The sequence below is a fragment of the Aliagarivorans marinus DSM 23064 genome (assembly GCF_000429485.1).
GTDB lineage: Bacteria > Pseudomonadota > Gammaproteobacteria > Enterobacterales > Celerinatantimonadaceae > Aliagarivorans > Aliagarivorans marinus.
Genome location: NZ_AUBY01000010.1, coordinates 171,025 through 226,769, shown reverse-complemented (window position 1 = coordinate 226,769; position 55,745 = coordinate 171,025). Strand labels below are relative to the sequence as shown.

The window sequence follows — 55,745 nt, the reverse complement described above, 5'->3', positions numbered from 1 at the left end:
CGAAGCGGGAAACAGCTCATGAAAGGTGACCGGGTGCAGGGTAAGGCGCTGCTCGTCGAGCTTTTGCGCGAAGTAGTGGTAGATCTCCCGGTCCAGAACAATCACATCCACTTGCTGGCGATGTAGCCGTTCAATTTGCGCCTGCTGATTGACCACCTCAAAGTAGTTGTTTTGCCCCTCTAACACCTGCGCATACTCAGGACCGAGGTAGCGCGCAGCATTTTGAAATGCCATCACCTTTAATGAACGCAGATCTTGCAGCGAGTTAATGGTCAGCCCGCTGTCACGCAGAGAAATGGCGACATTTTGGTAATGCACCACCGGATCTGAGTAGTAGATATCGGGCGAGCCTGCAGGGGCATTGATAACAGCATCGACCTGTTTGGCTTTAAGCAGACGCATGGCCCGTAAGTTGGACACGAACATTAGCTCGTCGATAAGCAACTCTTCGGCTAGCAAGGCATCTCTGATGACTTCGAGTTGGCTACCGTTGTGTTGGTCAATGATATAAGGCGGGATGGAGCCACTGGCTGCCAGTGTAATACCTTGGTAAGCGAGAGCAGGTTTTGCGGCTAGCAACACGATTGCTAGCACTGCGCCGAGCGCGTATTTCATAGAGTACAACTTCCTTGTTTACCTGACTGGGCCTCACGTTTGCTTGCTGTAGGAGAGCGACCAGCTCGGGCTAGTATATACAGTGAAAGCTCAGCTTAACAGTGTAGTAGCTCGGGTAACTCACTGAGGCAGGCAATTTGGTAGGTCGGCTGGATATCCTTGTCACGCTCGAGGCCAGTGGGGTTGAACCAGATCTGATCGATCCCCGAGGCTTGCGCCCCTCCCACGTCGGCATGCAGGTTATCGCCAATCATAATGCACTGCTCAGGCGGGCAGTTTAGGGCCTTCAGCGCATGCTCGAAGATCAGCGGTGAGGGCTTGTTGGCACCGATGTGCTCGGAGATAAACACCTGCTCGAAGTACTGTTCCAGCTCGGCTGCACGCAGCTTGCGATGTTGTGCTTCGGCAAAGCCATTGGTCATGATGTGCAGCTGATAGTGCTTGGCCAGTGTGTCCAATACCTTATGGCAGTGAGGAAACACGCCATCCATATCTGAGCAGCGCTCAATAAACAGTTGCTCCATCTGCACCGAGGGTTGATGCAACTGTTCCTCGCGAAGTCCTAAGGCCTTGACTGTTTCCGGAAAGCGCCGTTCACGTAGCTGCTGCTTAGTAACGCGGTGGTGGTGGTAGTCGTTCCACAGCGCTGCGTTTAGCGGCGTGTAGTGCGCCATAAACTGATCAAACGAGATGCCAAAAGGCCCCAGAAATTCATGGGTTAGTTGCTCCAACACACGGTTGGCATTGCGGTCAAAGTCCCACAGGGTATGGTCGAGATCAAAGATCAGGTGTTGATAGGGCATGGCTTGGGGCGTAAGCAAAGACTGGCATTGTTTCATATAAAGATTGCTGCGAAAATACCCTACCAAGGTGATATGACGTATTAATGACGTCTATGCTTCATCTTGGTAACGGTTAACAAGGCTTTACTTAGGTTAACTATTTATTCGAATGATGAGGTATCGATGGTTCCTGGCACGCTACAGCAAGCCGTAGACAATATGACACGCGTTAAACCGGTCCAGCGTTTAGAGTGGAACGGCGAGCGTTATTGGGTAAAGTTTTGCGCCGAGAACAAGCAAAACCTGCTGCGCCTGCTGGCCACTAAGCTCGCGTCTTTCCCTCGCTTACGGATGCTGTTGGTCAACTCCGCACTGAGTACCGAACAGCGTTTTAACCATGAATGCGACATGCTAGAGCGGATGCATCGCAAGCAGCTGCCGGTGGTAGAACCGATCCTGACGACTCAAGACTATTTGGTCACCCGCGATATGGGCAAAACCCTGCGCCAGCTGCCAGAGAGTGCCGACTCCCAAGTGTTGCTAAGGCGCGCGTTTGTAGCCCTAGCGGCTTTTCATCACCACGATATGTGCCATGGCCGTCCTGCGCTGCGCGATATTGTCGCCTCAGACGATGGCCAAGTGAGCTTTTTAGACTTGGAAGAGTCACAACGGGATTGCTCCAGCCAACTGATGGCGCGTGATGCCTTCTTACTGCTGATGGATTCGTTTCGCTACGAGTCAATGGACGCTGAGCCGCGTTTAGCTGCGCTGTCTGCTTGGGCTGAACGAGCGCCCGCTCCAGCGATTAAAGAGCTGCGCCGCATGGCGACTTGGCTGCATCATGGCCGCTTTATTCCGCATATGATCTTGCTGTTTAAGAAAAACACCACCTCAAAGCAACTGCTGGGATGCGACCAGTGCCTACAGAGCTTTTTTGCAGAACATAGCGCGCTAATAAAGAATCACAGATGAATAAAAAAGGCTCCCAAGGGAGCCTTTTTCGATAATGACGCTAACGCTTAGCCCAGGAAGACACTTGGGATTTCGTTAGGGTAGCGCTCAGAGGCTGGTTGGTTGTAGTCGATTTCGTCTACGCCCAAGATGTTCAGTACTTGGTACAGAGTCTTAGCGATATGGGCGAACGCAATACCAGCGTGGTGCGGGTAGCGTTTTTGAACCAATACATGGCGGTAGAAACGCTGCATCTCGTTGATACCGAAGGCACCGATTGCACCGAACGATTGTGGGTCGATATCCAGAATATCACCTTGAGCTACATAGGCGCGCAGTTTGGTATCAGCAGTTGATTGCAAGCGGAACAGAGTAGTTTGACCTGGCTTGATCTGACCTTCCAAGGTACCGCGAGTGATGTTTGGCTCTTCGCCGGGTTCGTCCAGGCTGTGCATGATTTTCTGGAAGCGCAGCTGGGCGTTCTTCATGCAGCTAGGAGCGGTGTTACCACAGTGGAAGCCCATGAATACGTCTTTGTCGGTGTAGCTGCCCATCGCTTCAGGGTTAGCTTCAACCATATCAGCAGGCACGGTGTTGTTGATGTCCAGCAGAGTTGCTGGGTGGTTGCTGGCACAGGTGATCATGTACTCAGACAGAGCACCATAGATGTCGGTTTCACAGGCTACTGGAATACCGCGCTCAGCCAGACGAGCGTTTACATAACAAGGTACGAAACCGAAGAACTTATTGAATGAAGGCCAGCACTTGTTAGCAAAGATACCGAAGGTTGATGCGCCCAAGTTCTCTTTGTGGAACTGAACCAGTGCAACCTCGTATTGAGCCAGCTTAGGCAGGATGTCACCGTAGGTGTTATCTTCACCCAGTTCAGCTTCCATTTCAGCCAGAACTTTAGCAACGTCTGGGTGACCTTCCGCTTTTTGGAAAGCGGCGAACAAGTCCAGCTCGCTGTTTTCCATGATTTCTACGCCCAGGTCGAACAGCGCTTTAATCGGTGCGTTACAGGCAACGAAATCATGTGGACGAGGACCAAACGAGAAGATCTTCAGACCTTTCAGGCCCAGGATGGTACGAGCAACTGGGGTGAACTCGCCGATCATCTTAGCTACTTCAGCAGGGGTGCCTACTGGGTACTCAGGGATGTGTACAGGCAGTTTACGCAGGCCAGCGCTGTATGAGGCGTTAAGCACACCACAGTATGCGTCGCCACGAGAATCAGCCAGGTTTGCAGTGGCTTCTTCAGCTGCAGCAACAAACATGCTTGGGCCGTCAAAACGCTGAGCCATCATGCTCAGTGGGCCTTCAGGGCCAAAGTTGCCCAGGTAGATAACCAGTGAGTTGATGCCAGTTTGCTTGGCTTCTTCGAGCGCTTTCACCATATCGTTTTCGTTTTCGATGATGGTTTGTAGCTCTACAACTTCTACATCTTGCTCGTGGCATGCAGCAACGACTGCCTTACGACGAGACTCAGACAGAGAGATAGGGAAGCAGTCGCGGCTTACCGCAACAATACCCATTTTAACTTGTGGGATATTAATCATAACTCGCTCCAACACGATGGTCTGATGACCTTGTTTTAATTGCTGGCAAGTGTGCGGTATTTAGGTAAAAGCTGTGAATTGACCTAGATCAATAACCCTTTGGGTTGAGGGATCTGGCAAACCAGAAGGTGACATTCGTAACACTGCAAAGCAGATTCGGAAAAACTGAAGTGAAATATCAAAAAAAACCGACGCACTGGGCGTCGGTTTGCAAAGGGAATAATCGACAGGGTGAAATCGCGATTTACGCGTAGGCATCCTCGATAATCTGGCGGCTGATGCTCAGGTCCAGATCGCCGGTTTCAGATAGGGCGACCATGCCGTGATCTTCCAGTGCCTGTACGATGCTGTCGATCTGCGATTTTTCAACGCCGTACTCCGACAAGCGGGTTTTTACACCGAGTGACTCGAAGAACTCACGAGTTTTGGCAATCGCCGCATCGATGCGCTGGTCATCGTCACCTTCGGTAATGTCCCATACGCGCTCAGCATATTGCAGCAGCTTGGCGTGTTTCTTCTGTTTACGTAGCTTCCACACCGATGGCTGGATGATCGCCAGGCTCTGGCCGTGATCGATACCAAACAGCGCAGTTAGCTCATGGCCAATCATATGGGTGGTCCAATCTTGCGGAACCCCTGCGCCAATAAAGCCATTTAGTGCTGACGTTGCCGCCCACACCAAGGTGGCGCGTGCTTCGTAGTCCTCTGGGTTGGCCAGAGTGACCGGGCCTATCTCGATCAGAGTTTTTAGGATGCCCTCAGCGGTACGGTCCTGGATATGGCCGTTGGCAGGCAGGGTAACGTACTGCTCCAGAGTATGCACAAAGGCATCTACCACGCCATTCGCCACTTGTACCGGTGGCAAGCTAAAGGTCAGGCTGGGATCCAATACCGAAAACTGCGGGAACAGTAGCGGGTGCATCACTGGGAACTTACCGCCCTGATAAGACACAACCGCACCCATGTTCATCTCTGAGCCAGTCGCTGGCAGGGTGGCGACGGTGGCCAGTGGCAGCGCGCTCTCAATCGGTGGTGGCGCAAAGCCGTGTTTTAGAATGTCGGCTTCATCGCCATCGTAGTTAGCGGCCGCAGCGACAAACTTGGTGCCATCCATCACTGAGCCACCGCCCACGGCCAGCAGGAAATCCACCTTCTCTGCGCGTACGATCTCAATGGCTTTCATCAGGGTGTCGAACTGTGGGTTAGGCTCAATGCCAGCAAACTCCACCACTTGGCGCTCACCTAGGCCGGCCAGTACTTTGTCCAAGGTACCAAAGCGTTTCACGCTCCCGCCACCATATAACACCATGACCTTGGCATCTTGGGGTACCAGCTTGTCCAGTTCGCCCAAGCGGTCTTTGCCGAATACGATATGAGTCGGGTTGCGATAATCGAAGTTGTTCATGCTCTCTCCTTCTAGTGAAGTTGTTCGGATATATCCTAGTCGCTTGTGGGGAATTCGAAAGGGGGATATCGCTCAAAGTCGTGCCTAAAACTCTCACCGATGGTGAAAAGGTGTTTTTGATGGCTGGCTTGTTTTATGCTTACCTTAAAGCGCAATCACTCACGGTTTTACAGGATTTCCCTATGCAACGACTCGCCAAGCTACTTGAACCGCTGGCCCATAGCGACGGTTACAATGCGACACGCATTCCCGGGGTTGGCATTTTTAAAGCTAGCCAATCTCGCTCGCGTGAACCCTTGTGTTATAGCCAGGGGATTATCTTCGTGGCACAGGGCTCCAAGCAGGTGTTTTTGGAGCAGCAAGTCTATGATTACAATCCAGATAACTACTTGGTGCTAACCTTGCCTATTCCTGCGGAGTGTGCGACTCATGTTAAAGAGGGAGAGCCTCTGCTCGGCTTGGTAGTCGACATCGACATGGGGATGTTGCATCAGTTGGTGCGAGAGTTTGATGAGCACCAGCAAACGCCGGTCGAGGTAGAGCGGTTGAGTGAGAACAAAAGCCTGTTCGTCAGTCATGCCCCAGAGGCGCTACGTTGCGCCTTGCTGCGTTTGGTGCAGAGCTTAAGCTCGCCCTTGCAAGCCGATGTGCTGGGCAAAGCCTTGCTGCGCGAAGTGTTGTTTTGGGTGCTCAGCGGCCCCAACGCAGCGCCTTTGTTTGCATTGGCGCTGCACAATACCCATTTGTCGCGGCTGGAGAAGGCGCTTAAACATATCCACGAGAACTACCATCAGGCCTTGGATGTGGATCAACTGGCAGGCATGGCCAATATGAGCCCCTCATCTTTTCACCGAAACTTCCGCCAGGTGACCTCCAGCTCGCCGATCCAATACCTTAAGAAGCTGCGCTTATCCAAGGCGCGGGAGCTGTTACTCGATCAAGGCTTGAAGGTAAAACAGGCGGCCGCGCAGGTTGGCTATGAGAGCCCCAATCAGTTTAGCCGCGAGTTTAAGCGTTACTTTGGTGAGAGCCCGCAGGATTGCTCCTTGCAACTAGCTAGTTAGCGATATTTGCTAGCCTGTAAGCGACATCTGATTAGCGCGCGCGTTGGCGGTTTTGCGCGACAGATACACGCCACCAACCTGCAAGCCCATCTGGTAGCCCTGATTGAGCTTGTCTAGGTCCATGGTTAGGCGACTGACATCAAACTCCACCGGTGGCGCGAGCACCTCTACCTGGCAATCTGCCGGAGGGTTAGCGATAAAATCCAGTGCTTGGTTGTAGCTTTCTGCACGCTTCAGTATTGCCCTAGACAAGCTCGGATATTGGCGAAATAGTCGCTTCATCAGCCACGGATAGCGGGTCTGGGCCTGTTCGTAGCCTTCTGGGTGGGAGAGGATCACTGTGATGCGCTTTGCTCCCATTTGGTAGGCTTGTTTTACCGGGATGGAGTCTCCAACAGCACCATCGGTATAACGTTTTCCATCGATCTGCGGTGTGGCTTTGTAGGCCAATGGCAGGGCGCAAGTGGCTTCAAGCAAGGGATCAATGTTGCTTGGGTTTACCCGATGATAATGTGATTCAGCGCTGTCTACGTCGGTCATGGTTACATAGAAGGGGCAAGCAGAATAAAGCGCCTGTTCACTGATTGGAAAACGCCTTTTTGACTCTTCCCATAACCACTTAACATCAATCAAATGGCCGCCACGTACAAAGCGGCGAGCACTTAAGAAGTTATCACTGATCGCCAGCTCGGTGAGTATTCGATAGCTACGCCGTGGTTGCCGACTTTGGTAACACACCAAGTTTGACGCACCCGCTGATACGCCGATGACAAAGTCGAAGGGATAGTAGGATTCGGACATAAACGCATCGAGTACGCCGCTGGCAAAAATCCCGCGCATCGCTCCACCTTCAACAACCAGTGCATGTTGCATTGACCGACTCCTCCCTATCCATTTGTGTCCGAGCGCTTAGCTTATCTCACAACTGGTCGGATGTGTAGGCTTGGGAGCTAGCTCAAGCTTTGAGCAATGAAATAAAGTAAATGCTTATGTTAATATTTAACTACTCGTTAACAGTTTCCAGGGAGTAGGAGATGAGCAGTTTGGGGCGTGGTAGCGCAGCAGTATGTGGGATCGGCGCGTTGGGGATGGTGGCCTTATCCGCAGCCGCTCAGGCCGATTCATCCAGCTCGCTGGAGCAGTGGGATAACACGCAGCAGCATCATTGCGAAGCCAAGCAGCGCCAAGCTATCAGCAACCTCAACGGCAATCTCACTCGCTATCGTGAGGTCCACAAAGATAAGCAAAGCGATCACCAGACGCAGCTGCGAGTCTACCAGCAGATCCTCAGCGACCTCCAGCAGCCAGACTTGGATATCTGTGAGCGCAAATACGGCATGGACCTTAAGCCTCGTTACTACCAGGAATTTACCAAGTTTCAGACCCATCTGAGCTGCCGCCTACCTGCGCTCAGTTATCAATTGGCTGCGAGCGAGCTGGTCGATTCCAGCCTGCGGCTTGAACAGTTAATCCAATCCAAACAGCTCCAGCCACTCACTCGCCAGCGCGAGCTGTTGCAACAGCAAGTCACGCGCTACTTCGCTGCCGCTGAGGCCCTGCGTAGCGATATCGCATGTCAGCCGATCAACCAAAGCGAATGGGACATGGAGCAAACCAGCCGTCAGTGGGCCAGCAACCTCTCGCAATTATTGGACAGCTACTTGCCCTAGGCTGGGCTTAGGGTGAGGCAGTAAGTCGTTGCTTGTTTAGCTGGAAGTTAGTGGGCAATGAGTCTTGTGCGGCGAGCTGACGAAATGGGAAGCGGCTCCAGTCTTTGTCTATCAGGCATTGATAGATGGGATTCTCTTCGTTTATCAGCTCAAAGAAGGGGCGATTGATCCGTTTGGGTATGCTCAGTCCTTTGCTGTGTTGATCGATTAGCAACAAGGCCCAGCCTGCAAGGGCAAAATGCCCGGCCCCTAGCGAGCTTATCTCGCCTTGCTCGCGACGCTTAATTATCTCTGCTGAGCTGTTGACGGTGGCGATGTGAACATCTTGTCCCGGCCTTAGCCCCATCTCATTGAGCGCTTTTATCGCGCCCAGTGCGCTATGGTCATTCACCGCCCAGATATAGCGCGATTGGGGAAAGCGCTTAAGTAAGCGTAGAGTCTTGTTGTAAGCTTGTTGCTCATTCCAATCGGTATATACAACTTGTTTGAGCGTAAGCTGGGTGTTGTGTTTAAGATAGTCCAGCGCCCCTTGGGTTCGCTGGATAGACGCCGGAGTAAGCTTATCGCCGGATAACACCAGCAGGTCACCCGCTTGCTGGCCGCCCGCCAACACCATCTCCTTGGCGGTCTGCTGGCCAATCCTGTAGTTGTCGGGGATCAGTGTGGTCAGTAAGAACTCTTCCCAATGGGCCGACAGCTTTACTTTGGTGCGTTCGCTTTGGTCCAGGTCGTTGAGGATGATAACGATGTAGACTGGGTGGCCTTCCAGCAGCGTCATCAGCCTCGGTAGCACCTGCTTTTCGTTGACCACAATCATGTAGTCGGGCAGCTGCTTGCGGGCGATAAGCTTCTGCAGATGATTGACCAGGGCGTACTCCTCCCGCTCGCCATGGACGATGTCCAAGTCGATATGAAGTTGTTTGGCGGCTTCTGTCGCGAAGTGGTCCACGTCAGACCAAAAGCTCTCTTGTGCTTTTCCCGGGTTGAGAAACAACACCGAGGTGTACTGGGCCAAGCCCGGGAGGCTGAAAAGACACAGTAAGCAGAGCAGGCTATGTAGGCGCATTCCGGTACCGAGTGGCAGTGAATTAACCTAAGCATAGCCGCCCCAGAGGGCATGTGTGAGGGATAATCACTGGCTAGACCAATACCGCTAAGCCAATGATTTCGATATAAGATAGCGTCGCTGTTAAGCTCGGTTTACATCTTTAGGTGATTGATTATTAGAGGCTACAGCCCACATTCTCTGTTGGTTCTGATATTAATCACACAGCCAAGCAGAAAAGCAATGTGATTCCCAGAGAGTAAAAAAGTGGACCGAGGCCCACTTTTTAGCTGCAAATCAGTGAGGGGATTAGTGCAGGATACGAGCGCGAACGGTGCCCTCAATTTCCTTCAGCTTCTCCAGCGCCTTTTCACTTTGCGCGGTTTCCACGTCAATCACCACGTAACCGATATTCTCATTGGTTTGCAGGTACTGCGCAGCAATATTGATCTGCTCTTCGGCAAAGGCCAAGTTGATCTTGGTGAGCACGCCCGGTTGGTTATGGTGGATGTGCAGCAGGCGGCTGGTGTCGGTATGCTCAGGCAGTGATACCTCTGGGAAGTTCACGGCGCTCAAGGTTGAGCCGTTGTCCGAGTACTTGGCCAGCTTAGAGGCCACTTCAATACCGATGTTCTCTTGCGCTTCTTGGGTAGAGCCGCCCACGTGCGGGGTGAGGATCACGTTGTCGAACTGCTGCAGTGGTGACTCGAACTTCTCTTTGTTGGACTTCGGCTCGGTGGGGAACACGTCGATGGCCGCACCACGTAGGTGGCCGCTATCTAGCGCTTCTACCAAAGCAGGAATATCAATCACGGTGCCGCGCGCTGCGTTCATCAAGATTGCGCCAGCCTTCATCTGGCTCAGCTCTACCTTGCCAATCATGTTCTTGGTCAGCGGGGTTTCTGGTACGTGCAGGCTAACCACATCCGAGGTGGCCAGCAGCTCTTGCATGCTGCTTACCTGCACCGCGTTACCCAACGACAGCTTGGTTTCGATGTCGTAGTACTGCACCTGCATACCCAGGGTTTCGGCCAAGATGCCCAACTGGGTACCAATGTGGCCGTAGCCGATAATGCCCAGCTTTTTACCACGCGCTTCAAAGGAGTTGTCTGCCGATTTCAGCCATTCACCACGGTGGGCCATAGCGTTCTTACGTGGAATGCCACGTAGCAGCAGGATGATTTGACCCAGGCTTAGCTCGGCTACGCTGCGGGTGTTAGAGAATGGCGCGTTGAATACTGGAACGCCCAGCTTTTGTGCGGCAGCCAGGTCGACCTGGTTGGTACCGATACAGAAACAACCAATCGCTACCAGTTTGTTGGCAGCTTCAAGTACACGTGCATTCAGGTTGGTACGGGAGCGAATACCGATAAAGTGAACGTCTTTGATCTTCTCAATCAGCTCTTCTTCCGACAGAGAGGTTTTGATCATTTCAACGTTATCGTAGCCGGCGGCTTGAAAGGTATTAAGGGAGCTGGGGTGAAGACCTTCCAGCAGAAGAACTTTAATTTTTTCCTTTCCGAGAGAGAATTTTGCCATGTGTCGCTTCCTGATCCTTGAATACAGCAGAAGCAGTAAACTATCAAAAATCGTTTACTAAAGAAACGTAATTTTCTTACTAACCGTGGGGGAATGCGGCTATCAAAGCCAGAAATGCTAGACGATCTTGTTATAACTACATCGGGATTGGAACTATAGGCGGAAGTTTTTGCTGAGCCTATTGGGAGCTTGGCTGCAAATGTAATAAATAGATCGTTCTGCTCTCGGTGGGGGAGAGTACAGAAGGTGAGTGCTTCGGGAAAAGGATAGGCCAGCATTGACGCTGGCCTAGGGGTCTTTAGCGCTGCTTGGCACCTTCTGGGGTGCCAATAATCACATGGTCAGCGCCACGTGCTGCGAACAGGCCATTGGTGACGACACCTACGATGGCATTGATCTGTTCTTCAGTGGCCACAGGGTCGGTGATCTGCATGTTGTGTACATCTAGGATCACGTTACCGTTATCGGTCACCACGCCTTCGCGGTAAACCGGGTCGCCGCCAAGTTTCACCAGCTCACGCGCCACGTAGCTGCGGGCCATTGGGATCACTTCCACAGGAAGTGGGAACTTGCCCAGTACATCGACCTCTTTGGTGTTGTCGATAATACACACGAACTTGTCAGCGACTGCCGCTACGATCTTCTCGCGGGTCAGCGCCGCGCCACCGCCTTTGATCATATGGTTGCGCGCGTTGATCTCATCGGCGCCGTCTACATAGACTGAGAAGCTAGCAACAGAGTTGAGATCGTACACTTCAATACCAAGCTCTTTGAGGCGCTCGGTGGAGGCTTCTGAGCTGGATACTGCTCCTTTGATGCGGTCCTTAATGCTGCCAAGGGCGTCGATAAAGTGGTTAACGGTGGAGCCGGTGCCCACGCCAACAATGCTATCGTCTTCTACAAACTCCAGCGCAGCCCAGGCAGCTGCTTTCTTCATCTCATCCTGTGTCATTGGTTTTTGACCCTAGTAAAAAAGTGAGGGGGTGGCAGTGTCGCTTTACTGCCAGTAAATACAATAAAGCCCAGCATAGCTGGGCTCTAAATTATTGTGGCAACTTAGGCCAGTTCTGCGTTGTGATACACGTTTTGTACGTCGTCGCAGTCTTCCAGCATCGCCAGGAACTTATCGAACATCGCCAGATCGTCTTCGCCTTCAATCTTGGTGTAGGTTTGAGGGATGAAGGTGATCTGCTCAACCTCGAACTCAATCTCAGGCATGGCAGCTGTCAGCGAGGTTTTAACCTTGTTGTATTCGGTGTGTGGCGCGAATACGGTGGTCATACCGTCTTCAACTTCCACATCGGTCACCTCAACGTCGTCCATCAGCAGGATCTCAAGGATCGCATCTTCGTCGTCGCCTTTGAACGAGAACACAGCTTGGTGCTCGAACATGTGGGCAACTGAGCCTGGCGCGCCAATCTTTGACTTGGTTTTTACGAAGCACTGGCGAACGTCAGTGAAAGTACGGCTGTTGTTATCGGTCAGACAATCAACGATCACCATGCAGTTACCCGGGCCAAAGCCTTCGTAGCGGGCTGCGGTGTAGTCTTCGCCAGCACCACCGGTGGCTTTTTCAATCGCCTTGTCGATCACGTGGCCAGGTACCTGGTCCTTTTTAGCGCGATCCATCAGGCTGCGGAGTTGTAGGTTAGCGTCCGGATCCGGGCCGCCGTTCTTCGCTACAACATAGATTTCTTTCGAATATTTTGAATAAACTTTGGTTTTCGCGCCTGCGGTTTTGGCCATCGAGGCCTTGCGCACTTCAAAAGCTCTTCCCATCTTACCTTTCGCTCATTGGCTAATCACATTGCGGAGGATTTTAACGATCCAGCCCTGTTTAGACAAATCGGATTGGTCAAGGCCTTGTGCGAAACACCGCAAAAACCGCAAGAATCTCTTCAAAAATCGAAAACAGTGCCTTACCAACACCAGACTTTACTGGGCGTCACCACCTGCTTTAGCGGCTTGTCCCAGCGTTTGCTGGGCACATACTCGGTGAACTGGCAGTCATGGGCGATGCCGATGGTGCGCGCGGGGTAGTCGGGGATGGTCGCCAGCAGCCTATCGTAATAACCGCCGCCCATGCCGAGGCGATTCCCGTTGCTGTCGAAGGCAACCAGCGGCGCGTAGATCCGCTCAATAGCCGGTAGCTTGCTGACCACTGAGCGGTCGAACAGCGGTTCGACGATGCCGTAGCGGTTGGTATGGGTTGGGGAGTCGGCCAAAAAGCGCTGGAACACCATCACTCCGGGCTTGTCGGGGTCGACCAAGGGCACCGATACCGTCTTGCCCTGCTGCCACAGCCAGTGGATTAGCGGGGTGAGGGAGAGCTCGCCGTTAAAGGCCAAGTACACCGCCACATGCTCACAGGCATTGAGCTCCGGGTCTGTGCTTAGGCGCTCAAACACCGCCGCGCTGGCAGCCTGCTGCTCGCGGCGGGTTAGGCGTTCGCGGCGAATGCGCATCTGCTTGCGGATGGCATCCCGTTCGTGTTGGTCATCGATGGGATTCTCGCGAGTCATTAGGCAGTCCTTGGTGTGGCGCTAAGCATTGGCAAGCGGCGCAGGGTATGGCGACACCACAGGGTAGCGGCGGAGGCCGAGGCCAAGTTCGACAGTAGGCTCACCCATAAAAGCGCCTCCATGCCATAGCCAAGCGACTGAATCAGCCAGTAGCTTAGCGGCACCACAATCAGGGCCATTCGCACAAAGATCAGTATCAGCCCGGGGAAGGGGCGGCCGATCCCCTGGAAGATATTGCCACAGACGATCTCAATACAGACCGCTGCACCGGCTAGCGACAAGAAACGGATCTGGTATTGGGCAGCCACAATTACCTCGGACACTGCACTAAACAGCGGCAGCAGGATAAGCGCCGCCAGATTCAGCAGCAGCACAAAGCACAGCGCCAGCACCAGAGTATTCAGCAGGTTAGTACGCATGATTTGCTGCAGGCGCTGCCACTGGCCTGCCCCATAGTTTTGCCCCGTCATGGTCAGGCTGGCTTGGCCAATGCCGTAGCCAATCAGCAGCACCAACTCATTGACCCGCCCACTGATTACCCAGGCATTCATCATCTGCTCACTCAGAGAGCCCACCAGCTTGTTCAATGCGATAAAGCCGCCTGCCAGAATAATCAGTGCCAGCATCTGTGGCACGGCAATGGCTAATATCTGGCCGATAATCTGCAGTTTAGCTCTGAGCACATTCCAGCAGATTGGCAGGCTGGAGCGCTGGCTGACAAACACATAGACCAACAGCAAGGTGGCGCAGAGTATCGACAAGGTAGACGCCAACGCGGCCCCGGCCACACCCATACCCAAGGTGAAGATAAACAGCGGGTCGAGGGCGAAGTTGAGCACCGTGGTCAGTGCCATCACAATCCCGTAGAACTGCGGTTTTCCCTCTCCCTGTAAGATCCCCAGCAACACATTGTTGAACACCAGCAGGCAGAAGCCGGGAATGATAAACAGCAGGTAATCATGGGCATAAGTGATGGCATCGCGCGACATCTCGCTGCCAGCCAGCGCCTCAATCAGTGGGCGACTAAAGCTGTAGAACAGGACCAGCACTGACAGCGCAATCACTAGCCCCAAGGCCAGCCCTGAGCTGGCAACCGATTCGAGAACGGTTTTGTCTTTGGCGCCAATGGCCCGCGACACCACCGAGCCAAGGCCCGAGAACAGGCCCACCGAGATGGCGATAAACAAGAAGTACACCGGGAAGATCAAACCCACACCACTGATAAGCGCGGTGGACTCGCGGTCGATCATTGAGATAAACAGGGTGTCGGCGATGTTGTAGCACAGCAGTAGCAGGTGACCGATGATCACCGGCATGGCTAGCTTGAAGGTGGTGCTGCTGATCTTTCCTTGAAGAATGTGCTGATTACCTTGATCCATGGTTGCTACTTCTCATAAGCAATGGTTGAGAAAACAACATCCTATCACAGCAAATCGGCGCGCCAGCATCGGTATTGAGATACGTGATCGGCTCCTTAAATAGCCGCTGAAATTTGAAAAGTTTCGTTTTGCATTCGCAGCTTAAGCATTGAACTTTGGAAGTTTCAGGCGTGTTTAGGCTCGGCTAGTAGTATGACCGCTTAGTATGGCAGCTGTTTCGAGTGAGGAATGATGTTTTGGGAATTCGATAGAGGGATAGAACCCAGGGTGCCGTTGTTGATTTTTGCCTGAACCAGAAGGTTCATGGCGGACAATAAATCCGTCGCCGTAGGCTTCTCAGTCGAGCTGAGCATGCTCAATAGCGGGGAAAAACCGTCCTTTAAAAAAGAGTATCGGCTCAGGGACGTGATCAACTCACGAACACCCCAGGAAACTAACTGTATAGCCCACACGCTACTGCTTAGCTAGCGAGCTGGCGAATTTACTGTTGCGGGTCGTTGTCGATGCCTTGGCTTTGCTCCATCAGCACCCGTTCAATCGTGACCTGCAAGTCTTTGATTCGCTTATTCATGTTATTTGCGTAGTGCTGGTTTTTATCCTGCTCGTCACGCAAATCGTAGGCCAGATTCAAACCGGCCATAATTGCCAAATGTTCCAGATTGGCAATCTTGGTATTCTGCTTAAGCGATGCAACACGTTCACCAAACTCTTCTGCCGCAGCGCGCAGTTTTGCTTCTTCGCCTTCCGGGCAAGCAATCTTGTAAGACTTGCCTAACAAGCTGATATCTACTGCTTGAGTCATGGTGTGTGTGCCTCCGCCTACTTCCGCAGAATATATAGCGCCCCTTGGTAACTTGCAACACCCGAATCCGCCAGATCGGAACGCCCACATAAAAAAACGACAGCCTGATTATTAACTGAGCAATTACTGGGCGATTTGTAGCTAAGGCATTGATATATATTCGCACAATGCGCATTATCGCGCTGGTAAATAGACCTAATACAGAGAATTCTACCGTTGAGCGACGCGATAATAAAAACTGACGCCAATGGTTTGGAGCGTCGGCGCTTTTACCGGGTGGAATACCCGGCCGCGCTGATCCATTCCATGGTAAAAATGATCAACGCCCGCATGCGCACCAGCATTGGTCAGGCGAACTTCGAGAAAGAAGGCGGCCTGCGCTGGCTGCATTTGATGCCTGCACTGCACGTAAACCATTACTGCTTCCCGGTTCTCGATGTGAGCGAGGGCGGCCTGCGCACCCAGTGGCGCACCCAAGATGATGCCTTCCTGACCCGTGGCGACGTGATGCACGGCACCTTGGTGTTCAACCCTGATTTGGCCAAATACCTGGAGCACTTTCCCCGCGATGTGATTCTCGATGGCAAAAGCCTTATTGAGGTGGCCGCGGCTGGCACCCAACGTGTTCAGGTGTGTGCGCGAGTCAATCGGGTAGTGCATTCCCACCGCTCGCCCTATCCGATTTTTTCGTTCCAGTTTCACAAGGATAATCAGCTCGATCAGCGCCTAATCCGTCAGCAAGAAAGTATGCTAATTCAGATGTTTAGAGAGAAATACCTGGAGCGGATGCGCGAGCGCCGGCAATTGCTGCTGGAGAGTGCACAGTTCTAAACATGATCCGGGCTTTCTAAGGTGTTAGGATTAAAGGAATTTACCACCCCAGAGAAATACTGTGACTAGCTATTCCTATCCCAATTTCGACGACTTTGAAGAACTACTGGAAAAACACGAACTGATGGTGAACCCATCAGAGGTGCACGGCTTGATTACCGGCATGTTCGCCGGTGGCATGGCCAGCAAGGATGAATGGCTGAGCAATATCAACGATATGATTAACGACGGCCAAGGTCTGCCAGCGGATGTGAAGCGCGAGATGGGGCAACTGCATCTGGCTACCTTCCAAGGCTTGTCTGACAGCCTGCTGAGCTTCCAGCTGCTGATGCCCGACGATGACTACTCGCCGGAAGAGCGCGCCGAAGCGATTGCCCAGTGGGTACAGAGCTTCTTGGTCGGTTTTGGTTTGATGCAAAGCGATCTGTCTAAGCTGGCCGAAGACGTACAAGAGTTGATCCACGACTTCAGCGAGATTTCCAAGCTCTCTCCCGAGCTAGAAGGCTCTGAAGAAGACAACGAACAAGCCCTGTTCCAGGTGGTGGAGTACGTGCGAATTGGCGCGGTAACCATCTTTGCCCACCTCAACGAGCCGGAAAGCGGCGACGGCGAAGAACCTACCCTGCACTAAACCTAAATACCCACTGTTACGCACAAGTAGTAACGGACAAGTTGTTACGCACAAGGAGACGTCGTGTTTAAACAACATCGAGAAGCGCTGTTGGCGGCTATGAGCCCCAACAGCATTGCCGTATTCTCCAGCGCACCCGAACAGGTGCGCTCGCGCGATACCGAGCACCTCTATCGTCAAGATAGCGATTTCTATTACTTCACCGGCTTTACCGAGCCCGGCGCGCTGTTGTTGCTCATCAACGCTGAGCAGCCGCGCAGTGTGCTGTTCAACCGCCGTAAAGACAAGCTGGCCGAGATCTGGCACGGCCGCCGCTTAGGCCAAGACGCCGCCCCAGAGGCGCTGGGGGTCGACGAAGCGCTGCCCATCGAAGAGCTGGCCGAGCACCTGCCCAAGCTACTAAGTGGCGCCGACAAGGTGTATCTGGCTCAAGGCCGATACCCACAGATGGACCAACAGCTGTTTGCCGCCATCGAAGCCTGCCGCCAAGGCATTCGTCAGGGCCTGAAAGCGCCAGCCCAGTTAGAAGACTGGCGACCGATTGTCGACGAGCTACGCCTGTTCAAGTCAGACCAAGAGGTTGCACTGATGGCCCAGGCCGGGGAGATTTCAGCCCGCGGCCATGTGCGCGCCATGCAGAGTTGTCGCCCGGGGATGTGGGAGTATCAGCTAGAAGCGGAAATCCACCATGAGTTTGCTATGGCGGGCTGCCGCGCGCCGGCCTATGGCACCATCGTTGGTGGCGGCGACAATGCTTGTATCCTGCACTACACCGAGAACGAGGCCGAGCTGCAAGACGGCGATCTGGTACTGATCGATGCTGGTGCTGAGTACCAGATGTATGCTGGCGACATTACCCGTACCTTCCCGGTGAACGGCCGCTTTAGCCAGCCGCAGGCCGAATTGTACCAGATTGTGCTGGACGCTCAGTTGGCTGCGCTGGATACCCTCAAACCCGGTGCCTCTATCCAACAAGCCCAGCAGCAGGTGATTGAGATTATGCTCAAAGGCTTGCTAGCGCTGGGCATTGTTGAAGGCGAACTGGAGCAGCTGATCAGCGAAGAGGCCCACAAAGCATTTTATATGCACGGCCTGAGCCACTGGCTCGGCATCGATGTGCACGATGTGGGGGATTATCGCGATATCCACCGCTCACGTACCCTCGAGCCGGGGATGGCGCTTACCGTTGAGCCCGGTTTGTATATCGCTGAGGATGCCGACGTGCCCGAACAATATCGCGGCATTGGCATTCGCATCGAAGACGATATCGTGATTACCGAGGCGGGTAACCAAGTACTCACTGCGGCTGTGCCCAAGGAGATCAGCGAAATCGAAGCCTTAATGAGCGATTCGAGCAAGGCGTAAGCAAGCGAGGAAAGGGATGACCGGACAGCAGTTTGATCTCGTAATCGTGGGTGGCGGCATGGTTGGCGCATCGCTCGCCTTGGGCCTCGCCCACTATGCCCCCAAGCTAAAGCTAGCACTGATTGAAGCCCAGCCGCTGGACTTTGGTCAGCACCCCGGCTTCGATGGCCGGGCGATTGCGCTGTCGGCAGGCTCGGTGAATTGGCTCAAGCAGGCCCAGCTGTGGGATGAGTTGGCCAGTTTTGCAGCCCCCATCTCGCATATCCAAGTCTCTGACCGAGGCCATCTCGGCCGGGTTGATATGCTGCCCGATGACTACCTGTTGGACAGCCTTGGTCAGGTGATTGAGCTGGAACACGCCGGGCGGATACTCCACCAAAGGCTTAGCCAGTGCCCGCAGGTAACCCTGTTTTGCCCCAATGCCATCCGCAGCTTTGAGCGCACCGATGACTCGGTGGAGCTGGAGTTGGAAGGTGGCGAAAGCCTCAGCGCCTCTCTGCTGGTTGGCGCCGATGGCGGTAACTCTCAGGTGCGTGGCTGGGCCGATCTCACTCAGCATCATCACGACTTTGGCAAGGTGGCGCTTATCGCAAATATCGAAGGCGAGCAAGCGCCGAATGGTCGCGCCTTTGAGCGCTTTACCGAAGACGGCCCGCTGGCCTTACTGCCGATGACCGGCCAGCGCTGGTCGCTGGTATGGAGCTTAAGCCCAGAGCAAGCTGACTACTACCAGCAGTGCCCAGAGCACGAATTTCTCAGCGCCCTGCAAGCGCAAGTGGGCGAGCAAGCCGGAGCCATGCTGCGGGTTGGCCAGCGCCACTGCTATCCGCTGCTGCTGCGCTACAGCCCACGGCTGTTTAGCCACCGTATGCTAGTGATGGGCAATGCCGCGCATACCTTGCACCCGATTGCCGGACAGGGTTTTAACCTGGGTCTGCGCGATGTGGCGGCGCTGTGTAAGCTCCTCGCCGATAGCGAGCAAGATCCCGGCAGCTTCGCGCTGCTGCACGCCTATCAGCAAGGCCGCGAGCAGGATATTCAACGCACCGTGCTGATGACCAGCCTGCTAGCCTCGGGCTTCGCCTCGAAAGACAAGCTCTCAATCGTGGCGCGCAATATCGGGCTGGTGGCGATGCAGCACCTCGATTGCTTGAAGGTGCCTTTGGTCAGGCAGAGCCTTGGTCTGTTTGAGCCCTTAGCGTGAATACGGCATCACTATGAATAATCAACAATTACTAGGAGAGGCAGCATGCAAAGCGTAGATGTAGCCATTGTTGGCGGTGGAATGGTAGGGCTTAGCCTGGCGTGTGCGCTTAAAGACAGCGACCTGCGCCTGGCGCTTATCGAAGCCAAACCGCCACAGCCGCAAGAGTTTGATGGCGAGCACCAACTGCGCGTCAGCGCGCTTAGCCTCTCTTCCCAACGTTTTCTCACCCGTTTGGGCGCGTGGCAGGGCATCGTTGATACCCGCGCCGCAGCCTATGACGATATGCAGGTATGGGAGCGCGACAGCTTTGCTAAGGTGCGCTTTCAGGCCTCGGAGCTGTGTCTGCCGCATATCGGCCATATCGTCGAGAATGGCCTGATTCGCCAACAACTGTGGCAACAGGCACAGTTACTGGACAACCTGCAGGTGATCGAGCAACCCATCGCCCAGCTGCATCGCGGCGAGAGCGAAAGCTGGCTGAGCTTTGAAAATGGCCAAGCCATCAGCGCCAAGCTACTGGTGGCCGCCGATGGTGCCAACTCGTGGCTGCGCCAGCACCTGGATGTACCGCTTACCTTTTGGGACTACCAGCATTCAGCAGTCGTCGGCACCGTGCGAACCGAGCTGCCCCATGACCACTGTGCCCGCCAAGTCTTCTCGCCCGAAGGCCCATTGGCGCTGCTGCCACTGAGCGACCCGCATCTGTGCTCGATTGTTTGGTCAGTGCCGCCTGAGCGCGCCGAGCAGTTACAAGCCATGGACGCACAGGCCTTCAACAAAGCCATCACCATTGCCTTCGATGCCCGTTTAGGCATGGTTGAACGGCAAAGCGAGCTGGCCAGCTTCCCGCTACGAATGCGCTATGCCCGCGATTTTGCTGGCCCCGGCTTCGCCCTGATTGGCGATGCCGCCCATACCATTCACCCACTAGCGGGGCAGGGGGTAAATCTCGGCTTTATGGATGCAGCGGCACTGGCGCAAATGCTTATCGAACTCAAGCAAGCGGGCAAGGCGATAGGCGACTATCAACAGCTACGCAGCTTCGAGCGCTGGCGCAAGGCCGAAGCCACCCAAATGATTGCCGCCATGGAGAGCTTCAAGCGCTTATTCGGCAACGACATCGCCCCAGTTAAACTGCTGCGGGGTTTGGGCATGAGCGCCTTTGACAAGCTCACGCCGGTTAAACAGCAGGTGATGAAGCACGCACTGGGATTGGCGGGAGAGCTGCCGGATATGGCGCGCTCCTAAGCTAAGCATTCTGCGTCAGCAAAGCCTTAGCTGTTTGACCTAGGGGTGGAGCGTAAGTAGCTCATCCTTTACCGCTTGGCTGGCAAAGCTCGCCGCTACACTGGCGCGGTAGATCGCTGAATACTCCTGCTCGCTTAAGTCAAAGGTGGTATCGATCTGGGTAAGCTCGATACTCATGTTGGTGTTGCTAACGGTGCGGTTATCGGTGCTTACGTTTACTTCCAAGCCTTGGCGTACAAAGCTTGCTACCGGGTGGGCACTTAACGATGGAAAAGCCTTTGTGTGCAGGTTACTGGTTGGACACACCTCTACTGCTACCTTGTGCTTTTTGAGTAGCGCTAGGGCATGTTCGTCATCGACGGCAAATACGCCATGGCCAATTCGCTCTGCCCCGAGTAGCTCAATGGCATCGATAACGTTTTGGGCATAGCCGGTTTCCCCTGCGTGCACCGTGAGGCGATAGCCTGCTTGTTTCGCTTGCTGACACAGCTCGATGTAATCCTTGGCAAAGCCCAAGTCTTCGCGCCCTGCTAAGTCAAAAGCGACAAGGCCTTTACCAATAAAGGGTTTGCCCGCTTCTAAGGTTGCGAAACCTGTCTCCAATGGTGCGTTGCGCATGGCACATATAATGACGTTGGTATGGATCGCGAAATCACGCTCGGCCTGGCTCAAACCTTCCAGCACTGCTGCAATAGCTTGTTGCATTGTCAGGCCTTGCTCCAGGTGCAGTAAGGGTGCGAAACGAACTTCGATATAACGGACCTGCTCAGCCGCGGCATCTTGTGCCAGCTCGTAGGCCACTCGTGATAAACCCGCTTGGGTCTGCATAACTTGCAGGGGAAGGTCGAAACGCTTCAGGTATTCCACCAAGTCTTTGCAAGTCTCTGGCACTTGCATCATCGCCGCTAGCGCATCGAGTTGCTCTGTAGGGAGTTTGATTCCCTGCTCGTTGGCCAATGCCAGTACTGTTTGGGGGCGCACACTACCGTCGAGATGGCAGTGAAGTTCGATTTTGGGCAGTTGAGAGAAGTTCATGGTTTACCTGTCGCCTTAGAGAATTGAGAGCTGGCTCGACGTCAGATGTTGGGCGACGAAGAGGCACAGCTAGCACCTCTTCGTAATCAGAACTGTTCGGGTTCTGGTAGAGACTCCCCAACCATATCATGGGGATTATACGAAGAATTGTTACAGAATTTCAGTGGGCGAGATTATGGCATGAGGGAGGTATGCGCTCAACCATATTGCTTGGGCTAAATATAGTGTAATGCTGATTCGCCACCTCTTCGGTGAACCTCACAATCTTTCTCTGCGTAACCCGATGAGCATTTTGGAATTACCCTAAACGATTGGAGGAATCCCTATGGCGGATAGCAATAACACCACCAACTGGCCAGAACTGGCCGCAGCCCTTTACGATAAACTCAATGAACGCAATGCAGAGCTCACCTACGACTTTCACGACGTAGAGCTGCAAGTCCCCAGCAACTCAAGCAATGAGGCAAGCCTTGCCCGTTGGAAGATCAACGGCGCAGTAAGCATTCGGGCCAAAAACCTTGGCTAGTGCAATAGCCACTGCAGTTGCATCGGGCCCGCCAAAGCGGTTGCTTGATGCCAGCGCGTCGTTGCAGGTTAAACATCAAGGTGCCTGCATCGATATTCGAGCGTCGCGCAGCCGGGCGATTCTGAGTTTTGAGAATCGCCGCTTGTTGCTCCGGTTTATCTTGATAGGACTTGGGCTGCTCAAGCGCTATTCGGGCGCGAGCCACTTGGCTGCTTCTAATTTGGCTGTTAGCACTGCCTACCTAAGCGTTGGAGGGCGAATCGTCGCGGTGGTTAGTACCAAGGCGCTCAAACGCAGTATGCCGTTCAAAGGCTTGCGGGTACGTCCGGCAAACCTGAGGGCATGGCTCTTTTAGCTCTCCACCCGTTTACTGAAACACCTGCCAACCAAAGCTTGCCGTTACCCTCGCACTCTTACAAAGCGGTTTTTTACCAAGCTGTTCAGGTAGCGTTGTGACTCCACATGACGAAAGCGCAGAGGCGCTGCCAGTTCGCCAAACAGCGGTACACCACCGCCTAACACGGTTGGGATGGTGGTGATAATCAGCTCGTCGATGAGGTCTTCACGGAGAAAGCTCTGAACGGTTTTACCGCCGTCGATATACAGGTTGTGCATGCCTTGTGTGGCCAGCTCATTAACCACTTGCTTCAAGTCGCCGCTTACCAAAAAGGCCTTGTCCTGATAGCCATCGGGGATAGCGCTTAGTGAGTTGCTTAGCACATAGACCGGCTTGCTATAGGGCCAGTCGCAATCAAAACCTACCACGGTCTCAAAGGTATTTCTGCCCATCACCAAGGCATCAACCTGATCCATAAAAGCCTGAAAGCCAAAGTCGGAGCCCTCTGGATTAGGGATCTCATGCAGCCAGTCTAGCTGGTTGTTTTGGTCGGCAATAAAGCCATCAAGACTGGTTGCGATGTAAACGTAGTTGGCCATGTGTTGACTCCGGTTTTAGTGATTGGCAAGTGAATGCATGTATTATAGAATAAATTCTACATTGTAGAATAATGGCGCAAGTCTAACGAGATCCTTTTGTGAATGTCAACGCGAAGAAACGAGGCCGCCCTAGCCGAAAAGGCACCGCACTTAAGCCTGAGATGATCATCGATACCGCTAAACAGTTGATGGTAGAACAAGGGAAGATCCCCAGTATCAGACAGTTAGCCACGGCGCTTCAGGTGGATGCGATGGCCATCTACCATTACTTCAAAAGTAAGGCAGTATTGTTAGAGGCCGTGACCACCTCGCTAATCAGCGATATCTATCAGCCTGTTGTTAGGGTGGAGAGTGGGGCTGAGGTAGCGACTGAGTGGCAAGCAGAGCTACATCAGCTGTGCCTGAGCTACCTGCACTTACTAGAGCAATACCCGGGCTTGCTGGAAACCTTGCTTTCAATGGAATCGGAAGGACCGGCAGAGGTGTTTGCCCAGCGCTTTACCATCATTGTGGAGCCACTCGAGTTAGACCCACCGGCGGTTGAGTCAGCCTTGGCATTGCTGGTGGATTACCTGCATGGCTTTGCTTTAGCAATGAACTGTAATCAGGACCGCGACGCCTTAAATCCGCAAATGATTGAAGGGCCACTGGGGTTGTACTGCAAGGCAATCTTTTGTTGAGTTATTGGGTGTTAGCCGATCTCTATGAGCTGCTCGAAGAAAATGCAAAACAGGTAGGAGTATTGTATTTGTCCTACCCTCTTGCTTAGTTAAAACTCAAGCTCACAATCAAAAAGGAAGAACTTGTTTGTACCATATTTGGTTCAACGGGAGTGTGAAAGAATATCTTGGGCTTTAAGTAGCACATAAGCTGGTTTACTTAGGTGGCTATCGACAACAGAAGAGTAGCTGCTATTGTGATCGATAAGTAGTTGTATAATTGGTAAAAGCCCCCCGATACCAGGCAAAACTTGATCTGTTGCTACGCCATAGGCTGACAGGCTTAGGCCCAGTAATCCGTAAGTAGTCTTCCAGTATCGCGCTGAGTTTTTTTGTGTTCTCAATAGTTCTGCCCGAACGTGTTCGGATTGCTCTCGTAGCTCAAGGATTTGCTCTTCAGGAGATCTTCCTTCGAACTGTTTAGTTGACATTATCTTGAACATTATTTCTCGGAACTGTGGAAGCGCATTGCTTGCTTCCTCTCGAAGTTCGACTATTTGAGTTGGACTTAATGAGCTAACCCAAGGGATAGAAAATTCTCGCTCGCGATCTAACAAGCTAAGCGATGCGGGATCTGCTGTTCGTCCCTCTTTATGCAGTAGTCCTGCCAGTCCAACTCTGGAGTTAGATAAGATCGAACCTCGTGTGAATGAAGCTTCTCTTGCTATCCACATAACAGAACGAACTTCTTCTTCTATCCACCAATGTACAAAGTCTTTTTTCTTGGGTTTAGCTTGATTGAAGCCTGTGACTTGAATTGATGGTTCTACACATGTGCCCACTTCAGCTGTAAACCCATTGCTTGTTTTCTTTATCTTGAACTCTTTCTTAAAACTATCTGCAAGAACTTCAGTAGTTTCATTGACTTGTTGATAAAAGGTTTCCATACATGAGCGGCATGCAGTTATCGTTGGAGTTCTAAACTTCACTACCCCGCTAGTAATTAGTGGCACTAAAGTGAAAAGGACCATTAGATCCTCCAAGATAGAGTCCAGTTTGTCGTTTGTAGGTTTTCCAAAGTCAACAAACTTGTCGGACAGCAAATCTGTTAACCAGACTCGATCTGCAACAAGCCCCATACTTCTTGCTATTCTTTCGGCAGCGGCAACTCGGCAAGGAAGCTCGTTGCAACCAGATCTGGTTAGTAGGTCCATAGCGCCATGGAGGTGTACATCAAAACTATTGAAGTTGTCTGATTTTCTTCCAAATTCCGCTTGGTAGTCTAAATATACTTCTGATTGATCCCGTAGCTCTGGAAGCATTTCTTTCAGAGTTTTCCGCATAGCTTTCCATGAGCCTTTTCCTACCAGTTCATTGTGTAGCAATGGAAGTGCGGGTGGCACATGCGACAGTCCATCAATCATCTGTTCCTCGCTTTATGGTAATGCTTTGATTATTAAAGCTAATGACTAACCTATCATGTGCTGTTATCGATCTCTACATATGGGTGATGGGAGCTTCTCAGTAATCGTCAATGATCGCTATATGTACGTGACGGGTGCGGTGAGCCAAGTTAAAGAATTTTAAGTTGTGAGCAGACTAGTTGGTGTTCAAATACGCCACCAACAACAGCAAATTCCCCAGAAGCGACAAGGCCGCCGCAATCTGCCAGAACTTGGTGGGGTGGCGTTGCATCAGTGGTGCGTTTTGATAGCGGGCGGTGAGGCTGGGGTTGGGGTTCTTTAGGTCCTGAGTGAACTCCGAGAAGGCTTGTTGGCGCTCGTTGGGGTTGGGGCTACAGGCTTTTTCCAAGGTTAGGTCAAACCATTTGGGTAGGTCGGGGCGTTTCTCGCTAAGTGCTTGGTACTTCCAGGCGTTGTAGCTTTTGGGCATGGCGTTGCGAAAGTTGCTGGTGTTAAACGGGGTCTTGCCGCCAAGCATCTCGTAGCAGAGGATGCCCAGTGAGAACATATCGGATTTAAAATCGCCGCGTGCGCCCATCAGGTATTCGGGGGCGATATAGTCCACCGAGCCTACTGGCACGTTGTCGTTAATCACCGACTTTATCTCATCCAGTCCTTCCGCCCACACGGTGCCGAAGTCGATGATCTTCACCTGACCGAAGCGGTCGATAATCACGTTCTCGGGTTTAAGATCGCGATGCACCATGCCGCTGCGCTGGAAGGCGCGCAGGCCGCGACACACCTCATAGATAATCGCTCTGACTTCATCCAGTGACGCCTTGGGATGGTCGATAATCCACTGGCGCAGATTCTGGCCGTCGAGGTACTCGCACAAGTGGTACATAAAGCGGCTCTCTTCCGGGCGTGGGAAGATGCGCATAATGCAGCGGTGGTTCAGGGTGCTGCCAACCCACTCTTCGCGCAGAAAGCCCTCCAAGTACAGCGGATCGTCGGCGAAGTTCTCTGAGGGGGTTTTTAGGGCGAACTGTTTGCCTTTGTCGTCTTCGACCAGGTAAACATGGCTGCGGGTGCCGCTAAACAGCACCCGGCAGATGGTGTAACCCTCCAGCACATTCCCGGGTTTAAGCACCGGCGGGATCGCCAGTTTGGTAATGCGGCGATGGGCTTCGTTGATATCTTCTTCGGGCAGGCTAAGCACCCGTGCCAGCACGCAGGTGAGGTTATCGTCGCAGCCTTGGGCTAGCGCTTGCTGGCAGATCTGCTCGGCTGCTTTGCTCAAATTGTCTTGGTGGGTAAGGAAGCACTCACTTATTGCTTGGTCGCTAAGGAAATGGTGCACGCCATCGGTACTCAGTAAGAACACGTCGCCTTCTTTGAGGTCGACCCGCGAGTAATCCACCTCTAGGTGGCTGTCGATCCCCACCGCGCGCGACAAGATATCTTGGTTGCCATGGAACTGCACATGGTCGCGGGTGAGCGGTTTAAAGCCTTGCTCGCTCAAGCGGTAGATGCGGCTGTCGCCAACGTGGAACAGGTGGGCCGAGGTGGACTTAAAAATCAGGGTGCTAAGGGTACATACCAAGCTGTCTTCGTGGCTTTTGCTGTTCTTGTTGAACATCCAGCTATTAAGGGCGGTGATCACCCGGGCGGCAGATTGGTTGACGCTCCAGCTATCGGGTGTGGCGTAGTAGTCGTTGATAAAGTTGGTGACCGAGGTCTGGCTGGCGATGTGCGAGTTGGCGCTGATGCTTACACCATCGGCGATGGCAATGGCGGCACCTTTAAGATCGAGACTAAAGCCTTCGGGCACCTTGGCGGCGAAGGCATCTTGGTTAAGGGGCTTGGTTCCTTCCGAGCTAAACCCGCGGATCTCGACCTGCAGCTTTTTCATGGAGTTATCGTTCTCGCATTCGGTGTAGGGTACAAGTCGGTAAACTGCAAAACGAGAGCAGCCTCTCTCGTTTTGCCTTACTTAATGATTAATGAACTGAGTGATTAGCTAGAAACCTGAATCAGCTCAACACTACCGTCTTCACGCACTTCAGCCATATGGCCAGCAGGCTCACGCATAAACAGCAGGGTGATAAAGCCCAGAACCGCAGTGCCGGAGATAACCATGAAGAAGGTTGAGGTATCCACCATCGAGTACACGGTCAGGTAGACCACCGCGCCCACGTTGCCGTAAGCACCGGTCATACCGGCAATCTGTCCGGTCAGGCGACGCTTAATCAGCGGTACTACTGCAAACACTGCACCCTCACCCGATTGCACGAAGAACGAACAGGCCATGGCTGCGATAACGGCCAGCGCCAGTGGCCAGCTTGAGTCGATAACCGACATCAGCGCGTAGCCCGCAGCCAAACCGGCGGTTAGGATAAGCAGGGTCGACTTACGCCCGAAGCGGTCGGAGATCAGGCCGCCAGCCGGGCGCGACATCAGGTTCATAAAGGCGTAGGCCGAGGCGACCATCCCCGCCATTACTGGGCTAAGGCTGAAGGTTTCCGAGAAGAATAGTGGCAACATTGATACCACTGCCAGCTCCGAGCCAAAGGTGGCGAAGTACAGCACGTTCAGTACCGCAACCTGCTTGAACTCATAGCGGTGTACCTCGGGAACCTCTTCTTTAAACAGGTTCTTGTTCACTTGAATCGCTTTGTAGCAATCCACCACCAACAGTGCTGCCAGGCCTGCGTAAGCCGCCAGCGCTGCGCCATCGCTAATCAGCGTTACACCTTTAGGCGAGAGCTTCCAAGTAAGCATGGCGAGGGCAAAGTACATCGGCAGCTTCATGATAATCATAAACAACAGGTCGCCCTTGCTGGTCACTTCCATGCCGCCAAGGTTTTTCGGGCGGAAGTAGGTCGAGCCTTTTGGCGTATCGCTTACCGTGGCGTAGTAGATAAACGACCAAATCACACTGGCCACACCGGTTGAGGCAATCGCATAGCGCCAGCCGTCGTCACCGCCAAACACGTAGAACGCAATCGAGGGCAGGGTGAACGAGGCGGCCGCCGAGCCAAAGTTACCCCAGCCACCATAGATACCCTCTGCGGTGCCCAGCTCATTGTGTGGGAACCACTCAGACACCATGCGAATACCAATCACGAAGCCGGCGCCGATAAAGCCCAGCAGCAAGCGCGAGATCGCTAGCATCTCGAAGGAGTCGGCGAAGGCGAACATAAAGCAGGGGATGGAACAGAGCAGCAACAAGGCTGAGTAGGTTTTACGTGGACCGAAGCGGTCAGTCAGCATGCCGATCACGATCCGCGCGGGAATGGTCAGGGCAACGTTGAGGATAAGCAGGGTCTTTACCTGCGCGCCGGTCAGGCCAAAGGTTTCTTTGATTACCCCCAGCAGCGGCGCGTGGTTAAACCAAACAAAGAAAGTGATAAAAAACGCTATCCAGCTCATATGCAGGATCTTCATTTTCCCGGTGAAGGAAAACAGGTTGAATTTGGTATCTGTATCCATGATTGCCTCTAATAAACGAATAAGTCCCTTTAGTGGTCATTAGTACAAATTTGGTGCCAAGAGCTTTATTTAATTAAATGAATTTTAAATTAACCATTTAAAAACAATGATTTATGATTATTTGGAATGGCTGAAAAATGCACTAAATATCCCTTTGGAGATATCTCTTTGGAGGTGTTTTTTGTCTGTGGATAGGCTAGGGCAACGGGTGGGCGTGTTTGCTATTGGTGCAAAGCTCCGCCCAATTGTGCGTAGTTGGTGCGCTCGCTTTCTCTTTGAGGTCGCCGCAATTATCAAAAAAAGCGAGAAAGTGATTCAACAAAAGCGCCCATTATCATCTGCCGGGTATCGCTTATGATGTCTGCCGTTCCGAGGTACACACGCTTTGTACCTCCTCAACAGCAATTGATAGAGGGTATTAAAGTGTCTCACCAAATCATTCAAGATCTAAACAGCCGTTACACCGCCAAGAAGTACGACGAGAGCAAACGTATCTCGCAAGAAGATATGGCCGTTATCAAAGAAGCGATTCGTCTGTCTGCGTCATCGATTAACTCGCAGCCTTGGAAGTTTATTGTGATTGAGAGTGATGAGGCCAAGCAGCGCTTCCACGACACCTTCGCCAACATGCATCAGTTTAATCAGCCACACGCCAAAGCGGCTTCGCACACCATCTTGCTGGCCTATGACCCAAACTTCACCAAAGAGAAGTTTGCCAAGCGGGTTGATGCCGAAGTGGCCTCAGGCCACCTGCCTGCGGACATGTACGATATGTTTATGGGCGCTTACGCGTTTGCCGAAGCTAACACCGACGAGCACGGCTACAACGGCAGCTGGACCAAAGCACAGGTGTACATTGCGCTGGGTAACCTGCTGCACACCTTGGCGCGTTTAGGCATTGATTCCACCCCTATGGAGGGCGTAGACCCAAGCCTGCTGGGCGAGATCTTCAAAGACGAACTAGACGGCCACGTATGTGAAGTTGCCTTGGCCATCGGCTACCACAAAGATGGCGAAGACTATAACCACGGCCTGCCAAAAGCACGCCTGCCAATGGACGATGTGGTAACTACTCTGTAGTTCCACCGCCCGTTAAGTTTGAACAAAGAGCCGCGAATGCGGCTCTTTTGCGTTCACTGTCCGGCTTCATAGGCTTCAGTAAATCTGTTGCAAAAATAATCATAAAACCGGCTTGTTATTGCAAGTGTAAATCATTATCATTCGCAAAATGTTATGTTGTAACACTAGATAAGGAAGATTTGCATGCAGCCCGGCATTCACCCCGATTACCGCCAAGTGGTATTCCACGACACCAGTGTCGACGAGTACTTTATCATTGGCTCAACCTTGAAGACTGACCGCACCATCGAGTGGAAGGATGGCAAGACCTACCCCTACTACACGCTAGATGTGTCATCCGCGTCGCATCCCTTCTACACCGGTAAGCAGAAAGTGGTGCAATCAGACGGCCGTGTCGCCCAGTTTAATAAGCGCTTTGGCTTTACCTCGAAAGGGAGCAAGTAGCCATGAAGGTTGTGAAGTCGCTGAAGACGGCCAAGAATCGCCATCCGGATTGCCAGATCGTAAAGCGCCGTGGCCGCATGTTCGTTATCTGTAAGACTAATCCGCGCTTTAAAGCGGTGCAGAAGTAGTATCGCTCGACTAACCCGCTAGCGACTCACTAGCGGGTCCAGCAACAAATACCCCGACAAGCCCAGCCATGTGGCGATAATCAGCCAATACAGCAGCGGGTTTTCTTGGCGCCTTACCCGCTCCATAAAGTGGGTCTCGGCGTACTTGATATCGGGGATCACCCAGAACAGGAAGAACAGCCCCCATACCCAGTTGGCATCAAGCAGGATCGCCACCGCAATTCCGATTAAGCCAATCATCGAACGCCATTTTATGCTCGGTTTATGGGGAGTAGTCGGCGTCATCGCTGCGGCCTCATTTGCTTTGTTGCTCTGTGTTGCGTCGGAAACTTGCTGAATATAAAACGCAGCGCCTTGCGGGTCGAAGGCCAGCGCAGTGGGCAGGTCATTGACTGGCGCTTGCTCGATAAGCTCGCCGCCAGCCTTAGTAATCACCTCGCCTGCGCGGCTTAGATCGTCCACCGCGAAATAGACGCCCCAATACTCCTTATCGCCTTTGACCGCGTTGCTGGATACTTGAATCGCAGCGATGGGCTGAGCGGAGTGAGGCGAGGCGCTGATCAGATAGCGCTCAGGCTCTTTGGCTGGGGCGATGTGCCAGTTAAACACCGACTTGTAGAAGGTTTTCACCTTGTCCAAGCTCGACACATGCAGCTCATGCCACAGCCTAAGCCCATGTTGAGCACTTGCTCCTTGGCCCTCGCCAAGCTCACCTTGATAGCAGGTAAAGCCAGCGCCGCTGGGGTCGCGAATCAGTGCGATAAGGCCACCATCCGGGCCCGGTTGGGGCGTTAGCTCTATCTTGGCGCCACATTGCTGAGCTTTGCTTACGGTGGCGTTGATGTCGTCAACCTGGATATAGGACATCCAAAACGATGGCATCTTTATCTTTTGAAATTGCTCGGGCATAACATACACGCCAGCGCTGGCTGTGCTGCCTGCCGAGCCGATGTGATAGCCTTGGCCATCATTGGAGAAGGACCAGCCCAAGCAGTCTCGATAAAACTGCTCGGCACTGGCCAAGTCGAAGGTTGAGAGGTCGGCCCAAACGAATCTGCTAGTCATAGTCCACAGCGCTCCTTGCTGTCAGCTTCTTGCTTGCGCGTTAGTCCTGCGCGTCCTTTCTAAATCCTAAGTAGACTAAGGCCAGTGTAGCTGAAAACACCATTAGGCAGACCGATACTGCGTTGATCACCGGGGTCGATCCCTCTCGCAGGCGCTCATACATAGTGATCGTTAGCGGCGAGTCGGAACCGACCAGCATCAAGGTGGTGTTGAAGTTCTCAAAGGACATCAGGAAGCTGACGATCCCGGCGCTAATCATAGTGGGCCGCAGGTAGGGCAGGGTCACGGTGCTAAAGGCCACCCAGTTATTGGCGCCCAAATTGAGTGCTGCCTCTTCTAAGCTGCGATCAAAGCGGCGGTAGCGGGCGATGAGGATCAGCGAGCAGATCGCCGAGATAAATGAGGCCTGACCGAACACCACCAACACTAAGCCCGGGCGCAACCATGGCCAGTCCCAGCCAATCGCTTCTTCCAGCCCATTGGCCAGTTGGCTGGATGCCACCAAGATCGACACACCCAGAATCACCCCGGGGATCACCAGCGGCAGCTGCATCAGCATATACAGCAGGCCCTTGCCTTTAAACTCGAAGCGCACAAACAGCAGCGCATTGATGGTGGCCATTAGCAGCGACAGCACGGTCACCCCGCAAGCCACCCAGAAGCTGTTTACGATACTGCGCAGCATCCGGCTGTCGTGCAGCAGGCCGAGCTTGGGTTGGCTATAGCCAAAGTACCAGGTCCAAGAGAAGCCCTGCCAAGGCAGCGCGGGGAACAGGCTGTCGTTGAACGAGAACACCACCACCACTACCAGTGGCAGCAGCAAGAACAGTAGAAACAGGCCGATGTACAGCTTGTAGAGCTTGAGGTCGCGGGCCTTAAACGGAATCGATGCAATCATTTAGCGGCCCACCGTGGTGCTAAGGGATTGGCCGCTGAGCTTGAGCGCCAACCACACTAAAAGAGACGAGAGAACCAGCAGCAAGATGCCAAAGGCCGAGCCGAGCTCCCAGTTAAAGCGAGTGATAAATTGGGTGTAGACCATCTCGGTAAACCACAGGCTGTCTTTACCGCCCATCAGGTTGGGGATCAGGTAGTTACCCAAGTTCAGCATAAACACGATAATGCAGCCGGAGACCACACCGGGCATGGCATAGGGGAAGACGATCTCCCAGAAGATATGCCAGCGATTACCACCTAAATCGAAGCCCGCCTCGATATAGCTGTTGTCCATGCTGTCGAGGCTGCTCACCAGTGGCACCACCATAAACAGCATGCCGCTGTAGACCAGCCCAAGGATGATGGTGGCATCGTGGTAGAGCATCTCAATCGGCGCGTCCGCCAAGCCGATGGCCTGCAGCAGCCCACTGATAATGCCTGACTCACGCAGCAGGATCATCCAGCCATAGGCGCGCACCAGTTCGCTGAGCCAGAACGGCAGCAGGCAGCACATCAACAGCGCCAACTTACTGCGCGGCTTGGCCACTTTGGCGATGTAGTAGGCTACCGGAAAGCTAATTAGCAAGGTGATAAAGGTGGCCAGAATCGCCATCCAAGCGGTGCGCAGGTAGGTGTTCCAATACAGCGACTGTTGGAAGAACAACAGGTAGTGCTTAAAGCTGAAGCTGTCGCCCTGCGTCCAGGAGCGCTCGGTAAGCGAGACCTCCAGCATATTGAAGTGGGGCCAGATGATCAGCAGGCCAATCCACAGCAGGAAGGGGGTCAGGAGAAAGTAGAATTGCCAGCGTTGCTGAGACATATCAGGCCTCTTTGCTTTTAACTAGACTTGGCTCAGGGCTGTCTTCTAGCACCAAACAATGCTCAGCGTTCCAGCCCAGTTTTAGCTCGCTACCATCCAAGTTGCCAGCGCTATCACTGATACGGCTGCGCTGTTGCAGCGGCAGCAATACTTGCAGTTGCTGCCCCTCAAACTCGGCCAGTAGCATGCTGTTGGCACCATCGAAGATATCTTGATTCAGGCGGGTAACAATCTGGTTTTCGAAACTGCCTTGGTCAGCGTCATTTAGTGGGTGCAGCGCCTCGGGGCGAATATAGGCCTGTACCCGCTGGCCCACGCTGAGCTGCTGGTGGCTATGACCACGCAGGCGCAGACCGCTTAAGGTTGTGATCTCGACCTTGTCATCATGCTGGCTGACCACCTCGGCCGAGAGCATATTGGTGTTACCAACAAAGCGGGCCACAAAGGGGGTATTGGGCTTGAGGTAGAGATCGACCGGCGCGGCCACCTGTTCAAAGCGGCCGTGGTTCATTACCGCCACCTTATCCGACATCACCATCGCTTCGCTCTGATCGTGGGTGATGTACACAAAGGTGGTGCCAAAGTCGCGCTGTAGCTGTTTAAGCTCCAGCTTCATCTTCTCACGCAGTTTTAAATCAAGTGCGCCGAGTGGCTCGTCGAGCAGCAGCACCTTGGGCTGTAGTACCAAGCAGCGCGCCAAGGCCACCCGCTGTTTTTGTCCGCCGGAGAGCTGCGTTACCGCTTTGTTGGCGGCATCGGGCAGGCCGACCCGCTCTAAGATCTCGCCAATCTTCTTCTGCTGCTCGGCCTTGGCGACCTTTTGCCGCTTCAGGCCATAGGCGATGTTCTCGCCCACGGTCATAGTGGGGAACAGGGCCAGATGCTGGAAAACCATATTGAGCGGCCGGTGGTTGGGCGCCAGGTCATTTACGCGCTGCTGCTGGATAAAGATATCGCCGCTACTGGGACTTTCAAAGCCTGCCAGCATACGCAGCAGGGTAGTTTTGCCACAGCCAGAAGGGCCAAGAATCGAGAAGAAGCTGCCTTCCGCTACTTCAAAGTTGAGTTGGTCAACGGCGCAGAAATCGCCAAAGTGCTTACTGAGTTGCTGGCAGCGGAGTGCGGGGTTTGATGTCATAGCAGTGTCGGACCTAGAGCATGATACAAGTCGGGTTGCCGCAGCGTCGTTAAGTAGCGGCTAAGGGAAGCGCTGTGGCTTCCCTTGGAATTTGGGCGAGGGCAGTTGGCGCCCTCGCTTGGCTTATGCAGGATAATGTTGGCTTAGTTAGCCGCTTGGATGCGATCCAGCGCCAGACCTTCCATCTCTTCAAGACCTGGAGGTACTGCTGGGTACCACTTGATGTTGTCCAGATCCGCTGGTGGGAAGCTCTCTTGGAACTGGGCCTTGGCCACCTCGTTCACAAACTCGTCGGAGCCTTGCGAGGCGGTAAAGTTACCGGCCGCTTCGGTGATCATCGCCGCAATCTCTGGCTGCATCACGAAGTTGATCCATTGGTAAGCAGCATCAACCGCCTTGGCTTTGCGTGGAATGGCGAAGGTGTCGATCCAACCCAGTGCACCAGAGGCTGGTGCTACAAATTTCACGTCGGCGTTATCACGGTTCAGCTTCCAGCCGCCCGCATCCCATGCCATGGCGGCAACTACTTCTTCAGAGCGGATCAGGTTGATAAGCGCATCGCCGCCGGTCCAGTAGGTTTTCACCACTGGCTTACACTCGATCAGCTTGGCTTCTACCTTGTCCAAGATCGCTTGGTACTTGGCAGGATCGCTGTAGGCAGCAAACGGGTCTTCACCCATGGCGTAGGCAAAACCAATCAAGGTTGGGCGCTTCATGCGGTAGCTCACCTTACCCTCGTAGGCGCTGCTACACAGGTCGGTGTAGTCTTTCACATCTTTGGCTTGGGCGGTGTTCACCACCAGGCCACTGGTACCCCACACGTGCGGTACACCGTATACATCGCCGTTTAGCTCGGTGTTCGCTTTGGTAGCGGCTAGCATCGATGGGATCATCTGAGCGGCTTCAACCTTACTCAAGTCGATAGGCTGGTAGATGTTGAATGCTTGCTGGGCACCGGTGATACGGTCTTGGCTTGGCTGGGCCAGATCGAAACCTGCACCGCCAGTCGCACGCAGTTTAGAGATCATATCTTCGTTGTTAGAGGTGGTGACCTTAACTTCAATCCCGGTCTCTTTTTCGAACAGCGCAATCACCTCATCCGGTGCGTAGCCACCCCAAGTGAGTAGGCGTAGGGTTTCAGCACTGGCTGCGGCTGTAACTAATGAAGAGGAGAGCGCGAGTGCGACGAGCGTCTTAGCATGTTTCATTGGAGCTTCCTTGTATCAACGTTGGACGGCCTTATGGCCAGGTGCTTACAGCGCGTGATGACCTTAGAGACTCACTGATTTAGCGGCTTTCGAGTCATCGCGCCTCAGGCATAGCTTTCTGCTAAGCCGATGATGCGCCTGATTTATTACACTTTAATGACCAAATATTAAGCAGTCCAGCGCCACCTCTCGCTTTTTTGCTAAGTGTAAAAAATACGGGACAACCGACTGCTTAGAGGATCCTCTAAGCCGCCTACACGCCATAAAGTTCGGCCAATACTTTCTAATTCGATTTCTATCAGTAAATAGTAATTAGAGAGGGGAGTGGACATGGCGACAATCTCAGAGCGACTCAAAGCGATACAAGACCAACTAGGTGTCGAGGCCGACGGCCAGCTAGGCCCACAAACCTTAAGCGCTATCGAAAAAGCAGTGTTCGGCAAAGAGGGGCATGGCTCGCCCGCGCAGGCTGAGTCCGCACAACTTGGGCTGCGCTTAAGCAGAAGCGGTATCGAGCAGATCGTCGCCTACGAGATTGGCTCTCCCGCCTACTACGACAAGCAGCTACAATCGCCGTGCTGGCCCGGCGGGCAGTCCGGTGTAACCATTGGGATTGATTATGACTTGGGCTATGCCTCCCCCAGCCAGTTTGCTGAGGACTGGCAGCCCCTGCCGGATGCAGTGAAACACACGCTAATAAAGGTACTTGGACTAAAAGGCCACAAAGCCAAGCGCCAGATAGCCTCCCTGCGCAATATCAAGATCCCCTATGCGGTCGCGCTAGACGTATTCACCCTCAGCTCCCTACCATCCTATGCCAGCAAAACCTTAAAGGCGTATCCGGGCTTGGACCAACTCCACCCCGATGCGCAGGTCGCATTAATCTCATTGGTCTACAACCGTGGCACCAGCACCAAAGGGGCTACCCGTACCGAAATGCTAAATCTACGCCGCTGCGTTGCCGAAGGTGACTACTCAGCTATGGCCAAGAACATCCGCTCCATGAAGCGCCTGTGGGTGGGCAAAGGGCTGGATGGTTTGCTTAAGCGGCGAGAGCACGAAGCGCATTTGATTGAGACTGTCACGGATTATGGTGTCGGGGAGTTGGTTCGTTTGTAGCGCTATTGAATAAATTTGGATGTGATCTGTTAGCTGCCATCTCAGGGGTATATTAGTTCAGAGGTGGCAGCTCTAACTCATTCATGCCCCATTCCGTGTTAGGGAGGTCTGCATCACAACTGGCATAGATATACAGTATTGGGAATATGCTCTGTTTGAGCCGGCTAGTATGCTCTCTTTTGTTGCTATGTATCCTCCAGGGTACGGCTAAACGCTAGTTGTAACAGCTTATTTTTAGGTGATAAAGTAGACATTATGTGGTGGATACATAGCGTAACGCTCTGTTTAAAGAGAGCGCTGTGCTATTGAATAAGATGTTACATGCCATAGGAAATATCGTGCCTAGCCAGAATGAAATATGTAAAAAATTCGATGCAATCCCGTCTGTCAGCAAAGGTAATGAGAAGCTAGGCCTTGCTATCGAAACAATAGGCAAGCTTCCTATTAACGGGCTACGGCACGATCCTGAAAATGGTACTTGTGGCTGGTATATTTGGTGTGGCGAAGAAATGTCTGAAGAGCCAGACTTTTTTAAACCATTACACGTCAGCCACATTAGAGAATACCTTCCCGAAATAGAGCAGTACTTATCATTGCCACCGGGCTATAGGTTTTTAGTTGCTGGCGAGTACGAGGATGTATGGCATGATCCACAACTCACTAGCATGTAACAAGTGCATCATGTTCGTGGCATCGCCACAGGACGCATTTAAAGCTGCTTCGCAGCAAAAACAAATGCGCCTCATATGCAGGCGTTATGGTCTAGCGAGATTGAAGTGTATTACATAGATAAAAATTGCACTGTTTGCGAGCAAGGAATGTTAGGCTTCTATAAATGTAGCGATGATAGAACTATTGTGCTTTTGTGTGATGAATGTGATTCGGTGTGGTACTCACCATGTGACGTAGGAAAAATAGAACCCGAACTCACCCAATCACCAAAGTTTAAATTGTCTCGAGTCGACACTTCTCTATCTGGCGGTTCGTGGGCGGAGTATGATGAAATTATTCAAGTTGGCTTTGAAAGTGATTTATCTATAAAGCGGGAATATAAACCATAACAAGTGTAGCTTGCTGAAAACTTTGCTCTCCTTCGTCGCTCCAAGTTTCAGCAACTACAAGCGTTGGGCATCCAAGCTTCGCAGGGAAAATTATAAGATTATGGAATCGATGGAAGAGATTGAGAGTCAATTGTTTGAGAAGAGTGTCGATGAGGTATTGGCTGAGCTTAAAGAAGAAAGAGCGGCTTTGCACCCTGACAAAAATGGAGGGAAGTTTAGATCAAATAAAGAAGAGGAACGCTATCATTTTATATCTGAAGCGATAACGCACATTAACGAAAAAAATAGCTCAAATCAGATGATTCCGGTATCCCAGCTACCGGTAATAATTGAAAGCATAAGCAAAAGTTTGGCTGTCCAGAATAATCCGCCAGCTATTGTAGAGAAGAATCTTAAGGAGTCATTTAGGTCTGATTTGGGGCGAAAATACATGGCCCCCAAAGTAGGATCCGGTATTTTTGCAGCGGTCACGGGCTTTCTCTTTACACAGTCCTCAACACTCATTGAGCATCCGGTGCTTGGCACTTTTTTTAATAGTGTTTTTGGATTCCAGCTATTGGGTATCGGGTTTCTAGTTAGTGTAGGTCTGTTTTTAGTTTATTGGATGCAGGAGCGTAGAGAGGAGGCGCAGTCTACATACCTGCTTAGTGAGGATGCACTTCATGATATATATCATATGATGGAACGTGAATCGGAAAATGGGCTAGTTGAATTGCATAGGATTCGGCGTTTTTATACTCGTTCACATCGTCCTGGCTTTGGTCCAATGAATATACTTTTCTCACCACGCTTAAGCCCTCAAGTAGTAGATCAAATTCTGGAAGTTCAACTGAATCGTCTAGTTGAGCGCAAAGCTATAGAGCAATTGGAACGGCCGGGGATCGATAAGGTTTACAAATTAAATGCCTAACAAAATGATGCAGTCGGACATTTGTAAGCTGTCACCTTTTGTGCAAAAAGACGCATAAAAGCAGCCATCTAACAAATGCCGCTGATCACGGCGTTGATGTGATTCCCTCTGTCAACGCGCACGAGCAAATTCCTACCGAATAACCGGCATAGAAACCTGAGTGAGGGACCATTGGCAAGACACTGTCGGCGGTTGACCTTGCTGATATTCGCGAGTTGGTTATCGCATGACTTGTTTACGCCGTTGGAGCCGAGCCTCTGTCTATAAGCGCGAGTAACAAACATGTTGTTTCGCCTAACGCCGTCGAGGATTGCTCTCACCGCTGCCGCCGGTCTTACTCACTCAAGTTATTTCAAACAAGTCTTCGATTTACCGGTTAGCCCACATGCTCAGATTCTGGGTTAAAACGTTGAACGATATCCCAGATATACCCCAGTAACTCACGGGCAATGGCCGGTACGATTTTGTTGAACTCTTTACCACGGGCCTGAAGCTGTCGGAAGCGCCGGCATAAGCGTTGCTGCGCCTCCCAAGAGCGCTTTTGAAGGTTGATTGAGAGGTCCTGTTGCCTGATTTGCAGCTCTCTGGAGACCTTGGGACTGAAACGATAGGACCAGGCTGCTTCTATCAGTATCCGCCTGGCGTGGGTGTTCCCACATTTGGTTATGCCGCCTTGCCTCTGACGCTGCCCGCTAGAGTGCTCACTGGGTGTAAGGCCGACGAAGCTCATCAGTGCTCGAGGATAGGTAAAGCGGTGCATATCACCCAGCTCAGCCACAATTGCTATCGCCGAGAGAAAGCGAATACCCCGCAGCGCACAGAGGAACTGAACCAACGGATACCAACGCCACTTATTAGCCACTTCCTTCAGCTCTCGTTCTAGGTGTTGTAAACGCTGATAACGTTCTTCGGTAATCGCAATGTAGTGCTGGAATGTGAGCTTTTTGGCAGGTTCGAGGAAGTGGATATCCGCCAGATGGCGCTTGTAGGCATCACTCCAGTTAGTGCGTCCTGAGCAAGGGTGCCCGTTGCGCAGCAAAAAAGACTTGAGCCGCTGACGGGCCTGTCGCAGGTCTATCATGGCATCTTCACGGCAGCGGATTAAGTCGCGTATCGCTTCGTCGTCGGCATCGGGGATGTGGATAGACTCAATCAGGCCAGCTTGAGCCAACCGGGCTAAGGTCATAGCATCACGGCAGTCAATTTTGACCTTATCACCGGGCGCCTTAGGTATCAGCGCAGGCGCGACTACCCAGCATTGCACACCGTACTTCACTATGTGCCGTTGTAACCAATAGCCACAAGGTCCTGCTTCATAAACCACCACTAAGTCACTGGCCTTACAACCAAATTTTTTGATAAGTTTGTTTACAGAACGAACATTGGTGGGGATGGTGCCATGAAAGTGAATGCTGCCATCGCCTGTTGAAGAATAAGCAACGTCAGTGGTTTCCTTGTGAACATCGAGCCCTAGATAGAGGATGCTAGAGTTAACCATGTCGACTTCCTGTGATTGTTAAGGTGTGCACTTAACGGTGTGGCTCTGGTTTGACTAACCCACGACTAACGCGGGAGGTCGGCACCACCACAGGGAATCATGATGTCTACCTGTACATAGAAAAAGAGATATGGCATTACAAAAAACATCCGCAGTGGCAGGGATAGTGAGCGCAATTGTTGCCGTAGCTACCTTCATAATTCTTCTGAATGATAGAGGAGAACATGAATTAGTAAGTGAGCCTAGAATCGTGGCAAAAACGCCTAACCCTACGCCAGTTCAAGAAGATCCAATTTCTCCAGAAGAACCTAAAATTTCTATCCAACTTCCTACAAGTGGTGAATGTTCGGCGCGGCCCAAACTTGATCATGCTTTTGAGGCAGCTGGCAGCATTTACTATAACGATGAAAGAGATGAAGTACTGAGCAAATTGATTGATAAAGCCCTATGCAAAGAAACAATAGATTTTGCTATTCAGGCCGCAGCTAAAGTTTATTACAATGAATCGCGTGATCTTGAGTACATGAAAATAGTGCAGTTTTACTTATCAAATAGTGAATTCGATTTGGCAAAAGTGGCAGCTGGTAAAATTTATTACAACAAAACAAGAGATGCAGCTAATAGGTTGATAATTGAACATGCATTGTAGTTGAGCTAACAAGCGCCGGATTGGTTTTTCGCTGCGCTCCAAACCAACCGAAAATGCAGGCGTTAATCCTCCTATTATAACCCGTTTGTGTCCAGAATTGAGTCACTACATTTTGCTTGCTGGCTGTAAGGTTAAGGCAAACGGTGTGGTCACCATTATCAGAGGGTGTATCAGTTAGTAACCCTTACCGACCTGTCTGCCTACCCAAACTAGCATTATGCTCCTCAAACAAGCTTTGCAGCGCTTCCAACTGTTGGTGCTGCTCCTCGGAAAAAGCGTCCAGCCCCAGCTCTTCTGCCATGTTCTCATAGTGGGTGGGGTTTAACTCTTCACTGAAGCCTTCCGATATGGCGTAGATCTGCTGGTCGCTCAGTGTTTTCAGGGCCGCGGGAAAGCCTCTTCGCTGTAGATAAGGCAGAAAGCGCTCGCTGTAGATATAGCTGATGCCATCGACATTTAGCTGCAGGTTGTCTTCATCTCCGGCCATGGTTCTAAATAGCTGTTGGCGTAGCGCTAGCGTGCCGCTGCCGCTGAGTTGCTCTATCGGAGCGTCTTTCAACTGCTCCATTGCGGTTAATAACTCCGGTGACAAGTGGCTGTCATCCAGCCAGGTGCTCATGGTTGATTCAGGGCGGCGGCGTAGCTGCTCGTGAGCAATCATCTCGTTCATCGACGCCCAGATATGGCCAACTCGGACCAGCAGCATCGCATCGGCGGGGCGCAGCTCATCGATGGGGAAATCCACGGCGTGTTGTGCCAGCGTATCGCTGATGGCCTTAACGCTTTTTTGTAGGTGATCATCAGAGGTCTGCTCGGGGAAGTAGAACGCCGGAGTATCGCTGTAAGGGTTGAAGCTGTAATCGAGCAGATCGATGGGCGCAATGCAGAACTTAATGCCGCGCTGTTGAGCGGTGTCTATCAGCACAGCAGTAAGCGGCGCTGCATCGATTAGCGCATCGAGCCTTAGCCTTGTTTTGATATGCAGGATATTGGCCCGGGTATCGGGTGCCTTCGGCAGGCAGTTTTGCTCGATGTATTGCTGGTCTTGGTCGGCACGCACATGGCCAGCCGCAGCAACAGCAACAGCAACAGCAACAGTGGCAAGCATGACTAACCAAGCAGGTTTCATAGAGCGGACCAAAATAGGTGCGGTCACTAGTACGCGTTGAAGAGAGTGAGCTTGCCGTCTTTATCGAAGCTCACCACATCAAAATCGCGATAGACCTCGCCCGGTGCGGCCATGCCAGGGCTGTGCATCGGCATCCCCGGGGCGCTTAGCCCGGCGATATGTTCGGGGCGCTCAGCCAGCAAACGCTTGATATCGGCCACTGGTACATGCCCCTCTATCAAATAACCGTCGATAATAGCGCTATGGCAAGACAGTGCCTGAGGCGGCAGTCCGTGGGCGCGGCGCACCTCGCTCCAGTCGCGCTCGGTTTGTACCTTCACCTGATAGCCCTTGCCCTCCAAGATATCGGCCCACTCTTGGCAGCAGCCGCAGCTGGGTGATTTGTAGAGAAGCACTTCAGTCGCGGCGCTAGAAAAAGAGAACGCTGCAGCCAGCAAGGCTGCGCTGAATCGAATTGCCATGGTGTTTGTCTCTTAGGTTTTATCGTCAAGTTGTTGAATTAAAAGTAAGTAGCAACGGGAAAAATTACAAGAAACGCGCTGGAAGAGGTCGTTTTGAGGCGGAGGGGGAAGTCGCAATTAGTAATTGGCAAGAGAGTAAGCGCGCTGAGCCATGGGCTGACTCAGCGCGGCGAGGCTTAGGCCAGTTCGCTAAACACCTCATCCAAGGTATCGATAATAAAGTCTGCTTCCTGCTCAGTTAGGGTCAGAATCGGGCACAGACACAGGGTGTTATTAAAGAAGGTGAACGAGCGGTTGGTGCGCCCGATAATCAGCCCCTTTTGCATACATTTCGCCGCCACCTGAGCGCTTACCGTTTCAGCCACTGGCGTTTTGGCGGCCAAGTCGCTAACCAGCTCTAGCCCCAGCAATAAGCCTTTGCCACGTACATCGCCAATCAGCGCGTGGCGCTTTTGCAGATCCTGCAGGCCTTGCAGCAGGTAGTCGCCCATCTTGGCGCTGTTCTCGACCAGCTTCTCGTCTTCCAGAATACGCAGGTTCTCTAGCGCTGCCGCAGGGCCTGCGGTACAGCCACCAAAGGTGGAGATATCGCGGAAGTAGGCATCGCGGTCGCGCGGCTCGGCAATAAACTCTTCGAAGATCTCTTCAGTAGTGACCACGCAGGAGATGGCGGCGTAGCTCGAAGCGACGCCTTTAGCCAAGGTGACAATATCTGGCTTGATGCCGTAGTGCTGGTAGCCAAACCATTTGCCGGTGCGGCCAAGGCCACACACCACCTCATCGATATGCAGCAGCACCTGATACTTCTTACAGATGGCTTGGATCTCCTGCCAGTAGCCCTCGGGTGGGGTAATCACCCCGCCACCGGCGGTGATTGGCTCAAGGATCACCGCGCCGACGGTATCGGGGCCCTCGCGCAGGATGGCCTTCTCCAGCTCTTTAGCGGCCAGGATGCCGTAGTTATCCACGTCGCCAAACTGGCTGCGATACTCGCAGCAGTGGGGGAACTCCACAAAGCCCGGGGCGAAGGGGCCGTATTGCTTGCGGCGCTCTTCCTGGCCAGTGGCGCTGAGGGTGCCGATGGTGGAGCCGTGGTAGTCGCGCTCGCGATACAAAATCTTATGCTTTTTGCCGCCGTATTTAAGGTGGGCGATCTGGCGAACAATCTTAAAGGCCTTCTCGTTCGCCTCGGAGCCCGAGCTGGCGTAGTAGACCCGGCTCATCCCCGGCATCTTCTCCAGCAGTTTCTCGGCAAACTCGGCGGCGGGCAGGGTGCCTGCGGTGCCGGCGAAAAAGTTAAGCTGGGTGAGTTGCTCGCTGATGGCTTTGGAGATCGACTCGCGGCCATAGCCCACGTTGACACACCAGACACCGCCTGCGGAGGCATCCAGATAGCATTTACCGTTTATATCCCACACCTTTGAGCCTTCGCCGCGCACCATCATCATTGGGTCTTGGTTTTGATAGACGCTGTGCTGGCTTAAGTGGTGCCACACATTGGCGCGATCTTGCTCTACTGCCTGGCTGATCTGTTTCTTGCTTTGTACCGCGGGTTCGAAAGAGGCCATCTCGCTACTCCTTGAAATCATGTTGCTCTTGGCGTTATTCCCTTATCTCGACCTTACCCCCGCTGCAAAAACGGCTTTAGCGCCAGTAATTTGAATCAATGGAGCCAGCGCGACGTGGTTGCCAAAAGTGGCTGCAAAATCTGGCTCCATGCAAATCGGGATCTGGTGCTAAATGGCTATGCAGCCTTCCCCGACAATGCCACTAACAAAGAAAGATAAACCTGCGTGAAGCAGTCGGGAGATAGTGCGTGAACGAGTTGTTAGTGGCCTTGCCATTGGTGTTTTTGGCGGCGCTAGTGCGCGGCTATACCGGCTTTGGCTATGCGGCCATTGCCATTGTCGGGATGAATATCTACTTCTCGCCCCAGCAAAGTATTCCAGTGGTGTTGGCCTTGGATGTGCTGTGCAGCCTAAGCCTGCTTAAAGCCGCCCTGAAGGATGTGGATATTGCCACGCTAAAGCTGCTCGGCTTGGGCAGTTTGCTGGGGATCCCGGTGGGCTTTAGCTTGCTGCTATTGTTGCCCGCGGCCTGGCTCAAATTGCTGATCTGCCTGTCGGTACTGGCCTTTGCTTGGGCACTGCACAAGGACTGGCGCCCGGCCAATGCCGGCAGCCCCAAGATGGCGGTGGGTTTTGGTATGGCATCGGGGATGGGCACCGCAGGCGCCTCGGTCGGCGGACCGATGATCGTCTGCTACATGCTGGCCAGTCCGCTTAAGCCGCAAAACCAGCGGGCGACTATGATCCTGTTCTTTATCCTCACCGAGCTTATCTCGATAGCCGCGCTGTTTGGTCAGGGTTTGTTTGGCCAGCAGGAACTTAGCTTGGTCGCCCGCCTGCTACTGCCGACCTTAGTTGGGGTTATGCTCGGCCAGTACCTGTTTGCCCGCCGCCCGCCGGAATCGTTTAAGCATGTTGCGCTGCCGGTGATGGTGGCCGTGGCAGTGATTGGCTTGCTGGCGGCGTTGCGCCAGCTATAGTGTGCTTGTATAAGGATTGCTTAGCTCATCTGGCACGGTTCTTTCTTAGTTTTTGTCAAAAATGACAAGTTGTTAGCTTATGAAAAGTAACCTGCAAGCCAGAATCCGAGTGATTGAAGAACAGCTTTCGCGACGTGAGCGCGCCCTTGCTGAAGCGATGTTGCGCTTAGGTCCGCTGCTACGAAACTACAGTGCGGGTGAGCTGGCGGCGCTGGCGGGGGTGAGTGTCTCGACGGTGTCCCGTTTTATTAAGCGGCTCGGCTACCAGCACTTTAAGCATGCCCTCAAGGAGTCGGGCGATATCAATGTCTCGAATCAGCAACAAGAGGCCCGACTTACTGCCCGTTATGCGGCGGGTAACCTAAAAAAGCACACCCAGCTGCACCTCAGTAGCGAGCAAGAAAATATCCAGCATACCTACGAGCGGCTCGATCAAGACCTGCTAAATACCATCGTCCAGCAACTGGTTGCGGCCAATAAACTGTGGGTGGTGGGCTTTGATGATGACTATGCGATGGCCCACTACGCACGTTCACTACTGATAAGGGTGAAATCTGATATTCGGATGATTCCTTTGTCAGGGTTTCCGGTTGCTGAGGAGTTTGCGTCCATCTCGGAATCTGATGTCATTATGGTGTTTGCCCAGCGCCGCCTCTCTCCCGACGATCTTAAGATCATTGCCTCAGGGCAGGCTGCAGGCGCCCATATCGTATTGATTAGCGGTGAAACCGTTCAGTCCTTGCCTGGAGTGTCGATGCTGCGTTATCGCAGCCGGGGTATGTACATGTTTGACTCCGGGACTGCCGGTATCAGTTTGATTAACCATCTTTGCGCAGAAGTTGGTGGGGTGTTGGGCGAACCTGCTATTAAGCGTCTGTACTTTATTGAAAGTCTTCACGACGAGTGGAATGGCTAGGGCCTGCTTATCTTTCATGTTCGTTTTTGCAGCGATTTCTAGGCCAATCAGGCAAGGCGAAGACTGTGCAGGGTCGCCATCGACATAACAAGCCCCAGTGCTTCATTGCAGTGCTAGCCTTGCTCAGTTTTAGTGCAATTACTGTCTTTTTATCAAGGTGATAGCTTGATGGAAGGCTAACTGAACGCACTAATTCTCATGTAATTCCTCAAAAGCGATCCTTAAATCTCATAAATGACTAGTTATTGGAAAACTAATCATTTGGGTATGGCTGTTGCAATGTTAGGTGCAGGAACCTCGATATTGAAAAGGACGCAAAAGATGACCAAACCTCTCTCTTTGCTGATTGCTATAGGGCTGCTAACAGGCCCGGCGATGGCGAGCAATGACATTATCTGGGCACGCTATGGCGATATAGATAGCCTTGACCCCCACCGCACCACATCTACTCTGTCAATGCAGGTGTGGAATCAGATCTATGAGCCCTTATTGGCGCGCGATGCTGAGGGTAATATTGGCCCCAACTTAGCCAAGGACTACCGGGTGAGTGACGATGGTACGCAAGTAACCTTTGTTCTACATGAAGGGATCCAGTGCCATGATGGCAGCGAGTTTACTGCTGAAGATGTTATCTATACCTATCAGCGCGCTTTTTCAGAGACGAACCCAAGCAACACCCAAAGTGCGTGGGGGCCCATCGAGTCGGTAAACGCTGTGGATGCGCAAACTGTTAGCTTTAGTTTTAGTGAACCCTTCGGCGCATTTATTCCTTTTATGGCTGACCCGTTCGCCAGCATGATCTGTAAGTCCAATGAGCAGTCGCTGGCCTCCTTTGGCAGTACTACCGCGATTGGCACTGGTGCTTGGCAGTTAGTGCAGTGGATCAAAGGCGATCGTATTGAGTTAGCGCGCAACGAGGCCTACGTGAATCACGGCCGTATGGCTGGAAACGCTGGCCCCGCGAAAATGGACAAGCTGATCATCAAGGTTATGCCTGAAGCGCAGGCCCGTCTGGCAGCGTTGCAAACCGGTGAGGTACATATCGCCGAGCCGCCGCTGGAGAGTGTTTCGGTAGTCGAAAACCACCCTCACTTGAACCTGCTTTCCGCGCCTAACACCGGACAAAATGTGTTTATCGAGTTTGCCGTGTCGCGCCCACCGTTTAACGATGTTCGCGCGCGCCAAGCTGTTGCCTATGCGATTGACCCGGATATGGCCCTAGACATTGTGTTTGAGGGGCTGGTAGAGCGCGAGCATTGCACCGTGGCGCGCGGCGTGATGGGCAATGACCAAGACTACTGTAAGCGCATTGGCTATCAGTACGACCCCGCTAAAGCGAAACAGCTGCTCGCCGAACTCGGCTACGACAAGCGCAATCCGATGGACGTGAAGATCATGACTTGGACCGACGGCAGCCGCGACAAACTGCTACAGGTTTTCCAAAGCCAGCTTAAGCAAGTTGGGATTGAAGTCTCTATCGAAATCATGGATATCGGCTCGCTGAATGCGCGGGTAAAACAGGAAAACCATATCACCGAAGGCAAGGGCTCGATGGACTTGATGGGCTGGTCTTGGTACGACCCAGACATTCTCTATCAGTTATGGCACTCGCCCGGCGCTTACGACGGGTACAACTCGCCTGAGTTGGATGCCCTGCTCAAGCAAACCCGTTTGGAAACCAACCCTGAAAAACGGCTGGAGATTGTGCAGCAAGTACAGGCTTATCTTATTGAGCAGGCGGTGCATGTGCCTATCTACACACCGGGGTGGGTGTGGCTATACGGCGTGAATGACAGCGTCTCTGGGCTCAAGTTTGAACCGTTTAACCAACCCATCTTTACCGATGTGGTCGTGAACTAAGCGCGCTGCTAATTATGTGTGCTGCCGGGCTACCCGCCCGGCAATGAGGAGACCTTATGACTACCTACCTGCTGCAGCGACTAATGAGTGCCGCGTTGACGGTTTGGATCACCACTCTGGCTATCTGCTTTTTGATTCACCTAGTGCCGGGCGACCCGGTGCAGATTATGTACGCTCAATCGGCGACGACTAGCCCTGAGCAGCTAGAGCAGATCCGCCACAGTCTGGGGCTGGATCGCTCTATCATCCATCAGTACATCATCTATATGGGTAAGCTGCTGCAAGGGGATATGGGCGTCACCATTCGTGGCCAGCAATCGGTTGCGGAGCTGCTGTTATTGCGCTTGCCCAATACGTTGCTGTTGACCTTGAGCGCGCTAACTCTCGCCATAGCGTTCGGCGGCGTGTCCGGTTTTATAGCCGCTTACAAACAAGGGCAGTGGCCAGATAAGGTGCTGATGACGGGCACTGTGGTAGGAATATCGGTACCGCCATTTTGGTTGGGACTGATTGTACTGTCGTTATTCTCCGTTGAGTTAGGCTGGTTTCCAGTAGCGGGGCAGGGGCTCGGTAGTTTGGTGCTGCCCGCGGTGACTTTGGCGGCCTGCCAAGCGGCGGTGATTGGCCGGATAGTGCGCTCAACCATGATTGACGTATTCGCTCAGGACTATCTGCTCACCGCACGTGCCAAAGGCTTATCTAAGCCCAAGGTATTGCTGCGTCATGCGCTGCGTTCAGGCTTGATTCCCATCGTGTCTGTACTAGGGATGCAGTTTGCCTACATGATGGGGGGCGCGATTGTGATCGAATATGTATTCAGCTGGAACGGGGTGGGGCGGTTGGCGATTCAAGCCATCTTCCAGCGGGACTACCCGTTGATTCAAGGCTTTGTGTTGTGCTTCTCAATGATTGTTGTGTTGGTGTCGGTGGCAATGGACCTGCTGTATGCCTTTTTAGATCCACGTATTAGGCAGGAGTAGAGCCATGGAACAGGTGATCAAAACTCCCTCGCTTTGCGCCGGGCGTTTAACATGGCGGCCAAGCAGGCTAGCCGTATTGCTGGGCATCGTTGCTGCCCTCGTGATAGTGGCGCTGTTGGCACCGCTTATCAGCCCCTATGATTTTGAGGCGATGGCCAGCGGTCCCCGTCTTTCGCCACCGAGTTGGGCGCATTGGTTTGGTACCGATGAGTTTGGCCGAGACATCTTCAGTCGCATTTTGATGGGGACTCGTTTGACCTTAATGGTGGGCTTGGTGTCGGTAGGCGTATCGCTAGGATTTGGCATGTTGATTGGACTGATAGCCGGTTACTGCGGCGGCTGGCCTGAGAAACTGCTAATGCGTGGCATGGATGTGTTGTTCAGCTTTACCGAGATTGTGATTGCGTTGTCGTTAGTTGCCGTGCTGGGGCCGAGTTTGGAAAACGCCATGCTGGCAATCGGCATTGCCGCCATCCCATTTTATGCGCGGGTTTGCTATGGCGCGGTATTAGTTGAAAAAAAGCAGGTCTATGTCGAGTCCACTATCGCCTTGGGCGCTAGCCATTTCCGAGTACTGTTTGTGCATATTCTGCCAAATGTGGTGCCAGTGATGCTGGTGGTTGCCACCATTGGTTTATCGAATGCCATCCTCGCCACTTCTGGCCTTAGCTATCTTGGCCTAGGTGCCCAGCCGCCTTCTCCTGAATGGGGGGCGATGTTAGCCAGCAGTAAGAACTACTTCCAGCGAGCCCCTTGGCTATTGATGATTCCAGGCGGTTGTATCGTGCTGATTGTGTTGTTGTTTAATGTACTAGGGGAGCAGCTACGTAGTGTGCTGGATCCTCGCCGTAAAGGAGAGTCGTAATGGTTGAGACTCAATCCCCTGTTGTACTGTCGGTCGCAGATCTGTCGGTGTCTTTTAAACAGGGAAAAAGTGCTAAAACGGTGGTCAAGGCAATGAGCTTTGACGTGCTAGCCGGAGAGACGTTAGCGGTAGTGGGAGAATCGGGCTCGGGTAAAAGTGTGATGTCTCGGGCTCTGCTAGGTTTACTTCCAGCGGACAGCGCTCATGTGAGTGGGCAAGCCATGCTGAGTAAGCATGGCGAACAGGTGGAGTTGCTGAGCCAGAGCGATCAGTCATTGCGTAAGGTACGCGGTAACCATATCGCGATGATCTTCCAAGAGCCGATGACCGCACTGACTCCAGTGCTTAGTATTGGTGAGCAGTTGATGGAAGGGATCCTGACTCATCAGCCTTTATCACGCAGTGAGGCCTTTGAACTCGCCGTCTCCATGCTACAAGAAGCGCGTATTCCCGAAGCGCGAAAACGTATGGCGCAGTATCCCCATCAGTTATCTGGTGGTATGCGCCAACGGGTGATGATTGCGATGGCACTGGCCTGCCGGCCGCGCATCCTGATTGCCGATGAGCCAACCACCGCATTGGATGTGACGGTTCAGGCGCAGATCCTCAAGCTGATAAATACCCTCAAAACCCAGTACAACACCGCCGTGATGCTGATCACCCATGATATGGGCGTGGTGGCCGAGGCGGCTGATCGGGTACTGGTGATGCGGCGTGGCGACTTTGTGGAAGCCGGTAGCGTGCAGCAAGTGTTCAGCAAGCCCAAGCAGGCTTACACCCAAACACTGCTGGCTTCAGTGCCTAAGCTAGGCAGCAGTGCGAAACAGCCGATAGCAACGATTACAGAAAATGATGCGGCAGTTCCTTTATTTGATGTGGCGGATCTGTGTGTGCAGTTTGATGTAAGAGAAGGGCTGTTTAATCGCGTTCGCTCACGGGTTCACGCGGTTGAGCAAGTCAGTCTAAAGCTATTTCCGGGGGAAACCTTGGCCTTGGTTGGTGAAAGTGGCAGCGGTAAGTCGACCTTGGGTCGAGCGATTCTCAACCTCGTGCCAAGCTGCGCGGGGGCAATACGCTATCGGGGGCGGGACATTACTGGCTGGAGCGCCAGTATGATGCGGCCCTTACGCAAGCAAATTCAGATGATCTTCCAAGACCCCTTTGCCTCGTTAAACCCGCGCAAAACTGTGGGCGCATTGGTGGAAGAGCCATTAAAGCTATTTGATATCTGCCCTGACTCCGAGCGCAAAGAACGCGTTGCCGAACTGTTTGAGCGGGTTGGCTTGAGTGCCGATGATATGACGCGCTACCCGCATCAGTTCTCGGGCGGGCAGCGCCAGCGGATTTGCATTGCGCGCGCCATTGCCTGTGAGCCAAGGGTGATTGTTGCCGACGAATGTTTGTCAGCGCTCGATGTCACCGTGCAGGCTCAGGTCATCGAGTTATTGCAATCGTTGCAGCAAGAGCTGGGGATCAGCTTGCTGTTTATCTCCCATGACTTAGCCGTAGTCGAGCAGATAAGCGACCGCGTGGCGGTGATGTATATGGGGCGAATTGTTGAGATGGGCGACACGGCACGCGTGATCAACCGCCCACAGCATAGCTATACCCAACGCCTGCTTGAGGCGGTGCCTGTGGCGGACCCAACCAAGGCCAGCTTGCTCAACCGGCCCCTGAACAATTCAGAAATTCCCAGTCCGGTGCGCTCTATTTTTGAAGAAATTCCTCGCCATAACATGACCAATATCGCCTCTATCGGTGAGCATTACGTAGCTGATGACAGCGCTGCGGTTGCGCCAAGCCCGGTAACGGAGGATGTGGCCTGATGACCATTGGTATTGTTGCAGATGGGCCAAACATCGCGCTGAAAGTTGTCGATGCGTTGTCCCGCGCTGAGCAGTTTGCTGGCGGCGCAATTGGCGGATTCGTCACCATGGTGGTGTTCGATGAACACAATCAGCCGCACTATTTTGATACCCAGAACGGTGGTGTAACGGCGCTGCAAGGGCGCGTGGCTGAGCTGCAAGGTAGTCAACGGATAGGGCTTATCTCTTCGGGGGCGTGGCGGCCAGAGCCCTTGTCGCGCTTCTTAGCATGGGACGAGCAGGGCAATATTGTCAGCGGCCACCGTTTCCCGCAGCTACTTTCCTCCAGTGGTGAGGCGCTTAACCAACGGCTGTTAAATGAGATACAAGGTCGTGGAATCAACGCCGAGCAATTAGACGGCCTTTTAGCACAGTATCCAGACTTGGATGCAGGCTTTGTCGCCATCGACAAGCTGGGGGGGCTGTATCAACAAGACTGCGCCATGCTCAGCGAAAGAGATGATACCGCTGCCGGCTTAGAGTGCACCGAAACGTGTTCGATAGCGCTGACCATGAACTCCATTGCGCCTGCTGAGTTGGTGAAGGATTTTATCATTGGTTCGGTTACCAGGCCTGAGCAAGAGCTGGGAGTGATTTGTCTTCACTCTGACACTGAGCTTAGAGTGGCACCTTTCAATAAGCTATTTGTAGACGCCGCCGGTCAAGTCCTTCGAGCTGAGTTGAATGACGAGCGCTGTTTTGCTCCCTATTACGAAGGATCGCTGTTTTTAAAGGGCACCGAAGTCTATAACCCGCAGGGCCTGTACGGGGTGACCGCTGATGAACCTTATGTGGTTTGCACCCATGGGCGCATTTCATTCTTGTGTGTCGAGCAGGGAAAAGACGGGGCAGAGCAACTGAATTTGAACTGCGAAGTAGTGGCGTAGTCTTGCTATAGATAGCGCTCAAACTCGGCCATCGCCTCTTTGCTTAACCACGGGTTGATCTCGCGGCGCTTAATCGGCCCGTGGTGTTTTACGGTGAAACGTAGCAAGCGGGCGCAGTATTCGATGGCGAAGCGTGGGTTGCGCTGGGTTTCGTCACGGAAGGTGTCGCAGTCGCTGATGCCGCGTGCTCGATACAGCAGCTGCTTGAGTGAGGCATCGAAGTACATCGAATCCCCAGAGCACTGGAAGATCCCCGCTTCCATGGTACATGCGGTGTTGGAGCTCGGGTTCGTGGTATCGCGCCCGGCCTGCCAGTCCCAACTACTCTCAAAGCCGCCCAATACCCGCAACACCTCAAGCATGGCAGCCTTGCGATGGGTGAGGTTACGCCAAGGGCCAAGCTGTGGTGCGACTACCGAGTAGATGTCGAAATGCGAATTAACTGTAAAGATCTCATCGGGCGCATCTTGGGCCCAATCCACCAGTAGGTTAAGGAAGTCGTCCGGGGCGCTGCCGCGGTTATGTACCTTGGCTTTGGCAGCGGAAAACTGACGAGTTGCGCTCGGCTGGTGGCTACAACCCACAACGGGTAGCAGTAAACAGCTCAATCCTGTTTTGATTAGACGCCGACGGCTCCAGCTTCTCATTGGGTTTGCTCAACGGCCGCCTCATCGATAAACGGGGTGAGGAAAAAACTTCCTCTAGAGCCTTGTTGCCGCGCCTCCTTAAAGGGGCGATAAGCCTCGCTGTGATAGAAGGCGTCGAAATCCTGCTTGCTGGGAAACTCAATCAGCACCAACACTTGCGGCTCTAAATCGCCTTCCAATACCTCGAAATTAGTGCTTCTTAGTAGGTACTTGCCGCCGTGCTCAGCGACCATAGCGGAGACTTTTTCGGTGTACTCCTGCGTCCAACTTGTGTCGTGAACGATGGAGGTGGCTACAACGAGGTACTTCATTGATGTTACGTCCTTGTGAGTTTGGATAAGTGTTACAGGGTTTTCAGCATTGCGACATCGCAGCCGTTATGGATGGTGCCGTCCAATGGCTGGGTTAGCCGCTCAAAGCCAAGGCTGTGATAGAGGGCAATCGCGGCGTCCATATTGCTCAGGGTATCTAAGTAGCAGCGGCTGTAGCCTTGGTCTTTGGCGAAGGCTAAGCAGGCTTGGCTGAGTTGACGACCCACTCCTTGGCCGCGGCCTTGTGGCAAGATAAACAGCTTACGCAGCTCGCAGGTATCAGCGCTGTGGTTAAACGCGGCGATGCCGCCGCCCCCGACTAGCTCACCGCCTAGCTCGGCGACAAAGTAGCAGCTGCGCTGCTCGGCCAGATAGTGTTGGCTCATCTGCGCCACCTCGGCATCGGAGGGGCCGAAGCCTTCGCCAATTGCGCCAAACTCCTTACCGACTTGTAGGATAATTTGCTGGACACGGACATCATCACTGGCTTGAATGGGGCGAATGTGTAGCGACATAAGGGCTTGAGCTTAAAACGGTTAATGGAGGGGTATTGTGCATCCCCATCACAGGTTGGGCAAATTCAGACAACGGCAGAATGAGTTAAACCCACTCGTCAATCCCATCTTCGAGGCGCAACTCAACTGCTCGGTCGTGCAGAGCCTCCATCATCTTATTGCTGCCGATTAATGATTCGAGCATGTATTTGTGGCGGATATCGCCCACTTCCATATGGTTGTTGAGCAGTTTCTCCACGTAATTGAGCGAGTTAAAGCGCACGTCATCGTTTAAGTTTTCGTCGTGGCTGATGGCACTGATAACCCCCTGGGCGGAGCGGTCGGTAATCACCCCGCGATCTGCCAAGGTCGACAGGGTCAGGTAGAGCTCTTTGCGGGTGGTGTAGGTGTAATCGATGCTGCTGAGGATATCCCGAGTCTCTAGGCCCCGATAGTGTTCGCGATCCTCTTGCTCAACATCGAACACCGAGATTGATTGCCCGGGCTGAATGTTGTCTCTGGTTGTGGTGTCAGGAGCGTACTTGTTAACGATGTTCAGCTTCTGATTGATCGTCATCTGCTCAAGCCGTTGGCTGATGGCTTGCTCAAGCTTTTGGGTGTTGAGGTGGACGCCCGGCCCAAGTTTAGGGAGCTGCATAGTTACATCCGTATTAACTATTACATTATTAACTCTAAGGTCGGCAGCACTGCTGGAATATGGAGTCAATTTATTCGCAAATTTTTAACACTCAACGGTAGTTGCCTTCAGGCCCACTTTTCCAAGCGCTTTTAAGGCGAAATCAGCTGCCCAAAGTAGCCTTTTAGTTTGCTACGCAGCCACATATTGGCCGGGCTGTGGCGCATCCGTTTGTGGGTTAGCAGGCGGTAGCGAACCGGCAGGCTGGTAAAGGGGCTGGGGAGTACCTGAATCCGCATACTCTCGGCGAAGGCGTCGGCCAGGCTGCGAGCGGTCATGGCAATACAGTCGCTGTTTGCCACCATCGACATCTGTGACAGCAGGGAGTCACACACCGCTGCGATCTGCCGCTGATCTAGGTGCTCTTCAGTGTAGTAGTCCGCCAGATAAGCATCTTCGCGGCGCAGCTTTACGGTGATGTGGCGCTCTTGGTAGAACTGCTCTGCCTCTAGCGGGCCGCAGATCCGGGGGTGTTGCTCGCGGGCAATCAGACAGATCGCATCGTCGAAGAGATACTCCGAGAAGAACGATGGGGCCGAGTAGCTGGCAAAGTCGATGGCCAGATCGGCCTGCTGTTGCATCAGGCTTTGCAGCAGCTGTTCTTCATTGAGTTGGGTGGGTTGCAGTTCGATGCTGACCTTGTCCAAGCTATCATCGGCCTCAATCAGTGGCATTAGCATCAGCATCACCGGTTCGCTGGCATACACCACAAAGCGCCGGGAATGGGCGGTGCTAAACCCTTCCAAGCCTTCCAGGGCATTGTCGATTTGGGTTAGCGCCGGTTCGACTTGGCGGGCTAGCTCGTGGGCTTGATGGGTAGGTGCAATCCCACGCCCCTGCCGGACAAACAGCTGTACCCCAAGCTTTTGCTGCAAGCGCTTAAGCAAACCGCTCACGCCGGGCTGAGTCATATCCAGCGCATCCGCTGCCAGCGTAATCGATTGCTGGCGGTAGACCGCAACGAACACCTTCAACAGGTTTAGATCGATATCTTTGAACATCTAATACATAACCATTTCTGATGTTTTGTATATAGATTCATGCATGTTTTGCTATGTGTCAACTGGGTAAAGTAGCTGCGAATTGTTTACTGCGAACCGATGAGGCTCCCTATGAAAACCCGTTTTATTCCTTCTGTACTATCGCTGGCCATTGCTGTGTCATTTAACGCCAGTGCTGACTACGCAAGCTTGGAAAACTATCAAGGAAAGCCTGCCAGCGAGCATACCACGGCGGTCAATGCCGAGCTGGCCAAGCAACTGCCATGGCAGGATGTCTCAGCCTTTGAACGCACTCGCAAAGGCTTGATCGCCGAGTTTGGCGATCATCAGGCTGGCGAGCTAAAAAACCGTTTTGACTATAT

The 55,745-nt window shown here is 53.0% G+C and carries 57 protein-coding genes, 1 other RNA gene and 1 riboswitch (2 of these 59 only partly in view); of the genes, 26 read left to right on the top strand and 32 right to left on the bottom strand.

Features of this window, described 5'->3' with window-relative positions:
* Positions 1 to 615, bottom strand: the 5' portion of a protein-coding gene (locus tag G461_RS0104240; RefSeq protein ID WP_026970928.1) for a substrate-binding periplasmic protein. The gene continues 87 nt to the left of window position 1, outside the view; the window shows 615 of its 702 coding nt (coding positions 1–615); its start codon is at positions 613 to 615; the stop codon falls past the left edge of the window.
* Between the two features lie 95 nt (positions 616 to 710).
* Positions 711 to 1,454, bottom strand: coding sequence for a YjjG family noncanonical pyrimidine nucleotidase (locus tag G461_RS0104235; protein WP_051333344.1), 744 nt, complete (start codon positions 1,452 to 1,454; stop codon positions 711 to 713).
* Positions 1,455 to 1,580: 126 nt separating this feature from the next.
* On the opposite strand from G461_RS0104235, the gene G461_RS0104230 reads away from it, so the two are divergent.
* Positions 1,581 to 2,369, top strand: coding sequence for a BUD32 family EKC/KEOPS complex subunit (locus G461_RS0104230; RefSeq protein WP_026970926.1), 789 nt, complete (start codon positions 1,581 to 1,583; stop codon positions 2,367 to 2,369).
* A gap of 47 nt (positions 2,370 to 2,416) precedes the next feature.
* Here the strand turns inward: G461_RS0104230 and G461_RS0104225 are convergent, their stop codons facing one another.
* Entirely contained in the window at positions 2,417 to 3,907 is a 1,491-nt protein-coding gene (locus G461_RS0104225; RefSeq protein ID WP_026970925.1) for an L-fucose/L-arabinose isomerase family protein, read from the bottom strand.
* 244 nt (positions 3,908 to 4,151) lie between these two features.
* Positions 4,152 to 5,312 carry an iron-containing alcohol dehydrogenase gene (locus G461_RS0104220; RefSeq protein WP_026970924.1) on the bottom strand — a complete coding sequence of 387 codons (1,161 nt, stop codon included), beginning with the start codon at positions 5,310 to 5,312 and terminating at the stop codon, positions 4,152 to 4,154.
* Positions 5,313 to 5,494: 182 nt separating this feature from the next.
* On the opposite strand from G461_RS0104220, the gene G461_RS0104215 reads away from it, so the two are divergent.
* The gene (locus G461_RS0104215) at positions 5,495 to 6,376 is read left to right on the top strand and encodes an AraC family transcriptional regulator (RefSeq protein ID WP_026970923.1); all 882 of its coding nucleotides are present in this window, start codon (positions 5,495 to 5,497) and stop codon (positions 6,374 to 6,376) included.
* 9 nt (positions 6,377 to 6,385) lie between these two features.
* On the opposite strand, the gene G461_RS23240 is transcribed toward G461_RS0104215, so the two are convergent.
* Positions 6,386 to 7,249: a patatin-like phospholipase family protein gene (locus G461_RS23240; RefSeq protein ID WP_035479251.1), complete on the bottom strand. Its 864-nt coding sequence runs from the start codon at positions 7,247 to 7,249 to the stop codon at positions 6,386 to 6,388.
* Between the two features lie 161 nt (positions 7,250 to 7,410).
* Between G461_RS23240 and G461_RS0104205 the strand changes: the two genes are divergently transcribed.
* The gene (locus tag G461_RS0104205; RefSeq protein WP_026970922.1) at positions 7,411 to 8,046 is read left to right on the top strand and encodes a hypothetical protein; all 636 of its coding nucleotides are present in this window, start codon (positions 7,411 to 7,413) and stop codon (positions 8,044 to 8,046) included.
* 7 nt (positions 8,047 to 8,053) lie between these two features.
* Here G461_RS0104205 and G461_RS23235 read toward each other — a convergent pair whose 3' ends face one another.
* From G461_RS23235 to G461_RS0104165, 8 genes are all read right to left on the bottom strand, one after another.
* Positions 8,054 to 9,112 (bottom strand): ABC transporter substrate-binding protein, encoded by a 1,059-nt coding sequence (locus G461_RS23235; RefSeq protein WP_051333343.1) that lies wholly within the window; start codon positions 9,110 to 9,112, stop codon positions 8,054 to 8,056.
* A gap of 288 nt (positions 9,113 to 9,400) precedes the next feature.
* A complete protein-coding gene (serA, locus tag G461_RS0104195) occupies positions 9,401 to 10,630 on the bottom strand; it encodes a phosphoglycerate dehydrogenase (protein ID WP_026970921.1) in 1,230 nt (409 codons plus the stop codon).
* Positions 10,631 to 10,928: 298 nt separating this feature from the next.
* The gene (gene rpiA, locus G461_RS0104190; protein ID WP_026970920.1) at positions 10,929 to 11,582 is read right to left on the bottom strand and encodes a ribose-5-phosphate isomerase RpiA; all 654 of its coding nucleotides are present in this window, start codon (positions 11,580 to 11,582) and stop codon (positions 10,929 to 10,931) included.
* Positions 11,583 to 11,686: 104 nt separating this feature from the next.
* Positions 11,687 to 12,409, bottom strand: a complete 723-nt coding sequence (locus G461_RS0104185; RefSeq protein WP_026970919.1) for a YebC/PmpR family DNA-binding transcriptional regulator — start codon at positions 12,407 to 12,409, stop codon at positions 11,687 to 11,689.
* A gap of 140 nt (positions 12,410 to 12,549) precedes the next feature.
* Positions 12,550 to 13,152, bottom strand: a complete 603-nt coding sequence (locus tag G461_RS0104180; protein ID WP_051333342.1) for a 5-formyltetrahydrofolate cyclo-ligase — start codon at positions 13,150 to 13,152, stop codon at positions 12,550 to 12,552.
* A complete protein-coding gene (locus G461_RS0104175; RefSeq protein ID WP_026970917.1) occupies positions 13,152 to 14,531 on the bottom strand; it encodes an MATE family efflux transporter in 1,380 nt (459 codons plus the stop codon). The genes G461_RS0104180 and G461_RS0104175 overlap by 1 nt, the downstream gene beginning before the upstream one ends.
* Before the next feature lie 255 nt (positions 14,532 to 14,786).
* Positions 14,787 to 14,966: non-coding RNA, 6S RNA (gene ssrS, locus G461_RS0104170), on the bottom strand.
* 46 nt (positions 14,967 to 15,012) lie between these two features.
* Complete coding sequence (locus G461_RS0104165) at positions 15,013 to 15,333, bottom strand: cell division protein ZapA (RefSeq protein ID WP_026958815.1); 321 nt, start codon at positions 15,331 to 15,333, stop codon at positions 15,013 to 15,015.
* A gap of 216 nt (positions 15,334 to 15,549) precedes the next feature.
* On the opposite strand from G461_RS0104165, the gene G461_RS0104160 reads away from it, so the two are divergent.
* The 5 genes from G461_RS0104160 (at position 15,550) to G461_RS0104140 (ending at position 20,615) form a co-directional block, all read left to right on the top strand.
* Positions 15,550 to 16,164, top strand: a complete 615-nt coding sequence (locus G461_RS0104160) for a hypothetical protein (protein ID WP_026970915.1) — start codon at positions 15,550 to 15,552, stop codon at positions 16,162 to 16,164.
* Between the two features lie 61 nt (positions 16,165 to 16,225).
* On the top strand, positions 16,226 to 16,795 hold the full coding sequence (locus tag G461_RS0104155) for a UPF0149 family protein (protein WP_026970914.1): 570 nt from the start codon (positions 16,226 to 16,228) through the stop codon (positions 16,793 to 16,795).
* Between the two features lie 63 nt (positions 16,796 to 16,858).
* Entirely contained in the window at positions 16,859 to 18,160 is a 1,302-nt protein-coding gene (gene pepP, locus G461_RS0104150; RefSeq protein ID WP_026970913.1) for a Xaa-Pro aminopeptidase, read from the top strand.
* A gap of 16 nt (positions 18,161 to 18,176) precedes the next feature.
* Complete coding sequence (gene ubiH / locus G461_RS0104145) at positions 18,177 to 19,364, top strand: 2-octaprenyl-6-methoxyphenyl hydroxylase (protein ID WP_026970912.1); 1,188 nt, start codon at positions 18,177 to 18,179, stop codon at positions 19,362 to 19,364.
* Between the two features lie 45 nt (positions 19,365 to 19,409).
* Positions 19,410 to 20,615, top strand: coding sequence for an FAD-dependent monooxygenase (locus G461_RS0104140; RefSeq protein WP_026970911.1), 1,206 nt, complete (start codon positions 19,410 to 19,412; stop codon positions 20,613 to 20,615).
* A gap of 39 nt (positions 20,616 to 20,654) precedes the next feature.
* Here the strand turns inward: G461_RS0104140 and add are convergent, their stop codons facing one another.
* Complete coding sequence (add, locus tag G461_RS0104135; RefSeq protein ID WP_026970910.1) at positions 20,655 to 21,650, bottom strand: adenosine deaminase; 996 nt, start codon at positions 21,648 to 21,650, stop codon at positions 20,655 to 20,657.
* Positions 21,651 to 21,713: 63 nt separating this feature from the next.
* A riboswitch (purine riboswitch) is annotated at positions 21,714 to 21,813 on the bottom strand.
* 162 nt (positions 21,814 to 21,975) lie between these two features.
* Between add and G461_RS0104130 the strand changes: the two genes are divergently transcribed.
* Positions 21,976 to 22,176, top strand: a complete 201-nt coding sequence (locus G461_RS0104130; protein WP_026958823.1) for a hypothetical protein — start codon at positions 21,976 to 21,978, stop codon at positions 22,174 to 22,176.
* Positions 22,169 to 22,531, top strand: a complete 363-nt coding sequence (locus tag G461_RS0104125) for a hypothetical protein (RefSeq protein WP_026970909.1) — start codon at positions 22,169 to 22,171, stop codon at positions 22,529 to 22,531. The genes G461_RS0104130 and G461_RS0104125 overlap by 8 nt, the downstream gene beginning before the upstream one ends.
* A 44-nt stretch (positions 22,532 to 22,575) precedes the next feature.
* Here G461_RS0104125 and G461_RS0104120 read toward each other — a convergent pair whose 3' ends face one another.
* Entirely contained in the window at positions 22,576 to 23,112 is a 537-nt protein-coding gene (locus G461_RS0104120; RefSeq protein ID WP_026970908.1) for a dihydrofolate reductase family protein, read from the bottom strand.
* A gap of 98 nt (positions 23,113 to 23,210) precedes the next feature.
* Here G461_RS0104120 and G461_RS0104115 point away from each other — a divergent pair, with 98 nt between their 5' ends.
* A complete protein-coding gene (locus tag G461_RS0104115; RefSeq protein WP_026970907.1) occupies positions 23,211 to 23,792 on the top strand; it encodes a TetR/AcrR family transcriptional regulator in 582 nt (193 codons plus the stop codon).
* Between the two features lie 143 nt (positions 23,793 to 23,935).
* Here G461_RS0104115 and G461_RS0104110 read toward each other — a convergent pair whose 3' ends face one another.
* The 3 genes from G461_RS0104110 to G461_RS0104100 form a co-directional block, all read right to left on the bottom strand.
* Positions 23,936 to 25,195 carry a hypothetical protein gene (locus tag G461_RS0104110; RefSeq protein WP_157360232.1) on the bottom strand — a complete coding sequence of 420 codons (1,260 nt, stop codon included), beginning with the start codon at positions 25,193 to 25,195 and terminating at the stop codon, positions 23,936 to 23,938.
* A 175-nt stretch (positions 25,196 to 25,370) separates the two neighbouring features.
* On the bottom strand, positions 25,371 to 27,086 hold the full coding sequence (locus tag G461_RS0104105; RefSeq protein ID WP_026970905.1) for a bifunctional protein-serine/threonine kinase/phosphatase: 1,716 nt from the start codon (positions 27,084 to 27,086) through the stop codon (positions 25,371 to 25,373).
* Between the two features lie 104 nt (positions 27,087 to 27,190).
* Positions 27,191 to 28,666 (bottom strand): NarK family nitrate/nitrite MFS transporter, encoded by a 1,476-nt coding sequence (locus G461_RS0104100; protein WP_026970904.1) that lies wholly within the window; start codon positions 28,664 to 28,666, stop codon positions 27,191 to 27,193.
* A gap of 423 nt (positions 28,667 to 29,089) precedes the next feature.
* On the opposite strand from G461_RS0104100, the gene G461_RS0104090 reads away from it, so the two are divergent.
* The 3 genes from G461_RS0104090 (at position 29,090) to ykgO (ending at position 30,318) form a co-directional block, all read left to right on the top strand.
* Entirely contained in the window at positions 29,090 to 29,746 is a 657-nt protein-coding gene (locus G461_RS0104090; protein ID WP_026970902.1) for an NAD(P)H-dependent oxidoreductase, read from the top strand.
* Between the two features lie 183 nt (positions 29,747 to 29,929).
* Positions 29,930 to 30,190, top strand: a complete 261-nt coding sequence (locus G461_RS0104085; protein ID WP_026970901.1) for a type B 50S ribosomal protein L31 — start codon at positions 29,930 to 29,932, stop codon at positions 30,188 to 30,190.
* A gap of 2 nt (positions 30,191 to 30,192) precedes the next feature.
* Positions 30,193 to 30,318, top strand: coding sequence for a type B 50S ribosomal protein L36 (gene ykgO / locus G461_RS0104080; RefSeq protein WP_026958833.1), 126 nt, complete (start codon positions 30,193 to 30,195; stop codon positions 30,316 to 30,318).
* 18 nt (positions 30,319 to 30,336) lie between these two features.
* Here ykgO and G461_RS0104075 read toward each other — a convergent pair whose 3' ends face one another.
* The 5 genes from G461_RS0104075 to G461_RS0104055 all read right to left on the bottom strand — a co-directional run bounded on the left by G461_RS0104075 (position 30,337) and on the right by G461_RS0104055 (position 35,485).
* Positions 30,337 to 31,383 (bottom strand): VOC family protein, encoded by a 1,047-nt coding sequence (locus G461_RS0104075; protein WP_026970900.1) that lies wholly within the window; start codon positions 31,381 to 31,383, stop codon positions 30,337 to 30,339.
* 40 nt (positions 31,384 to 31,423) lie between these two features.
* Entirely contained in the window at positions 31,424 to 32,281 is an 858-nt protein-coding gene (locus G461_RS0104070; protein ID WP_026970899.1) for an ABC transporter permease, read from the bottom strand.
* Positions 32,282 to 33,139: an ABC transporter permease gene (locus G461_RS0104065; protein ID WP_026958836.1), complete on the bottom strand. Its 858-nt coding sequence runs from the start codon at positions 33,137 to 33,139 to the stop codon at positions 32,282 to 32,284.
* 1 nt (position 33,140) lies between these two features.
* Entirely contained in the window at positions 33,141 to 34,277 is a 1,137-nt protein-coding gene (locus tag G461_RS23230; protein WP_035479244.1) for an ABC transporter ATP-binding protein, read from the bottom strand.
* A gap of 143 nt (positions 34,278 to 34,420) precedes the next feature.
* Entirely contained in the window at positions 34,421 to 35,485 is a 1,065-nt protein-coding gene (locus G461_RS0104055; protein WP_026970898.1) for an extracellular solute-binding protein, read from the bottom strand.
* Between the two features lie 330 nt (positions 35,486 to 35,815).
* Here G461_RS0104055 and G461_RS0104050 point away from each other — a divergent pair, with 330 nt between their 5' ends.
* From G461_RS0104050 to G461_RS0104040, 3 genes are all read left to right on the top strand, one after another.
* On the top strand, positions 35,816 to 36,604 hold the full coding sequence (locus G461_RS0104050; RefSeq protein WP_035479239.1) for a glycoside hydrolase family protein: 789 nt from the start codon (positions 35,816 to 35,818) through the stop codon (positions 36,602 to 36,604).
* 299 nt (positions 36,605 to 36,903) lie between these two features.
* On the top strand, positions 36,904 to 37,275 hold the full coding sequence (locus G461_RS0104045; protein WP_245587144.1) for an immunity protein Imm33 domain-containing protein: 372 nt from the start codon (positions 36,904 to 36,906) through the stop codon (positions 37,273 to 37,275).
* A 499-nt stretch (positions 37,276 to 37,774) separates the two neighbouring features.
* Positions 37,775 to 38,575, top strand: coding sequence for a hypothetical protein (locus G461_RS0104040; protein ID WP_157360231.1), 801 nt, complete (start codon positions 37,775 to 37,777; stop codon positions 38,573 to 38,575).
* Between the two features lie 376 nt (positions 38,576 to 38,951).
* Here G461_RS0104040 and G461_RS0104035 read toward each other — a convergent pair whose 3' ends face one another.
* Positions 38,952 to 40,073, bottom strand: coding sequence for an IS110 family RNA-guided transposase (locus G461_RS0104035; RefSeq protein WP_026970894.1), 1,122 nt, complete (start codon positions 40,071 to 40,073; stop codon positions 38,952 to 38,954).
* A gap of 130 nt (positions 40,074 to 40,203) precedes the next feature.
* On the opposite strand from G461_RS0104035, the gene G461_RS0104030 reads away from it, so the two are divergent.
* On the top strand, positions 40,204 to 40,722 hold the full coding sequence (locus G461_RS0104030; RefSeq protein ID WP_026970893.1) for a hypothetical protein: 519 nt from the start codon (positions 40,204 to 40,206) through the stop codon (positions 40,720 to 40,722).
* A gap of 184 nt (positions 40,723 to 40,906) precedes the next feature.
* Here G461_RS0104030 and G461_RS0104025 read toward each other — a convergent pair whose 3' ends face one another.
* The 3 genes from G461_RS0104025 to G461_RS0104015 form a co-directional block, all read right to left on the bottom strand.
* On the bottom strand, positions 40,907 to 41,851 hold the full coding sequence (locus G461_RS0104025) for a hypothetical protein (protein ID WP_157360230.1): 945 nt from the start codon (positions 41,849 to 41,851) through the stop codon (positions 40,907 to 40,909).
* Between the two features lie 26 nt (positions 41,852 to 41,877).
* Positions 41,878 to 42,312 (bottom strand): DUF411 domain-containing protein, encoded by a 435-nt coding sequence (locus G461_RS0104020; protein ID WP_026970891.1) that lies wholly within the window; start codon positions 42,310 to 42,312, stop codon positions 41,878 to 41,880.
* Positions 42,313 to 42,488: 176 nt separating this feature from the next.
* Entirely contained in the window at positions 42,489 to 43,880 is a 1,392-nt protein-coding gene (locus tag G461_RS0104015; protein ID WP_051333341.1) for an aminotransferase family protein, read from the bottom strand.
* A 248-nt stretch (positions 43,881 to 44,128) separates the two neighbouring features.
* On the opposite strand from G461_RS0104015, the gene G461_RS0104010 reads away from it, so the two are divergent.
* The 7 genes from G461_RS0104010 (at position 44,129) to G461_RS0103980 (ending at position 52,233) form a co-directional block, all read left to right on the top strand.
* Complete coding sequence (locus G461_RS0104010) at positions 44,129 to 44,860, top strand: sulfite exporter TauE/SafE family protein (RefSeq protein WP_026970889.1); 732 nt, start codon at positions 44,129 to 44,131, stop codon at positions 44,858 to 44,860.
* Positions 44,861 to 44,939: 79 nt separating this feature from the next.
* Positions 44,940 to 45,776, top strand: coding sequence for a MurR/RpiR family transcriptional regulator (locus G461_RS0104005; RefSeq protein WP_026970888.1), 837 nt, complete (start codon positions 44,940 to 44,942; stop codon positions 45,774 to 45,776).
* 321 nt (positions 45,777 to 46,097) lie between these two features.
* Positions 46,098 to 47,636 carry an ABC transporter substrate-binding protein gene (locus G461_RS0104000; RefSeq protein ID WP_035479235.1) on the top strand — a complete coding sequence of 513 codons (1,539 nt, stop codon included), beginning with the start codon at positions 46,098 to 46,100 and terminating at the stop codon, positions 47,634 to 47,636.
* A gap of 56 nt (positions 47,637 to 47,692) precedes the next feature.
* Positions 47,693 to 48,616 carry an ABC transporter permease gene (locus tag G461_RS0103995; protein WP_026970886.1) on the top strand — a complete coding sequence of 308 codons (924 nt, stop codon included), beginning with the start codon at positions 47,693 to 47,695 and terminating at the stop codon, positions 48,614 to 48,616.
* Positions 48,617 to 48,620: 4 nt separating this feature from the next.
* The gene (locus tag G461_RS0103990) at positions 48,621 to 49,481 is read left to right on the top strand and encodes an ABC transporter permease (RefSeq protein ID WP_026970885.1); all 861 of its coding nucleotides are present in this window, start codon (positions 48,621 to 48,623) and stop codon (positions 49,479 to 49,481) included.
* On the top strand, positions 49,481 to 51,307 hold the full coding sequence (locus G461_RS23225) for an ABC transporter ATP-binding protein (protein WP_051333340.1): 1,827 nt from the start codon (positions 49,481 to 49,483) through the stop codon (positions 51,305 to 51,307). The genes G461_RS0103990 and G461_RS23225 overlap by 1 nt, the downstream gene beginning before the upstream one ends.
* On the top strand, positions 51,307 to 52,233 hold the full coding sequence (locus G461_RS0103980) for a DUF6963 family protein (RefSeq protein WP_026970884.1): 927 nt from the start codon (positions 51,307 to 51,309) through the stop codon (positions 52,231 to 52,233). Before G461_RS23225 ends, G461_RS0103980 begins: the two co-directional genes overlap by 1 nt.
* 5 nt (positions 52,234 to 52,238) lie before the next feature.
* Here G461_RS0103980 and G461_RS0103975 read toward each other — a convergent pair whose 3' ends face one another.
* The 5 genes from G461_RS0103975 to G461_RS0103955 form a co-directional block, all read right to left on the bottom strand.
* Complete coding sequence (locus G461_RS0103975) at positions 52,239 to 52,880, bottom strand: hypothetical protein (protein WP_211236241.1); 642 nt, start codon at positions 52,878 to 52,880, stop codon at positions 52,239 to 52,241.
* Entirely contained in the window at positions 52,877 to 53,191 is a 315-nt protein-coding gene (locus tag G461_RS23220) for a DUF1330 domain-containing protein (protein ID WP_051333339.1), read from the bottom strand. The genes G461_RS0103975 and G461_RS23220 overlap by 4 nt, the downstream gene beginning before the upstream one ends.
* Before the next feature lie 32 nt (positions 53,192 to 53,223).
* Entirely contained in the window at positions 53,224 to 53,706 is a 483-nt protein-coding gene (locus tag G461_RS0103965; protein ID WP_026970882.1) for a GNAT family N-acetyltransferase, read from the bottom strand.
* 85 nt (positions 53,707 to 53,791) lie between these two features.
* Entirely contained in the window at positions 53,792 to 54,343 is a 552-nt protein-coding gene (locus G461_RS0103960; RefSeq protein WP_026970881.1) for a hypothetical protein, read from the bottom strand.
* 131 nt (positions 54,344 to 54,474) lie between these two features.
* Positions 54,475 to 55,383: a LysR family transcriptional regulator gene (locus G461_RS0103955; RefSeq protein ID WP_026970880.1), complete on the bottom strand. Its 909-nt coding sequence runs from the start codon at positions 55,381 to 55,383 to the stop codon at positions 54,475 to 54,477.
* A gap of 111 nt (positions 55,384 to 55,494) precedes the next feature.
* Between G461_RS0103955 and G461_RS0103950 the strand changes: the two genes are divergently transcribed.
* On the top strand, positions 55,495 to 55,745 hold the beginning of the coding sequence (locus G461_RS0103950) for an alkyl/aryl-sulfatase (RefSeq protein ID WP_026970879.1). The gene runs 1,768 nt beyond the window's last position; the window shows 251 of its 2,019 coding nt (coding positions 1–251); it begins with the start codon at positions 55,495 to 55,497; its stop codon lies off the right edge, out of view.

Coding starts and splice junctions, on each gene's coding strand:
- G461_RS0104235 (WP_051333344.1), bottom strand. CDS start 1,454: ATGAAACAATGCCAGTCTTTGCTTACGCCCCAAGCCATGCCCTATCAA.
- G461_RS0104230 (WP_026970926.1), top strand. CDS start 1,581: ATGGTTCCTGGCACGCTACAGCAAGCCGTAGACAATATGACACGCGTT.
- G461_RS0104225 (WP_026970925.1), bottom strand. CDS start 3,907: ATGATTAATATCCCACAAGTTAAAATGGGTATTGTTGCGGTAAGCCGC.
- G461_RS0104220 (WP_026970924.1), bottom strand. CDS start 5,312: ATGAACAACTTCGATTATCGCAACCCGACTCATATCGTATTCGGCAAA.
- G461_RS0104215 (WP_026970923.1), top strand. CDS start 5,495: ATGCAACGACTCGCCAAGCTACTTGAACCGCTGGCCCATAGCGACGGT.
- G461_RS23240 (WP_035479251.1), bottom strand. CDS start 7,249: ATGCAACATGCACTGGTTGTTGAAGGTGGAGCGATGCGCGGGATTTTT.
- G461_RS0104205 (WP_026970922.1), top strand. CDS start 7,411: ATGAGCAGTTTGGGGCGTGGTAGCGCAGCAGTATGTGGGATCGGCGCG.
- G461_RS23235 (WP_051333343.1), bottom strand. CDS start 9,112: ATGCGCCTACATAGCCTGCTCTGCTTACTGTGTCTTTTCAGCCTCCCG.
- serA (WP_026970921.1), bottom strand. CDS start 10,630: ATGGCAAAATTCTCTCTCGGAAAGGAAAAAATTAAAGTTCTTCTGCTG.
- rpiA (WP_026970920.1), bottom strand. CDS start 11,582: ATGACACAGGATGAGATGAAGAAAGCAGCTGCCTGGGCTGCGCTGGAG.
- G461_RS0104185 (WP_026970919.1), bottom strand. CDS start 12,409: ATGGGAAGAGCTTTTGAAGTGCGCAAGGCCTCGATGGCCAAAACCGCA.
- G461_RS0104180 (WP_051333342.1), bottom strand. CDS start 13,152: ATGACTCGCGAGAATCCCATCGATGACCAACACGAACGGGATGCCATC.
- G461_RS0104175 (WP_026970917.1), bottom strand. CDS start 14,531: ATGGATCAAGGTAATCAGCACATTCTTCAAGGAAAGATCAGCAGCACC.
- G461_RS0104165 (WP_026958815.1), bottom strand. CDS start 15,333: ATGACTCAAGCAGTAGATATCAGCTTGTTAGGCAAGTCTTACAAGATT.
- ubiH (WP_026970912.1), top strand. CDS start 18,177: ATGACCGGACAGCAGTTTGATCTCGTAATCGTGGGTGGCGGCATGGTT.
- G461_RS0104140 (WP_026970911.1), top strand. CDS start 19,410: ATGCAAAGCGTAGATGTAGCCATTGTTGGCGGTGGAATGGTAGGGCTT.
- add (WP_026970910.1), bottom strand. CDS start 21,650: ATGAACTTCTCTCAACTGCCCAAAATCGAACTTCACTGCCATCTCGAC.
- G461_RS0104130 (WP_026958823.1), top strand. CDS start 21,976: ATGGCGGATAGCAATAACACCACCAACTGGCCAGAACTGGCCGCAGCC.
- G461_RS0104120 (WP_026970908.1), bottom strand. CDS start 23,112: ATGGCCAACTACGTTTACATCGCAACCAGTCTTGATGGCTTTATTGCC.
- G461_RS0104110 (WP_157360232.1), bottom strand. CDS start 25,195: ATGATTGATGGACTGTCGCATGTGCCACCCGCACTTCCATTGCTACAC.
- G461_RS0104105 (WP_026970905.1), bottom strand. CDS start 27,086: ATGAAAAAGCTGCAGGTCGAGATCCGCGGGTTTAGCTCGGAAGGAACC.
- G461_RS0104100 (WP_026970904.1), bottom strand. CDS start 28,666: ATGGATACAGATACCAAATTCAACCTGTTTTCCTTCACCGGGAAAATG.
- G461_RS0104085 (WP_026970901.1), top strand. CDS start 29,930: ATGCAGCCCGGCATTCACCCCGATTACCGCCAAGTGGTATTCCACGAC.
- ykgO (WP_026958833.1), top strand. CDS start 30,193: ATGAAGGTTGTGAAGTCGCTGAAGACGGCCAAGAATCGCCATCCGGAT.
- G461_RS0104075 (WP_026970900.1), bottom strand. CDS start 31,383: ATGACTAGCAGATTCGTTTGGGCCGACCTCTCAACCTTCGACTTGGCC.
- G461_RS0104070 (WP_026970899.1), bottom strand. CDS start 32,281: ATGATTGCATCGATTCCGTTTAAGGCCCGCGACCTCAAGCTCTACAAG.
- G461_RS0104065 (WP_026958836.1), bottom strand. CDS start 33,139: ATGTCTCAGCAACGCTGGCAATTCTACTTTCTCCTGACCCCCTTCCTG.
- G461_RS23230 (WP_035479244.1), bottom strand. CDS start 34,277: ATGACATCAAACCCCGCACTCCGCTGCCAGCAACTCAGTAAGCACTTT.
- G461_RS0104055 (WP_026970898.1), bottom strand. CDS start 35,485: ATGAAACATGCTAAGACGCTCGTCGCACTCGCGCTCTCCTCTTCATTA.
- G461_RS0104050 (WP_035479239.1), top strand. CDS start 35,816: ATGGCGACAATCTCAGAGCGACTCAAAGCGATACAAGACCAACTAGGT.
- G461_RS0104040 (WP_157360231.1), top strand. CDS start 37,775: ATGGAAGAGATTGAGAGTCAATTGTTTGAGAAGAGTGTCGATGAGGTA.
- G461_RS0104035 (WP_026970894.1), bottom strand. CDS start 40,073: ATGGTTAACTCTAGCATCCTCTATCTAGGGCTCGATGTTCACAAGGAA.
- G461_RS0104030 (WP_026970893.1), top strand. CDS start 40,204: ATGGCATTACAAAAAACATCCGCAGTGGCAGGGATAGTGAGCGCAATT.
- G461_RS0104025 (WP_157360230.1), bottom strand. CDS start 41,851: ATGAAACCTGCTTGGTTAGTCATGCTTGCCACTGTTGCTGTTGCTGTT.
- G461_RS0104020 (WP_026970891.1), bottom strand. CDS start 42,312: ATGGCAATTCGATTCAGCGCAGCCTTGCTGGCTGCAGCGTTCTCTTTT.
- G461_RS0104015 (WP_051333341.1), bottom strand. CDS start 43,880: ATGGCCTCTTTCGAACCCGCGGTACAAAGCAAGAAACAGATCAGCCAG.
- G461_RS0104005 (WP_026970888.1), top strand. CDS start 44,940: ATGAAAAGTAACCTGCAAGCCAGAATCCGAGTGATTGAAGAACAGCTT.
- G461_RS0104000 (WP_035479235.1), top strand. CDS start 46,098: ATGACCAAACCTCTCTCTTTGCTGATTGCTATAGGGCTGCTAACAGGC.
- G461_RS0103995 (WP_026970886.1), top strand. CDS start 47,693: ATGACTACCTACCTGCTGCAGCGACTAATGAGTGCCGCGTTGACGGTT.
- G461_RS0103990 (WP_026970885.1), top strand. CDS start 48,621: ATGGAACAGGTGATCAAAACTCCCTCGCTTTGCGCCGGGCGTTTAACA.
- G461_RS23225 (WP_051333340.1), top strand. CDS start 49,481: ATGGTTGAGACTCAATCCCCTGTTGTACTGTCGGTCGCAGATCTGTCG.
- G461_RS0103980 (WP_026970884.1), top strand. CDS start 51,307: ATGACCATTGGTATTGTTGCAGATGGGCCAAACATCGCGCTGAAAGTT.
- G461_RS0103975 (WP_211236241.1), bottom strand. CDS start 52,880: ATGAGAAGCTGGAGCCGTCGGCGTCTAATCAAAACAGGATTGAGCTGT.
- G461_RS23220 (WP_051333339.1), bottom strand. CDS start 53,191: ATGAAGTACCTCGTTGTAGCCACCTCCATCGTTCACGACACAAGTTGG.
- G461_RS0103965 (WP_026970882.1), bottom strand. CDS start 53,706: ATGTCGCTACACATTCGCCCCATTCAAGCCAGTGATGATGTCCGTGTC.
- G461_RS0103960 (WP_026970881.1), bottom strand. CDS start 54,343: ATGCAGCTCCCTAAACTTGGGCCGGGCGTCCACCTCAACACCCAAAAG.
- G461_RS0103955 (WP_026970880.1), bottom strand. CDS start 55,383: ATGTTCAAAGATATCGATCTAAACCTGTTGAAGGTGTTCGTTGCGGTC.